Annotated in this window: 46 protein-coding genes, 1 tRNA gene and 1 riboswitch (1 of these 48 running past the window's edge); of the genes, 29 read left to right on the top strand and 18 right to left on the bottom strand. The window is 72.9% G+C overall.

Features of this window, described 5'->3' with window-relative positions; all coding sequences use genetic code 11:
- On the bottom strand, nucleotides 1-1,054 hold the 5' portion of the coding sequence (locus ACIQVZ_RS28075; RefSeq protein WP_402453678.1) for a C40 family peptidase. The gene continues 83 nt to the left of window position 1, outside the view; the window shows 1,054 of its 1,137 coding nt (coding positions 1-1,054); it begins with the start codon at nucleotides 1,052-1,054; its stop codon lies off the left edge, out of view.
- Between the two features lie 441 nt (nucleotides 1,055-1,495).
- Between ACIQVZ_RS28075 and ACIQVZ_RS28080 the strand changes: the two genes are divergently transcribed.
- From ACIQVZ_RS28080 to ACIQVZ_RS28140, 13 genes are all read left to right on the top strand, one after another.
- Nucleotides 1,496-2,251: a DNA-methyltransferase gene (locus ACIQVZ_RS28080; protein ID WP_402453612.1), complete on the top strand. Its 756-nt coding sequence runs from the start codon at nucleotides 1,496-1,498 to the stop codon at nucleotides 2,249-2,251.
- A gap of 142 nt (nucleotides 2,252-2,393) precedes the next feature.
- On the top strand, nucleotides 2,394-3,152 hold the full coding sequence (locus ACIQVZ_RS28085) for a DUF317 domain-containing protein (RefSeq protein WP_402453614.1): 759 nt from the start codon (nucleotides 2,394-2,396) through the stop codon (nucleotides 3,150-3,152).
- 65 nt (nucleotides 3,153-3,217) lie between these two features.
- Entirely contained in the window at nucleotides 3,218-3,970 is a 753-nt protein-coding gene (locus ACIQVZ_RS28090) for a DUF317 domain-containing protein (protein WP_402453616.1), read from the top strand.
- Nucleotides 3,960-4,844, top strand: a complete 885-nt coding sequence (locus ACIQVZ_RS28095; RefSeq protein WP_402453617.1) for a DUF317 domain-containing protein — start codon at nucleotides 3,960-3,962, stop codon at nucleotides 4,842-4,844. The genes ACIQVZ_RS28090 and ACIQVZ_RS28095 overlap by 11 nt, the downstream gene beginning before the upstream one ends.
- A 164-nt stretch (nucleotides 4,845-5,008) precedes the next feature.
- Entirely contained in the window at nucleotides 5,009-5,704 is a 696-nt protein-coding gene (locus ACIQVZ_RS28100; protein ID WP_402453620.1) for a DUF317 domain-containing protein, read from the top strand.
- Between the two features lie 104 nt (nucleotides 5,705-5,808).
- Nucleotides 5,809-6,549, top strand: coding sequence for a DUF317 domain-containing protein (locus ACIQVZ_RS28105; protein ID WP_402453621.1), 741 nt, complete (start codon nucleotides 5,809-5,811; stop codon nucleotides 6,547-6,549).
- A 306-nt stretch (nucleotides 6,550-6,855) separates the two neighbouring features.
- Nucleotides 6,856-7,284 carry a hypothetical protein gene (locus ACIQVZ_RS28110; protein WP_402453624.1) on the top strand — a complete coding sequence of 143 codons (429 nt, stop codon included), beginning with the start codon at nucleotides 6,856-6,858 and terminating at the stop codon, nucleotides 7,282-7,284.
- 216 nt (nucleotides 7,285-7,500) lie between these two features.
- Nucleotides 7,501-8,253, top strand: a complete 753-nt coding sequence (locus tag ACIQVZ_RS28115; RefSeq protein ID WP_402453626.1) for a hypothetical protein — start codon at nucleotides 7,501-7,503, stop codon at nucleotides 8,251-8,253.
- Nucleotides 8,254-8,374: 121 nt separating this feature from the next.
- Nucleotides 8,375-9,205 carry a DUF317 domain-containing protein gene (locus tag ACIQVZ_RS28120; protein WP_402453628.1) on the top strand — a complete coding sequence of 277 codons (831 nt, stop codon included), beginning with the start codon at nucleotides 8,375-8,377 and terminating at the stop codon, nucleotides 9,203-9,205.
- 304 nt (nucleotides 9,206-9,509) lie between these two features.
- Nucleotides 9,510-9,866 carry a hypothetical protein gene (locus ACIQVZ_RS28125; protein ID WP_402453630.1) on the top strand — a complete coding sequence of 119 codons (357 nt, stop codon included), beginning with the start codon at nucleotides 9,510-9,512 and terminating at the stop codon, nucleotides 9,864-9,866.
- The gene (locus tag ACIQVZ_RS28130) at nucleotides 9,863-10,741 is read left to right on the top strand and encodes a DUF317 domain-containing protein (RefSeq protein ID WP_402453631.1); all 879 of its coding nucleotides are present in this window, start codon (nucleotides 9,863-9,865) and stop codon (nucleotides 10,739-10,741) included. Before ACIQVZ_RS28125 ends, ACIQVZ_RS28130 begins: the two co-directional genes overlap by 4 nt.
- Before the next feature lie 34 nt (nucleotides 10,742-10,775).
- Nucleotides 10,776-12,914, top strand: a complete 2,139-nt coding sequence (locus ACIQVZ_RS28135) for a DUF317 domain-containing protein (protein ID WP_402453633.1) — start codon at nucleotides 10,776-10,778, stop codon at nucleotides 12,912-12,914.
- Between the two features lie 128 nt (nucleotides 12,915-13,042).
- Entirely contained in the window at nucleotides 13,043-14,521 is a 1,479-nt protein-coding gene (locus ACIQVZ_RS28140; RefSeq protein WP_402453636.1) for a DUF317 domain-containing protein, read from the top strand.
- A 68-nt stretch (nucleotides 14,522-14,589) separates the two neighbouring features.
- Here the strand turns inward: ACIQVZ_RS28140 and ACIQVZ_RS28145 are convergent, their stop codons facing one another.
- Complete coding sequence (locus ACIQVZ_RS28145; RefSeq protein ID WP_402453639.1) at nucleotides 14,590-15,495, bottom strand: DUF5655 domain-containing protein; 906 nt, start codon at nucleotides 15,493-15,495, stop codon at nucleotides 14,590-14,592.
- A 523-nt stretch (nucleotides 15,496-16,018) separates the two neighbouring features.
- Here ACIQVZ_RS28145 and ACIQVZ_RS28150 point away from each other — a divergent pair.
- Nucleotides 16,019-16,091: transfer RNA gene (locus ACIQVZ_RS28150), tRNA-Lys, on the top strand.
- A gap of 129 nt (nucleotides 16,092-16,220) precedes the next feature.
- Here ACIQVZ_RS28150 and ACIQVZ_RS28155 read toward each other — a convergent pair.
- Nucleotides 16,221-17,303 (bottom strand): acyl-CoA desaturase, encoded by a 1,083-nt coding sequence (locus tag ACIQVZ_RS28155; RefSeq protein WP_350880566.1) that lies wholly within the window; start codon nucleotides 17,301-17,303, stop codon nucleotides 16,221-16,223.
- A gap of 465 nt (nucleotides 17,304-17,768) precedes the next feature.
- On the opposite strand from ACIQVZ_RS28155, the gene ACIQVZ_RS28160 reads away from it, so the two are divergent.
- The 8 genes from ACIQVZ_RS28160 (at nucleotide 17,769) to ACIQVZ_RS28195 (ending at nucleotide 27,315) form a co-directional block, all read left to right on the top strand.
- Entirely contained in the window at nucleotides 17,769-19,496 is a 1,728-nt protein-coding gene (locus ACIQVZ_RS28160; protein WP_402453641.1) for an LCP family protein, read from the top strand.
- Nucleotides 19,497-19,701: 205 nt separating this feature from the next.
- Entirely contained in the window at nucleotides 19,702-20,151 is a 450-nt protein-coding gene (locus tag ACIQVZ_RS28165; protein ID WP_350880562.1) for an SRPBCC domain-containing protein, read from the top strand.
- A 248-nt stretch (nucleotides 20,152-20,399) separates the two neighbouring features.
- Complete coding sequence (locus tag ACIQVZ_RS28170; RefSeq protein ID WP_350880560.1) at nucleotides 20,400-21,200, top strand: VOC family protein; 801 nt, start codon at nucleotides 20,400-20,402, stop codon at nucleotides 21,198-21,200.
- A 149-nt stretch (nucleotides 21,201-21,349) separates the two neighbouring features.
- Entirely contained in the window at nucleotides 21,350-22,096 is a 747-nt protein-coding gene (locus ACIQVZ_RS28175) for a beta-phosphoglucomutase family hydrolase (RefSeq protein ID WP_350880558.1), read from the top strand.
- 22 nt (nucleotides 22,097-22,118) lie between these two features.
- Nucleotides 22,119-24,524, top strand: a complete 2,406-nt coding sequence (locus ACIQVZ_RS28180) for a glycoside hydrolase family 65 protein (protein WP_402453645.1) — start codon at nucleotides 22,119-22,121, stop codon at nucleotides 24,522-24,524.
- Between the two features lie 135 nt (nucleotides 24,525-24,659).
- Entirely contained in the window at nucleotides 24,660-26,372 is a 1,713-nt protein-coding gene (locus tag ACIQVZ_RS28185) for a pyruvate dehydrogenase (protein ID WP_402453681.1), read from the top strand.
- A gap of 80 nt (nucleotides 26,373-26,452) precedes the next feature.
- Nucleotides 26,453-27,085: an XRE family transcriptional regulator gene (locus ACIQVZ_RS28190; RefSeq protein ID WP_350880552.1), complete on the top strand. Its 633-nt coding sequence runs from the start codon at nucleotides 26,453-26,455 to the stop codon at nucleotides 27,083-27,085.
- 32 nt (nucleotides 27,086-27,117) lie between these two features.
- Complete coding sequence (locus ACIQVZ_RS28195) at nucleotides 27,118-27,315, top strand: DUF6126 family protein (protein WP_350880550.1); 198 nt, start codon at nucleotides 27,118-27,120, stop codon at nucleotides 27,313-27,315.
- 22 nt (nucleotides 27,316-27,337) lie between these two features.
- Here ACIQVZ_RS28195 and ACIQVZ_RS28200 read toward each other — a convergent pair whose 3' ends face one another.
- From ACIQVZ_RS28200 to ACIQVZ_RS28210, 3 genes are all read right to left on the bottom strand, one after another.
- Nucleotides 27,338-28,765, bottom strand: coding sequence for a PLP-dependent aminotransferase family protein (locus ACIQVZ_RS28200; protein WP_402453648.1), 1,428 nt, complete (start codon nucleotides 28,763-28,765; stop codon nucleotides 27,338-27,340).
- A gap of 50 nt (nucleotides 28,766-28,815) precedes the next feature.
- The gene (locus tag ACIQVZ_RS28205) at nucleotides 28,816-29,736 is read right to left on the bottom strand and encodes an undecaprenyl-diphosphate phosphatase (protein ID WP_350880546.1); all 921 of its coding nucleotides are present in this window, start codon (nucleotides 29,734-29,736) and stop codon (nucleotides 28,816-28,818) included.
- Nucleotides 29,737-29,883: 147 nt separating this feature from the next.
- The gene (locus tag ACIQVZ_RS28210; protein ID WP_402453651.1) at nucleotides 29,884-30,696 is read right to left on the bottom strand and encodes an NRDE family protein; all 813 of its coding nucleotides are present in this window, start codon (nucleotides 30,694-30,696) and stop codon (nucleotides 29,884-29,886) included.
- 243 nt (nucleotides 30,697-30,939) lie between these two features.
- Between ACIQVZ_RS28210 and ACIQVZ_RS28215 the strand changes: the two genes are divergently transcribed.
- Nucleotides 30,940-31,425 (top strand): carboxymuconolactone decarboxylase family protein, encoded by a 486-nt coding sequence (locus ACIQVZ_RS28215; protein WP_350880542.1) that lies wholly within the window; start codon nucleotides 30,940-30,942, stop codon nucleotides 31,423-31,425.
- Between the two features lie 20 nt (nucleotides 31,426-31,445).
- Complete coding sequence (locus ACIQVZ_RS28220; protein ID WP_402453682.1) at nucleotides 31,446-32,270, top strand: isocitrate lyase/phosphoenolpyruvate mutase family protein; 825 nt, start codon at nucleotides 31,446-31,448, stop codon at nucleotides 32,268-32,270.
- A gap of 182 nt (nucleotides 32,271-32,452) precedes the next feature.
- Here the strand turns inward: ACIQVZ_RS28220 and ACIQVZ_RS28225 are convergent, their stop codons facing one another.
- The 11 genes from ACIQVZ_RS28225 to ACIQVZ_RS28275 form a co-directional block, all read right to left on the bottom strand.
- Nucleotides 32,453-32,710: a hypothetical protein gene (locus ACIQVZ_RS28225; RefSeq protein ID WP_350880538.1), complete on the bottom strand. Its 258-nt coding sequence runs from the start codon at nucleotides 32,708-32,710 to the stop codon at nucleotides 32,453-32,455.
- Nucleotides 32,711-32,753: 43 nt separating this feature from the next.
- Nucleotides 32,754-33,860, bottom strand: coding sequence for a cytochrome P450 (locus tag ACIQVZ_RS28230; RefSeq protein ID WP_350880536.1), 1,107 nt, complete (start codon nucleotides 33,858-33,860; stop codon nucleotides 32,754-32,756).
- The gene (locus tag ACIQVZ_RS28235) at nucleotides 33,824-35,272 is read right to left on the bottom strand and encodes a cytochrome P450 (RefSeq protein WP_402453654.1); all 1,449 of its coding nucleotides are present in this window, start codon (nucleotides 35,270-35,272) and stop codon (nucleotides 33,824-33,826) included. The genes ACIQVZ_RS28230 and ACIQVZ_RS28235 overlap by 37 nt, the downstream gene beginning before the upstream one ends.
- Nucleotides 35,269-35,904, bottom strand: a complete 636-nt coding sequence (locus tag ACIQVZ_RS28240) for a GTP-binding protein (RefSeq protein WP_402453656.1) — start codon at nucleotides 35,902-35,904, stop codon at nucleotides 35,269-35,271. The genes ACIQVZ_RS28235 and ACIQVZ_RS28240 overlap by 4 nt, the downstream gene beginning before the upstream one ends.
- Nucleotides 35,882-36,229, bottom strand: a complete 348-nt coding sequence (locus ACIQVZ_RS28245; RefSeq protein WP_350880532.1) for a DUF742 domain-containing protein — start codon at nucleotides 36,227-36,229, stop codon at nucleotides 35,882-35,884. The genes ACIQVZ_RS28240 and ACIQVZ_RS28245 overlap by 23 nt, the downstream gene beginning before the upstream one ends.
- Nucleotides 36,226-36,639 carry a roadblock/LC7 domain-containing protein gene (locus ACIQVZ_RS28250; RefSeq protein WP_063348307.1) on the bottom strand — a complete coding sequence of 138 codons (414 nt, stop codon included), beginning with the start codon at nucleotides 36,637-36,639 and terminating at the stop codon, nucleotides 36,226-36,228. The genes ACIQVZ_RS28245 and ACIQVZ_RS28250 overlap by 4 nt, the downstream gene beginning before the upstream one ends.
- Nucleotides 36,623-37,891 (bottom strand): sensor histidine kinase, encoded by a 1,269-nt coding sequence (locus ACIQVZ_RS28255; RefSeq protein ID WP_350880717.1) that lies wholly within the window; start codon nucleotides 37,889-37,891, stop codon nucleotides 36,623-36,625. Before ACIQVZ_RS28255 ends, ACIQVZ_RS28250 begins: the two co-directional genes overlap by 17 nt.
- A 233-nt stretch (nucleotides 37,892-38,124) precedes the next feature.
- Complete coding sequence (locus ACIQVZ_RS28260; RefSeq protein ID WP_402453658.1) at nucleotides 38,125-40,302, bottom strand: SpoIIE family protein phosphatase; 2,178 nt, start codon at nucleotides 40,300-40,302, stop codon at nucleotides 38,125-38,127.
- Nucleotides 40,303-40,474: 172 nt separating this feature from the next.
- A complete protein-coding gene (locus tag ACIQVZ_RS28265; protein WP_350880528.1) occupies nucleotides 40,475-41,605 on the bottom strand; it encodes a PP2C family protein-serine/threonine phosphatase in 1,131 nt (376 codons plus the stop codon).
- Nucleotides 41,606-41,806: 201 nt separating this feature from the next.
- Nucleotides 41,807-42,376 (bottom strand): TetR-like C-terminal domain-containing protein, encoded by a 570-nt coding sequence (locus ACIQVZ_RS28270; RefSeq protein ID WP_350880526.1) that lies wholly within the window; start codon nucleotides 42,374-42,376, stop codon nucleotides 41,807-41,809.
- Between the two features lie 63 nt (nucleotides 42,377-42,439).
- Nucleotides 42,440-43,267, bottom strand: coding sequence for an alpha/beta hydrolase (locus ACIQVZ_RS28275; RefSeq protein WP_350880524.1), 828 nt, complete (start codon nucleotides 43,265-43,267; stop codon nucleotides 42,440-42,442).
- Between the two features lie 364 nt (nucleotides 43,268-43,631).
- A riboswitch (cyclic di-AMP (ydaO/yuaA leader) is annotated at nucleotides 43,632-43,790 on the top strand.
- A 12-nt stretch (nucleotides 43,791-43,802) separates the two neighbouring features.
- Here ACIQVZ_RS28275 and ACIQVZ_RS28280 point away from each other — a divergent pair.
- Complete coding sequence (locus ACIQVZ_RS28280; protein ID WP_402453661.1) at nucleotides 43,803-44,639, top strand: M23 family metallopeptidase; 837 nt, start codon at nucleotides 43,803-43,805, stop codon at nucleotides 44,637-44,639.
- Between the two features lie 60 nt (nucleotides 44,640-44,699).
- Here ACIQVZ_RS28280 and ACIQVZ_RS28285 read toward each other — a convergent pair whose 3' ends face one another.
- Complete coding sequence (locus ACIQVZ_RS28285) at nucleotides 44,700-45,716, bottom strand: hypothetical protein (RefSeq protein WP_402453664.1); 1,017 nt, start codon at nucleotides 45,714-45,716, stop codon at nucleotides 44,700-44,702.
- A 42-nt stretch (nucleotides 45,717-45,758) separates the two neighbouring features.
- On the opposite strand from ACIQVZ_RS28285, the gene ACIQVZ_RS28290 reads away from it, so the two are divergent.
- From ACIQVZ_RS28290 to ACIQVZ_RS28305, 4 genes are all read left to right on the top strand, one after another.
- Complete coding sequence (locus ACIQVZ_RS28290; protein WP_350880518.1) at nucleotides 45,759-46,331, top strand: GNAT family protein; 573 nt, start codon at nucleotides 45,759-45,761, stop codon at nucleotides 46,329-46,331.
- A 153-nt stretch (nucleotides 46,332-46,484) separates the two neighbouring features.
- Nucleotides 46,485-47,225: a sensor domain-containing protein gene (locus ACIQVZ_RS28295; protein ID WP_350880516.1), complete on the top strand. Its 741-nt coding sequence runs from the start codon at nucleotides 46,485-46,487 to the stop codon at nucleotides 47,223-47,225.
- A 171-nt stretch (nucleotides 47,226-47,396) separates the two neighbouring features.
- Nucleotides 47,397-48,149 (top strand): hypothetical protein, encoded by a 753-nt coding sequence (locus ACIQVZ_RS28300; RefSeq protein WP_402453667.1) that lies wholly within the window; start codon nucleotides 47,397-47,399, stop codon nucleotides 48,147-48,149.
- Between the two features lie 36 nt (nucleotides 48,150-48,185).
- On the top strand, nucleotides 48,186-48,647 hold the full coding sequence (locus tag ACIQVZ_RS28305; protein WP_350880512.1) for a GNAT family N-acetyltransferase: 462 nt from the start codon (nucleotides 48,186-48,188) through the stop codon (nucleotides 48,645-48,647).
- Nucleotides 48,648-48,738: the final 91 nt, after the last annotated feature.

Genomic DNA, 48,738 nt, shown 5'->3' on the forward strand with positions numbered 1-48,738 from the left:
GGGCGTGCACGACGAGGCCTGAGCCGATGTACATGCCCACGTGCTCGGGCCCAGAGGAGCCCGGCTCGGTGAACAGCAGGTCACCGGGCCGAAGTTGGTCGGCGGAGACGGCGCTGCCCTGCTTCACCTGGTCGTAGGTGGTGCGCTCCAGCGAGATCCCGCCGGCTTTGTAAGATTGCTGCATCAGGCTGCTGCAGTCGCAGCGTCCCATCGGATCGGGCCCGTGGGAGTTCGTGCAGTAGCCGCCCCACTGGTAGGGCGTGTTGAGCTGACCGAGCGCCCAGCGGATCGCCGACTGTGCGGCCGGGGAGGCGTCGCTGGGAATCGTGTAGCCGGCCGGCAGCACGCCTGGGGGGATGATGCCCCAGTCGGTGGTGGTTCCCGGCGGCGTGCACGAGCTCGGCGAGGCGCTGGGAGCCGGTGTCGTGCCGACCGTCGGTGCCTTGAGTGCCGAGCCGATCGCCTGCTGCAGGGCGGTCGCCAGCGGTTCCCACTGCGCGTACGCATCGGGATAGCCGCTCTTTTGGACCTTCTGCGCCGCGACGGTGACCGGCAGGTCCTGCCACCCGGACACCGCGACCAGCGCCTTGTAGAACGCGGTGGACGCGAACACCGGGTCCTGCAGTTGTGCAGCGGTGCCCCAGCCCATCGACGGCCGTTGCTGGAACAGGCCGACGGAGTCGCGGTCACCGCCCGCGAGGTTCTGCAGCCGTGACTCCTGCATCGCGGTGGCCAGCGCGACCACCTGTCCGCGCGGCGGTACCTGGAGGGCGATGCCGGTGGCGATGATCGTCTGGGCCATCGGGATCTGCACGGTCGGCAGTTCGAGCCCGGCGACGGGGACGGTCGGTCCCGCCGCGCCGCCCAGGATCAGCTTGACGGCGGCCTGGATGGCGGCGGTGTCCACAGGCTGTGGATTGTTCCCGGCGCAGGCTCCGCTGCCGGTCCCGGTGTCCCACTTGCCGTCCTTCTGGGAGGCCATGGCGAGCGGCAGGATCAAGACGAAAGGGGTCAGGAGAATAGCGGCGCCGAGGCCGGCGCCCGCCTTCTTCACATCGCCCGCCGCAGGTGCGCCTTTCGGCTCGCGCCCGGCAGGGATTCGGAAAGCGTGAGCAGATGAAGTCCCGGCAAGGGAATCTCCGATCATTGGGGTGCGCGACCGGGGCGCAGAAAGGCGCTCCGGTGCGTCGGCGAGAAGAGGAAGTCGCGGCGGTCCGGCTATTTCGGCGAGAGCATCGGCTTTCTTCCGGCCAGGTCATGGTGCTTGCGGCGACGTCTTCGAACCTATGGACGCGGATATCTCCAGTGCAAGGACTTCGCGAATATTCGCGAAAATTGCCGAAGTCCTTGCGTGGGAGATATCTCCACTCCTATGTTCGGTGGAGGCCCGGCAGCAACCTTCGCTGCGGGGCCTTTCTATGCGCCTGGCCCCAACGCGGAATCGCCCCCGCTCTGGGCTCTCGCGCGGCGCCGTTATCCCGACACGAGGACACATTTGACGACCAACTACACCCTGTACCGGGGCGATGCCCTGACCCGCCTGAGCGAGCTGCCGAGCGGCACGGTCGACTGCGTCATCTGCGACCCGCCGTACAACTCGGGCGGGCGCACGACCCAGGAACGGGTCGGGCGCAGTGCCAAAGCCAAGTACACGACCGCAGGCTCGAAGAACCAGCTGGCCGACTTTCCCGGCGAGAACAAGGACCAGCGCTCGTACGGGTTCTGGCTCTCCCAGCTGCTCGCCGAGGCGCACCGGCTGACCGTGGACGGCGGCACCGCCGCAGTCTTCACGGACTGGAGGCAACTGCCCATCACGAGCGACGCGCTGCAGGCCGGCGGTTGGACCTGGCGAGGTATCGTGCCCTGGCACAAGCCCGCCGCACGCCCTCAGCGCGGGCGGTTCACCCAGAACGCGGAGTTCGTCGTCTGGGGCTCCAAGGGCGCGATGGACGGCGACCGCAACCCCGTCTACCTCAAGGGCCTGCTGGAGGGCAGCCAGCCGTCAGGCGCCAAGCGCCAGCACATCACGCAGAAGCCGGTCAGCGTGATGCGCGACCTGGTGCAGATCTGCCCGCCGGGCGGCCTCGTCCTGGACTTCACCGCCGGCTCCGGCTCGACCGGCGTCGCCGCCCTCCTCGAAGGCCGGTCCTTCCTCGGCATCGAGCTGACCGACCATTACGCCGACATCGCCGAGCAGCGCCTCGCCGAAGCCCAGCGCGCCGCGGAGGAGGCTGACCAGGCCCCGGCCTAGCCGCCGCAGCGCCCGATCCCGACACAGGAGACCTTCCCTGCCCAGCACTTGCCCCACCCCGTGCCGTCCCGAGCGCGACCGTCCGCACACGGATCCCTGCTTCGACGGTTGGAGCCTGCACCACCTGCCCGACGACGGCGAGGTGCTCGTCTCCCCCTGCCACCGTGTACGGCTGTACGAGCCCGCGACCATCGGCTGGGAGCACCCGTCGGTGACCATGGCTGCCTACGACACCCCGGCCGGCGCGGTCCGCTGGCAGGCGCGGTTCGACCTCGCCGTACCGGACGAGGTCATCAGCGAGCTCCTGCGCGCCGTCGCGCACGACCTTAGCCGGAGCGACCGCCACGACCAGCAGCGCGTACTCCGGGGCCCGGCTCTGGCGGACCCTGCCGAGATCCTCGACAACGCCCCCTGCCCCGGTGCCCAGACCGGCTGGTGCGGGTGTACGGCCGCCTTCTCCCTCGACCTCGACGGCGGTACCTGGCACCCGCAGTGGACCCTTCGCGGCCAGGACGCGGCCGGCCGGCGCTGGCGCGCCTGGTTCGACCAGGCGACACCCGCCCACCTGATCGCCGCCGCCTGCCACCCGCTGACCCCGCGGACCTGCGCCTACGCCGAGAAGCCGGCCCCCGCAGGGAACCCCCGCCCCGCTCACCACGGCCACGACCGGAACCCCGCGGCGGGCACCTGCCGACCGGTCCCTCGGCGCACGACCGCCCTGGAGGGAGCCCCGCTCGACACCCTCCTGGCCGTCGCCCGCGAGGTCGTCCTGGAGAACGGCCGGATCGGCGAGCGCTCCATCGCCGCTGGCGTGCGCGCCCGCGGCATCGGCATCGGCACCGAGCGGGCCCAGAAGATCGCCGCACGCCTGCACGCCGAACGCGCCGCCAGCCTGCTCTGACCCACCCACCCGGCGGCCCTGGAGAAACTCCGGGGCCGCCCTCCACCCGCCGGAGCACCGATCCGATGACGCACCACGACCTGACCCCCCACGACACTCCCACGGTGGTCTTCCCCGGGTACCTCGCCGGGCCAGGCCAGGACCTCGGCACGCTCTTCGAGTTCGGCCGCGGCCGAGACGACTGGCTGCTGACCGTGGTGGACGACCGGCTCGTCGCCAGCCACGAGAGCGCCAGTGCGCTCGTCGTCCTCAACCGGGCCCCCCACAGCCCGGACCCGCACTGGACCATCGGCTCGTGCCGCAGCGCGCTACACGACATCGAGTGGTACGCGACGTTCGACGCCCCAACCCCGGCCGAAGTCGTCATGGCCGTAGCCCGTCGCCTCGCCCACGGCATGGCCCAGCCCACCCACGCCGCGCGCGAACGCCAGCTGTGGAGCCATGCCTGCCACGCCGGCACCCTCGACGCCCTCCACGCGGAGACGGCCCGCGCCCGCTGGACCACCACGGTCAGCTGCTGCACCCGCACCCTAGAGGCGCCTGACGGCACGGCCACTCTGCTGATCCACCCCGCGCCCGACGGCCCCGGCGACATCGTCTACACCCTGAGCGCCGGAGCCCGAGGCCACCAAGACACTTGGTGGACGGCGCAGTTCAGCCGCAACATCCCCACCAGTGCCGCCCTGGGCGCACTGCGCACCGTCACCGACCCCGGCCGCTACACACGCAGAGCCTCCCAGATCCCGATGCTCCACCGCTCGCTGCTGCGCACCCACCCGGTCGCCCGCCGCCGCCCGGAGCCCCCGCGTGCCCGGTGACGATCACAACCCGGCCGCCGCGCGGGGCGACCAGGAAGTCCTCGTGTCCCCCGGCTACCTCGCCGGTCCGGGCGACCGGGACGCCGAGGCCGCGTTCGCCGACTTCCTCAACGAGGACCAGGGCTGGGCCCGCTACTCCTGCCACGGCGGCGATGTCAGCGTCGCGATCAGCGAGTGCCTCACCGGCCGGATCCAGCTCGACCACGAGAACGGCGACCGCGACTCCCGCTGGACCGTGGCCGGATACGACTCCCCGGTCGGAGAGCGCTCCTGGCGCGCCGCCTTCGATCAAGAGACCCCGTATGAAGTCGCCTTGGCGGTGGCCGAGGAGTACTCCCGCGCGCTGTCCTACACCCACCCCGTCGTCCGGGAGGAAGCCCTGTGGGGTCTGCGCAACACCCGCGACTCGCTGCTGGAGCAGCTCCGCTCCTCCGGGTGGCTCGACGTCGGGTCTCCCGATGCCATGTCGTTCCGCTCGCCCGACGGCACCGCCGGGCTGATCCGGTGGGACGGCGGAGCGTTCTACGAGGAGCCGAACGGCCAGGACCATCCGGCCGATGTCACCCTCTGGGTCCGGCCGCCCGAGATGTTCCCGCGCAACGCCTGGACCGCCCAGTTCTCGCAGGCCACCCCGACGCGGCTGATCACTGCCGCCTTGGACCACCTCACCGATCCGCGGTCCCAGGTGCGGCGCCTGGCCGAGGTTCCCGCAGCCCACCTGGGCCTGGTCGAGCTCCGGCCCCGCAACGCTCCTGTGCGGACACTGGCCGCCACCGCCCGCACCGCCGTTGCCGACAGGCCGGCGGCGCGCGCAAGCACCGTACCCCCGGTGATGCGGGCTGCAGCACCCCGACCTGCCAGGAGGACCAACTGACCAGCCCGACCAAGACTCCGCGGAACCTGGCGACCGAAGGCGACGTCCACGTCCACCCGGTCTACCTGGCCGGAAGCGTTGGAATCGGCGATCCCGCGCTCCGGCCGATCAGCGACCTGGCGTCGACCACCGGACACCACGACGACCTCGGCAACTACTACCTGGTGACCACGGACGGCCGGATCCGGATCGGCTACATCCCCGAGCAGGACTGGGACACCCTGTGGCGGATCGCCGTCGCCCCGGCCCCCTTCGCGCACCCGCGCTGGGTCGCCAACTTCTCCGCGAGCACCCCGGAGGAGATCGTCACGGCGGTGACGACCGAACTCGCCCGGATGTACGACCCCGAGGACGACGCCTGGCTCGACGAGCGAACCACCGGCCCCCTGGAGTGGATCGCCCCCTACGCTGCTGCCGGATGGACCACCAACGACGTGGACCGGGGCAGGCTGACGCTGATCTCGCCCGACCACCTGGCCAGCGTCACCTACCGGCAGCACCCGCTCAGGCACACCGAAGCCGAACAACTCGGCCAGGACGGCCGCTTCACGGTCGGCACCGTCAAAACCGTCGGCTGGTACGGACGGTTCAGCGCCCGCACTCCCTCCCGGATCCTCGACGCCGTTGCCACCGCGATGCTCGACCCAAGGCCCGTGCTGCGCTACCGAGACGCGCTCGGCTACTACACCGAGCGGGAAGCGACGATCACACCGGTCACTCCACCCGCACCCAGCCCCCTGGACATCCAGCGCACCGCGGCCCGGCTTCGCTCGGCCGCTCCACCGGCCCCGGTCGCGACCTCGGCCAGCTTGCCCCGCATCGTCTGGACCTCCGCCACACCCGCCGCCCGACGGCGCTGACCCCCGGATCAGCCCGTCGAGTCCCGATACCCCAGGAGCCCACCATCACTCGCCCCATCTCCGTCACCCCACGACACCTCGCCGGCGCAGGTGACCCCAACCTGGTGTGGAACTCGCTCGCGCGCCGAGGCTGGACCACCGTCGACGACGGATTGTCCATCACGAGCCGCTGCGGTCGCGTGAGCATCGCTCAGACCACCGAGGACGAGCAGGAGATCTGGCGCATCCAGGCACGGCGGGAGCCGGCCCAGCAGCAGGCCTGGCAGATCGACATCAGCCGCACTACCCCAGCGGAGATCGTCGCCGAATCCGCCGGGCGGCTCGCGGACGAGCTCGCACGCCACGGTGCCAAGGCCCTCCAAGGCCCCGGACCCGCCACCCCGCTCAGGCGAGCGCTGGACCGCCACGACTGGTTCCTCGACGAGGTCTTCGGCAACAGCATCGCTGTCTACGGATCGCCCGGCGAAGGCCTGGACATCGTCCAGCTGTACCAGTACCGACTCGGACGGAACGAGAACCTCCAGGACCCGGACCGCATCGCCTTCCACTTGCAGGGCGGACAGCAACCGCAGGCGTTCGACCCGACATACCAGGGATGGTCCATCGGGTTCCACGGCCCCGTTCCCCACATCCTGGTGGTGCACGCGCTCGAAGCAGCCTGCAATCCCGCTGCCGTCACCCGCAGCCCGGACCAGGTCCCCCCGCTCCACCGCGAGAGCGTGCGGCTCGACACCCGGGCCCAGGCCGCGACGACATCGACCCGAGCGGGCGACGGCACCTTCCGGCCAACCATTCAGCAGACCGTCGCCCCCACGCCGCCGTCGCCCAACCGCCGCACCAGGTAGGCCGCCGGCCGCTCGCGCAAGGACACCACCATCACCTACAAGATCACCCGCACGGCTCACCGCACCGTCGCCACCGGAGCGCGCGACAAGCTCGCTCTCGCCATCCTGCACTCCGAGGCATTCACCGGCCGGTACAGCCCCAGCGGTCCGCTCGTCGAGCTCCAACTCCCCACGCACCTCGACGAGGCCCAGCAGAACGCCGCCGCCGTCCGCGCAGCGAACCGGCTCCGCGCCAATGCCTTTGCCGTCGAACTCGACCCGAAGGTCGGAGCCCCGAGCCCCGTCGGCTACTTCGCCCCGACCCCGGTGCCCGACCCCGCCCGGGACCTCGCACAGCTGGCGGACCGCCTCGCCGAGCCGTTCCAGGACCACGACACGGTGGCACGCCACGCCGAGGCCGTGTTCGGCCGCGACGGCGCCCTAGCCCGCCTCGCCGCCGTCACCAACTCCCTCGCCGGATGGGCCGCCCGCCTCGACCACCGTCCCGGTGACGACCTGTCGGACGCCCTCACCGACCAGGCCCGTCTCCTCGACGGCATGCACCGCCAACTGATCGACACCGCCGTGCGCATCAGGGCCCTTGAGACCGTGAGCTCGGACGATCGCACCCCCAGCTCGCGAAGCCAAGCGGCAACGGCCACCACCAAGGCCCACCAGACCGCCGGCAAACCCGCCGAGGCGCCCCCCGCCGTGGCCGCCGAGATCCGCCCGAGCCAGGCCAAGAACCGCCGTTGACCATGCCGGCCATGTCCAGCACGGCCGTCATCCGGCCCAAGGACGGCAACGCGCCCAGCCGCGCTCTCCCCAGCTCACCTCAGCCTGTCGCGCGGTAGGGCGGCGCGCCCATCAAACACCTTGCCGGGGCGACGCCATGCTCCTGCACGTCAACCCCAACCACCAGACCTGGAGTTCCCGCTGTACCACGCCCCGTTCACTGACATCGTCTCCGACTTGGACCTCGACGAGCTGACGCCGGCCGGCGAAAACACCGCGCGCGCCCTCGACCGGCTGGCCGACTGGGAGAACCCCTGCATCACCCTGGCCCGCTACGACCAGCCCGACCAGCGAGAAGGCCGGTCGGACCACTTCTACCTCGCCCATGACGAGCAGATGGCCCAGCAGGGCAAGCCGTTCTTCCTCGGCGTGCACCTGGAGCTGGACCGCAGCGCGGGGCTGATGCGACTCACCCTGCGCGACGCGGCGATTCCCGTCCTGGCCGAGGCATGGCTCATCGCCCGCGGAGCCGACCCCGACCGGCTGCGAGAGCTCATACGCCCCAGCGAGCACGATCCCGCCGACGCCCAGACCGAGGCGGTCGAGGCCATGCTGCGCCACTCCGGTACCCGCTTCGACGTCCACGACTCGGCGTCCACGCCCGGCCCGCCATACACCACGTGGGTGATCGCCACCGACAACGAGGCCCCCGACCCGGCACGGCCGGTAGCCGTCTTCGTCGGCCACCAAGACGGCGACGATAGCGAAACGTTCACCCTCCGCCACCTCCACTTCACCAGCGTCGAGGACGCCTACGACTGGACCCGCACCCCCACCGCCCCCTTGCCACAGCACGGCAGCGCCGCCACCGCCCGCGCCGGAGCCGCCCGCCCCGCCCGCCGATCGACCAGTCCGGCCGGACCCGGCGGTCCGGACGTCGGACCAGCGCACCCACCCGCTCCGGGGCCGCACCAGCCGCGCACGCGCTGAGCAGCACGCCGACGAACAAGCCCTCTCAGCGGACCGAACGACACCCGAGAGGCACGACCTGACTGCCCGCATCTTCACCGACGACCTCGTACACGCCCAGGACTGGTACGACGCGAACCACATGGTGGGCGTCACCCCACGCCACCTGGCCGGAGCCGAACACGGCATCCACACCGTCCTGGAAGCAATCCCGAAGGTGTACGGCTGGTACACCCACCCCGGCTCCGACGTGAGCGAGAGCTTCACCCCGTTCGTCTCGCCCTGCGAGCGGATCCGCCTCGACTTCCGCACCGACTACGACGACCCGTGGCAGCTCGTGGCCCGTAGCGACCCCTACTCCGGCGGCCTGGCCGACTGGCAGATCTCGCAAAGCTGGCAGACCCCGCCCGAGCTGGTCGCCGCAACCCTCGACGAAGTCGCAGCGGCCTTGGCCCAGGACGACGAGAGGGCCTTCGCCCGCGGAGGCTCGGGACTGCGGGCCCTGTTCCCCTTCGCCCAGCAGAACTGGTCCGAGACCGTCACCGCCACCCGGTACACCTTCACCTCACCCGATGGCCTCGCCACCGCGCGCCTGCGCCTGACCGATCCCCCGCTGCACGAGGACGGCCCCTGGCACAGCCCCTACCTCGTCGTCAGCTGCAAGACGGACGATTCGCTGACGAGCTGGGACGCCCGGTTCACCGCCAACACGCCGCTGCGGATCTTGGTGGCCTTCACCACCGCCGCCGCCAGCCCCGAGCCGCTGCTGCGCAACAACACCTACCTCAGCGAGGCGACCAGGGCCCGGGCGACGGTTACGCCGCTCGCCCCCGTCCCCGCCCCGCGCGCGACGGCGGCGGGAGCAAGCCCAGCCCTCGAGGCAGCCGGCCCCGCAGTGAAGATCGTCACCAACGGATCCCTGCTGAGCTTCACCCCCCACCCTGCTCCACGCATCGTCTCCCACCGTCGTTGAAGAGGAGCCGCCCCGAACTCCGAGCCCGACGAACCCACCCAGATTCGGGACTCCTCGGGCGAGGACCGATCCGACCCGGACACCTGCCGACTTACGGCGGAACCGCCCTAATGCGACCCGTACCCACCACTCCCCGCGAGGAGGCGACATCATCGATCAACGTGGCATCCTGACGGCCCTGGCCCCGCTACCCGACGGCATCACCGTCGGCCGCCAGCAACTCGCCCGCCGTACAGACATCCTCGTCACTGCGGAACTGGCCCGCGGCATAGTCAGCGGCACCTACAACGGCATTCAGATCGCGGTGGTTCTACGCAGCACCGGAGCACAACTCGGCAACAACTACTTCGACTTCTACGAACACGCAACGGTGCCCTGGTCGGGACGCGAGCCCCGTCTCGACGATCTCGACCGCATGCATCGGGATGGTGAGCTGGACCCGGTACCGCTTCGCGCAGCCATAGCCGACTACACCGAGGTGTTCAGCGACACCCCGCCGGTGCCTGCCTCGGTAGCGGACCGAACGGAATCGCGCGTGCGCGGGACTCAGCGTGGCAGCCAGGCCACCGCCCCCACCGGCAGCGCACCGAAGGCGACTCCCGCTGCCCAGCAGTCTGCCGCCCGGGCACTGTCCGTGCCGACCGGTCGGAGCCGCCGTTGACCACCAACCCCTTCTGGGCGAAGAAGGCCAACGACCAGCCGTGGTTGCAGCTGAGCATCACCCCGGCGCTGTACGCCGGCCCCGTACTGGACAGCGAGCGGGCGATCCGCCCGCTCGTCGACGCCGGCGCCGCACGCCTCGACGACGGTCGCGGCAACCAGTTCATCGTTTCCCACGACGGTCGGATCCGGCTCGGCTTCGAGCCCCAGAACGGGACCGATGTGATGTGGAAGATCGCCGTGCACGACACCCCGTTCGAGCCGCCCCAGTGGACCGTGTGCCTCACCGACCGCACGCCCATCGAGATCGTCGAGGCCATCACCACCGACCTCGCCTCTAAGCTGCGCTCCGGCGCCTGGTTGCACGGGTCGGCCGCCGACAGCGAGTGGCGTGAACTGTTCCAGCCCCCGGAGTGGATCACCACCTGGGACGCCTGGGCTCAGCAGAAGGCGGTGGTCTCCGCGCACGCCCCGCAGGACCGGATCGTCCTCGACCCCGGCGGCGGGGCGGGCGACTGGGAGGAAGCCGGCCAGGACGGGTTCTGGACCGTCACCATCGGCGACGAGTACGAGGGCTGGTGCGTGGCAGCCAGCACCTCCACCCCGCACCGGATCCTGCACGCCATCGCCGGTGCGATGCTCGGCCCAGCCACCCGGGCCGTCGGTGAACTGAGCGATCTGACGATCGGTGCCGCGGTCATCGGTGCCGCTGAGCTGGCCGAACTGCCCCCCAGCCCGCACCCGCTGGACGGTCAGCGGACCCAGGCAGCCCGCGCCCGCAGCCCGCTGCCCGCCCCACCCGCCAGCGGGAGCGCACTGCCGACTGCGCCACGGGCAACACCCCCTACCCCTAACCGCGGCGGTCACCGCCGCTGACAGCCTGAGGACCACCATCGACCGCGACGACACGATGATCGACGTCACCCCGCCCTACCTCGCCGGCTTCCAGTACACCGGCTGGGTATTCGAGCACTTGGTCAGGGAGTGGGCTTGGGGCCGCAGCACCGACGACGACCTCGGCCAGACCTTCGCCTGGAGCAACGACCACCGCTTCCGCATCGCCGACCGCCAGCTCGACCCGGGCGCGGCCTGGCGGATCACCGCCGCCAAGGAACCCCTCGGACCGCCCGACTGGATGGCCGGCTTCTCGGAGAACACCCCGCCCGAGATCATCATGGCCATCACCGAGCCGCTGGCCCGCACCGGATCGGCCATCGACTGGACCGGCGACAGCCACCCCGCACTCCGAACTCCCACCGACCGGCGCGCCCTGATCCGGACGCTGCAGGACGCTGGCTGGCGCAGCACCCTGCGCGAGGGCACCCTCGACCTGGAAGCCCCTGACCAGCTCGCCCGCGTCCAACTCCGCCTGGACCCGCCCGGCGAGCCGCAGGACCTGATGGGCCGACCCCACCTGTACGTCGAGATCGGCCCACGCGGAAACGGCGGATACCCGCCGTACTGGCAGGCTATGTTCACCACCACCGCCCCCACCGTCGCCGTCGACGCCCTCGCCCACGCCCTCACCGACCCCACGCCACTACGCCGCGACCGGGAATGGATGGACGAGGAACTGCTGGAGCACCTCGGTCAGAGAGCGGAGGACGCCCCGGCCGAGCTCAGGGCCGAAGTACCCGCACTGGGGACGACAGCCCGCTCCTACACCGAGGACGATCTGCGCTGGGCCGCAGCCGAGGTGTGCGAACAGGCGCTGGACCAGACCGAGGACCTCGACCTGGTGCCGGAGATCTACCTGGAAAACCAGGTCGTCCCCAGCAGCCGAAGCGGTACCGCCACGACGTGGGGCGAACTGCCCGAGGAACAACGGGAGCTCGCCAACCTGCTGGTGACCGACCTGGTGGTCGGGGCAGCAGGCCAGGCCCCGATCCTGTTCGACCTGGTGCTCGGGCCCGACTTCGACCCGCGCACGGCGAGCAAGCATCCGACCCCGCCGATCACCACGCCGCTGCGGGAACTGGCGTTCACCAACGACGATCTACACAGCGCGGCCGGCATCGTGGCGGCGTCCCAGATCGCATGGGTGGACCCGAGCGGCCTCGCCGACTCGATGCACGACCTGCCGATCTACAGCACGACCAACGACGGGATCGCGCGATCGTGGGGATCGCTACCCGAGGAGGAGTACGAGCAGGCGCTTCGCGACGTTCAGAAGCTGCTCGATCAAGCCGGCGACCGTACCGCCCGACTCTTCACTCCTCCGAGCAGGCCCACCCCGCTCGCGCTCGTGGGTCCGGCCTACCTGGCCGGCCCCGGGCACGACCAGGGGGCAGCAGCAAAGCCGCTGCTCGACAACGGATGGAAGGTGGAACGGGACGCCGGTACCACCGTGTACACCAGGCCGTGCCGGCGGCTGCGCGCCGAGGCGGACACGGACTCCACGGGGACGACCTGGACCACCTCCGCCCACTACCTGGTGTCCGGCGGCGAGATCTGGCGTGCGACAGCAGACAGCCGCACACCCCTCGAGATCGTGACTGCCCTGCACGCCGCCCTGGCCACCAGTTTGGCCACCAGCCCCGGCGAGCTGTTCCGACCGACGAACCCATCCACCCTCGGCCTCGCACCACTGATCGCCGGAGGGTGGCACGACGCGTACAGCGGACCCCACCACATCTCGTGGACCGCACCGGGCACCGAGATGGCCAGCGTCACCCGGTCAACCGACCCCGCCCGGCTGGCAGCGGGGGAGAACCCCGAGTGGATCGTCAGCGGCGGCACCCTCGGGCCCGGCACCAAGGAGGGGTGGTACCTGCAGATGTCCGAGCACATCCCGGCACCCCTCCTGAAGGCCGTCGCCGACGGCCTGGTCGACTCCACCCCGGTGGCTCGACTCGGTCGTGACCTCACCAGCGAGCACCTCGTGTATCTCGACGTCCGCCCGCTCGATACCCGACGCCCGAGCGGCACGTCGGAGCGACGCCTCGCCGCCCGGGCCCGCTCGCTCCCCGCCGCGCACCGGGCGCCAGAGCCCGAGGTGCACGAGACCAGCGTGGAGCGCTCGGGTCGGCTTCGTCAGCCGTCCCGTTGAACAGCGCAGACCACATCCCCGATCCTCACCCCCAGGAGGCACCGATCCCACAGCCGAGCGTTCGACGTACGAAGGTGATCCCCCGACGGCTGGCCGGCCCTGGCGACACCGACTCGGTCCGAGCCGCCATGACCAAACGCGGCTGGACGACCGTCCACAGGTACCCAGACGGACCAGCTCTCGTTTCAGCGGGCTACGACCTTGCCCTCGTCGAGACGCAGTGGGACGACCAGGACGTCTGGAAGATCAGCGCCCATCTCGGCAATCCGCTCAGCCCACCGCGCTGGACTGCGGCCCTTACCCGCAACACCCCCGCCGAGATCGTCGTGGAGACCCTCACCCACCTCACAGATCTCCGGGACCGCGATCCCTATGCCGCACTCGAAGGTCCCCACGACGTCCGCGACGTCTTCACCGCCGCGGAACGGGCGGGCTGGAGTAGGGACTACCTCCCGGGATGGGCAACTGCCCATTCACCGGACCACGGGCCCGAGCTGATCGAGATCTGGCACTACGTCGTCGACGCCTGGACCCCGCCGAGCGACACCGGACTTTCCGCCACCGGAATCAACGTCGGCGGACACCCGTTCAGGAACGCCGATGCGGACATCTGGCGCGCACAATTCTCCCGCAGGACACCGGCACACCTCGTCACCGCCGTCCTGAAGGCCGCCGTCTCGACCAAGCCGGCCAGCCGGCGCCCAGACGAGATCCCGGACCTCTACCGTGAAGCGGTCACCACGGCCGAACCACTGCCGACCCACGGACCCGCACCATCAGGCGCCTCGTCGGCGCTCGACGATCCGACAGCCGCCACCGCCCCGGTGCGCGACCACTGGTCGTTCGTCGAGGACCAGGTCGACAACCTGGACTTCCGTAGCCCGTGCGGGCGAGTGCGGTTCCTGGACACCCCGGAGGACCTTGACGATCCGACGTGGACCAGCCGCTGGCGTATCACCGCCCAGGGCGACGACAGGTCCTTCGCCGACAACGAACCGCCTCTCAGCTGGACTGCGACCTTCACCACCCACACCCCGCCCACCGTGGTCGCCGCCGTCCTCAAGACCGTCGACGGAGCGATCAGGGACCTGGACATCGAGGAAGTCATGGAGGACTTCGAGAGCAGCCCCGAGCCCTCCTTCTCCCCGCACCGCGCCTACCGCCCAGACCCTGTTCCCGGCAGCCGCGACCCCGACCTCGCGCATGCCCGGCTCAGGCTCCACGGCTGGGACAAGGCGGACCGGTCGCGAACGAAGGCCAGCCGGAGCCCCAGCGGCGTCGAGCTGCGCTCAGTTGCCCGAGCCGACCCCAGCAGCCTCGACAGCCTGCCGGCCGCTGAGTCCTGGACCCTGGACGGCGGAGTACCCCCAGCCTCGTGGAGCGCAAGGTTCAGCCACGACACCCCGACCGCCCTCGTGATCGCTGCAGCCTGGGAAGCGGAACGGCTCGCCCTGCCAGCGCAGGACGGCGCCGCACCACAACTCGGCCGAACCGCACGCCAGGTGGCGGCGCGGAGCGCCCCGGCGCACCGTCCGCCGTCCGTCTCCGCCACGCCCGACGCCAGCCGAGTGCCGCCAGCCGAGGGCGGGCGCCAGCGGAGCCGCTGACCAGTTGGCCACTGTCTCGACACCGAGCGCCCGCCGCCGTCTTGACCCGAACGTCAGACCAACCGCCGCTACCCCACAGCCTCGTAGGAGGCCCGAAGAAGCGGCATGGCCCGGTCAAGGTCTCCTACTGAACAGATCCGCACCTCCAAATCGCCAGTACCGTGGTGCCCCACCTCGGAGACATCCCGCGTGAAGCCTTCCTCCAGAGTCACCGAGCGCGGGTCGAGCCGGAGGAAGAGGCGAAGCCCGTTCGACAGGATCTTCATGGTCGCGAAGTTCCCCCCACGCCGGTAGGCGATGTAGTGCCGGAGCTCCACGCTATGAACGTCACCGAAGTCGAGCAGCCGGCCGTCCAGTTCGCCGTACAGGTCGCGCACCGGATCGGCAGCTCCAGCCAGCCTCTGTGCGACCGTGGCGCGGGTGGCCGGTGCGAGGACGGCTGCCGATCGCGCCGTCCGCGCGCTGCCCGCATCGGCAGTCGATGTGACAAGATCGAGAGCTAGCAGTCCATCCCCGAAGCGCCGGTAGCGCACGAGGTCGATGCGGCGACCGATCTCGCGCACGGCGTGCAGGTCGTACCGGCTGAAGTCGGCGGCGACGCAGACGATCCGAGGGCTTGTCCAGTCGACGGTCGCCACCACGTCCGACCCGAGCTTCTGGGCGACCAGGGACTCGAAGTCGGCCTGGTGATCACGCACCCAGGACATGTAGAACAGCGCCTGGCTGATCACGTTCTCGTCCCGACCTCGCTTGTACTCGACCACCACCGGACATCCGTCCTCGTCCAGACCGAGCGAGTCGATCCGCCCGCCGTGGTTCGAGCCGGTCGACACCTCGGAGTCCAGGAAGCGCACCCCGAGCAAGACCGCCATGTTCCGCTCGATGTAGGTCTGCAGATGCCGCTCAAGGGCAACCGTCGACCCAGCAACCTCCACTGCGTGGTCATGGTCAGTCCGAAAGATCCTTAGCGTCATGGTCCCCCCTCAGGTCGCACACCGACCGAACCGATGGTGCAGAGATGCAACCTATATGAGCAAATTGGCATCAACTAGCGCATATTGCGCAGATCTCACTTTCGGTCAACCGGGAATAGAGGAGTGCCAGATGCCTGCGTGGCCCAGTCGAAAGGGGCGCGCTACATGTGCGCCGCGCCGCTCGACTGGGTCCGGGGTGGGGAAGCGGGCGGAGCAGCATCGGCATTGTCCGAAGCCCACAAGGCCTCTTGTCTGCCCACGGTGGCTGAAGTGACGTGCCCGGCTGGGGGTCTTCGACACCCGCTGGTGAGCTCGGGTCGCGCTGGTCTGGTGTGTCCCGAGTGTGACCGGACGCCTTCGGACGATTCGGCACGCGACGTCACACCTGAGGCGTGACCATGACATCTCTGGTGCAGATGAACATGGGATCGACGTCCAGCAGTGGCATTCTGTGGTGCTGACCTGCGGAAACGTTGGATTTGGCGGCACGGGGCGGCATGATCTGGCATACTCCGGTGGGATCGGGGCGCTAGCTCAATTGGTAGAGCTGCGGACTTTTAATCCGTAGGTTCAGGGTTCGAGCCCCTGGTGGCCCACCGAAATGAGGCCAGGTCAGACGCCCTCTGACCTGGCCTTTTGCATGTCCGCCGGCGGTGAAAGCACTGCGGCACCCCGGCTGGTCGAGTAGCCGGGGTGCCGCGGTGCGGTGCGGGTTGCGGGGCGGATCAGGCCGCGGCGCGGATCGGGGCGCCGGTCTGGTGGAGGTGGGTGAGGATCTCGCGGTACGAGCGGAAGAGGCCGGTCTCGTAGTAGGTGATCTCCTTCTCGGCGCAGAAGTCGCGGGTGAGGACGGCGGCGCGGCGCAGGGCCGGGGTGGGCATGCTGGGGAAGAGGTGGTGCTCGACCTGGTAGTTGAGGCCGCCCATCAGGGCGTCGATGAAGTAGCCGCCGCGCACGTTGCGGGAGGTGAGGACCTGGCGGCGGAGGAAGTCGAGCCGCATGCCGGGCGTCACCATCAGCATGCCCTTGTGGTTGGGGGCGAAGACGCAGCCCAAGTAGACGCCGAGCAGGGCCTGGTGGACGGCGAGGAAGGCGAAGGCCTTGCCGACCGGGAGGGCGGCGAAGACCAGCCCGAGGTAGGCGGCGAAGTGGGCGACCAGCAGGAAGCCCTCCAGGTACGGGCGCTTCATGATCGGGCTGCGCAGCGCGCGGAAGCTGTTGTAGCTGAGGTTGAGGCCTTCGAGCAGGAGCAGCGGGAAGAAGAGGAACGCCTGGCGGCGGCCGATGAAGCGGGCGATTCCGCTGGCCTTCCTGGCCTGGTCCTGGGACCAGACGACGAGGTCGGGGGAGACGTCCGGGTCCCGTTCCTCGTGGTTGGGGTTGGCGTGGTGGCGGGTGTGCTTGTTCATCCACCAGCCGTAGCTCATGCCCATCAGGAGGTTGGCGACGATGCGGCCGCCGATCTCGCCGGCGCGGCGCCCGGTGAACACCTGACGGTGGGCCAGGTCATGTGCCATTAATCCCAGTTGGGCGAAGACGATGGACATGGCGGCGGCCAGCCCGAGTTGGAGCCAGGTGTCGCCGAGGGCGAACATGGCCCACCAACCGCCGAGGAACGCGGCGAGGACGAGGCCCGCGCGGACGGTGTAGTAGACCGGGCGTCGGTCGAGCAGGCCCTCGGCGGTGATCCGGCGGCTCAGTTGGGCGAAGTCGCTCCCGCCGGTTCCGGGCGGGGCGGTGTCCGGTGGTCCGGCGGGCGGCTGCGGCCGGGTTTTCGCGGTCGGCGTCCCCGCGGTGTCGGTGGTCATGGTGCTGAGTCTGGTCTAGCGAACGGGCCTTGAGAAACGGGGGCATCCCCCTGGGGCGGGGTGAGGGTATCCCCCGGACCGTCCCGGGTGGCTGCGGAAGTGCGGCGCGTGGTGCCTGATGGTGCCGCAGGGGCGGGGAGAGGTGGCGTAGGTCACGTCGTAATCGGCTGGTTTCGGGCGTTCTGTGGCGAGCTTGCGTCGTGGTGGCCGGGGTTGGTGGTGGACCGGAGGTCGGTGATCGCGTCGGGCCTAAATATGATCGGAAGCCACGTTCATCGGTTTGTACCGATGTTCGTATGTGCAACCTGGGAACGGCTCCGACCGTCTCCCTGTGTGCGGTGCGCCAGATCGTCCGGGGCGTCGCTTCCGTCGGTGAAAGGTACGCGCATGTCAGGTCAGTGGGGCGAGGGCCCGGCTCGGGGCGAGAACGCACCCGGCGCGCTCACGACGGGGAGCGATGGGTCCGTGCCTACGCCGCGTACCGGGGGCCGGGCGGAGGCCCGGCGCGCCGCGCAGGGCAAGGGCGGCGGCCGCGGCGGCAAGGACGCGGGCAAGGACGGCGGTCGGGACGCGGGCAAGGACGGCGGCCGGCCGGAGGCGGCGGGCGGTCGGGCGGCGGCGCGCAACAGCCGCAAGCCCAAGAAGAACGTGAAGAAGATCGTCGCCTGGTCGGCGGCCGGCGTGCTGGTGCTGATCGCGGGCGCCGGCGGGGCGATCTACTTCAAGCTGAACGCCAACATCAAGTCCTTCGACGGCGACGCGATAGCGACCGACCGCCCGCCGGAGGCGCAGGCCGACGCGGACGGCAACAAGCCGGTCAACGTGCTGCTGATCGGTTCGGACAGCCGCGGCGGCAACAACTCGGACCTCGGCGGCGGCGAGGACGGCGGCGCCCGTTCGGACACCACGATCCTGCTGCACGTCTACGCCGACCACAAGCACGCCGTGGGCATCTCGATCCCGCGCAACGCGAAGGTCCCGATCCCGCCCTGCAAGCTGCCCAACGGCAAGTGGACCAAGGGGTCGTCCAGCGACCTGTTCAACGCGGCCTTCTCGGTCGGCGGCAGCGACGGCGGCAACCCGGCCTGCGCCCAGAACACCGTCGAGAAGCTCACCGGGATCCGGGTCGACCACACCATCGTGGTCGACTTCAACGGCTTCTCCGCGATGACCAAGGCCGTGAACGGCGTCGACGTCTGCCTGCCGAAGCCCATCTACGAGGGCGACGTCAACCCCAACCTGCACAAGAAGGGCGACCTCGTCCTGCCACAGGGCAAGCAGACCGTGCAGGGCCAGCAGGCGCTGGACTACGTGCGTCTGCGGCACGGCATCGGCGACGGCTCCGACATCGGCCGGATGAAGCGCCAGCAGGCCTTCCTCAGCTCGCTCGCGAGCAAGGTCAAGAAGGACGGGCTGAGCCCCACCAACCTGCTGCCGCTGGCCGACGCCGCGACCAAGTCGCTGGTGGTCGACCCGGGGCTGGCCTCCGCGGACAAGCTGCTCTCCTTCGGGCTGTCGCTCAAGAACATCGACATGCACGACCTCAAGTTCGTGACGGCGCCCTGGCGTTACCGCACCCAGGACAAGGACCTCGACCTGGTCCAGCCGGACGCCAACAAGCTCTGGGAGACCCTCAAGGCCGACCAGACCATCGACGGGCAGAACGCCACCGGCCAGCAGCCGGACGCCGCCGCCAGCCCGAGCGCACCGGCCGCGTCGCAGTCGGCCGCGACCAGCGCGCCCGCCGCGCCGGTCGCGGACGCCGGCAACTCGTCGATCAAGGTGGCGGTCTACAACGGGACGACCGAGAACGGCCTGGCCGGCAAGGCGACCGCGCAGCTGAAGGCCGCCAAGTTCGCCGCCACCACGGCGGGCCAGGCGGCGAGCACCAAGTACAAGACCACCATGATCGAGTACGGCTCCGGGCAGAAGGCGAACGCCGACAAGGTCGCCGCGCTGTTCCCGGGCGCCAGCGTCGAGGCCGGCAACTCGGCGGGTGTGACCCTGATCGTCGGTAAGGACTTCTCCGCGGCCAACGGCGGCGGGACCACCGGCCAGGCCACCGGGACGGGCGGCGCGGCCGCGAACGGCACCCCGGCGTCCCCGGCGCCGCTGCCCACCACCGTCACCAACGACGCCCGCTCGGCGGACGACGACATCTGCGCGAACACCACCTACGGCAGCGGCGGCTGACCGCACCCGAGCGGTAGGGGGCGACCCCAGGGCCGGCGCCGTCCAGGGCGCGCGGGCCCGGGGGTCGTGCCATGGTGGCCGGAGAAACCGGGGAGGCACCCGGCCCGCGGGCGACCTGATGGACGGGCGACCTGATGGACGGGACCCCGGCGCACCGGACCCCGGCAGGCCGGACAAGGGGGGCGCGCACCGAAAGGCGGACCCCATGCCCGAGATCGCCCTCCAGTTCGACATCGCCGCACCCCGGGCCGTCGTCCTCGCCGCGCTCAACACGCACGGCGGGCTGACCAGCTGGTGGACCACCGGGGTGGACCGGGAGGGCGACGTCCTGCTGTTCGACTTCCCCGGCGTCCCCGAGCCGTTCCGGCTCCGCCGCGAGCGGGCCGACCTGGACCGGGTGGTGTGGGCCAACGCCGGGGCCTTCCCGCCGCACTGGGCCGGCACCTGGATCAGCTGGGACCTCGCCGACCAGCCCGACGAGCCCGGCCGCACCCGGTTGCTGTTCCGGCACGGCGGCTGGCAGCCGGGCAGCGAGGACGGCGTCCCGCTGGTCGCCGGCACCTGGGCCGAACTGCTGGTCCGGCTCAAGGACTACGCGCAGAGCGGCAAGGTGCAGCCGTACTTCGTCACGGCCCAGCGGCACGACACCGCGTGAACGGCCTCCGCGGCGGCGTGAGCGGCACGACACCGCGTGAACGGCCCGCCGGCGGCCGAACGGGCCCGGGCCCGTCCGATCGCCCGCCAGGGCGCCGTCCGGTGGCGGGATCGCGGCGCCGGGCCGATGGTGGGCGGTGTACCCGCCGTCCGCGCTGACGGCCGGCACCGGCAGCCCGGCACCGGGCGGCCGGGACCCGCCCGCCCCGACGACCACGCCGGCGACCACTGCCTTCGGGAGGCCCAGCAATGCCCGTAGTCACCGCTCCGTACAAGCCCGGCACCCCGTGCTGGATCGACCTGATGGCGAGCGACCAGCAGGCCGCGCTCGACTTCTACCGCGACCTGTTCGGCTGGCAGGGCGAGGTCGGCCCGGCCGAGTTCGGCGGCTACGCCGTGTGCATGCTCAACGACCGACCGGTCGCCGGGATCATGGCGCGGTCCGCGCCCGAGGGCCAGCCGCTGCCGCCCGTCGCCTGGACCACCTACCTGGCCTCGGACGACGCCGACGTGAGCGGGGCCGCCATCGCCGAGCACGGCGGCACGATCCTCTACCCGGCGATGGACGTCGGCGTGATCGGCCGGATGCTGGTCGCCGCCGACCCGACCGGCGCGGTGTTCGGAGTCTGGCAGGCGATGGACTTCATCGGCGCGGGCGTGGTCAACGAGCCCGGCGCACTGGTCTGGAACGAGCTCAACACCGCCGACACCGACGCGGCCGGCCGCTTCTACCTCCCGGCGCTCGGGCTGCGCCCGGCGACCATCCAGGGCATGGAGGGGTACTTCTCGCTCAACGCCGGCGACCGTACGGTGGGCGGCATGCAGCCGATTCCCAAGTACCTGGGGGCGGGCACGCCCTCGCACTGGATGGCCTACTTCTCGGTGGACGACACCGACTCCACCGTGGACGCCCTGGTCAAGGCGGGCGGCTCGGTGATCCAGCCGCCGTTCGACATGCAGTCCGGCCGGATGGCGGTCGTCCAGGACCCGCAGGGCGCGGTGTTCGCGGTGGCGGAGGCCGCCGAGGCGCAGATGCCCGACTCGCCGTAACAGCGCCGGGCACCCCGCCGAAACGGCGCCGGGCACCCACGAGCCCACCTGGCCGCCCACGAGCACCCGGGCAACCGGAAGCCGCCCTTCCCGCGACGCGCCGCCGGGAAATGGGCGGCTTCCCCGCGTTCCCGGGTAAGACTGCACCCATGCTGGGGCTACCGGACGACATCCGCGCTTTCCTCTTCGACCTCGACGGGGTCCTCACCCAGACCGCCAAAGTGCACGCCGCGGCCTGGAAGGACACCTTCGACTCCTTCCTGCGCGCCGAAGCCGCCCGCACCGGCGGGCAGTTCGTCCCCTTCGACGCCGTCACCGACTACGACACCTACGTGGACGGCCGCCCGAGACTGGACGGCACCCGGGCGTTCCTGCGCAGCCGGGGCGTCGACCTGCCCGAGGGCACCGACGCCGATCCGCCCAACACCCCTACCGTGCACGGGATCAGCCGGGCCAAGAACGACACCGTCCTGCGGTTGATCCGCGAGCAGGGCGTCCAGCCGTACGACGGCTCGGTCGCGTACGTGCACCGGCTGCGCGCGCTCGGGCTGCCCAGCGCCGTGGTGTCCTCCAGCGCCAACTGCCGGGACGTGCTGCGGGCGGCGGGCATCGAGGGGCTGTTCGACGTGATCGTGGACGGCGTCGTCGCCCAGCGCGAGGGTCTGCCCGGCAAACCCGCCCCCGACACCTACCTGTACGCCGCCCGCACGCTCGGCGTCGAGCCCGCGCACGCCGCCGTCTTCGAGGACGCGCTCGCCGGGGTGGCCTCCGGCCGGGCGGGCGGCTTCGGGGCCGTGGTCGGGGTCAACCGCACCGGGCAGGCCGCCGAACTGCGCCGGGACGGCGCGACCGTGGTCGTCGACGACCTCGCCGAACTGCTGGAGGAGCAGGCATGAGTGAGCGGAGCGAGGCAGTCGCATGAGTGGCTTGGACAACTTCTCCGTCGACCCCTGGCTGATCGCCGAGCAGGGCCTGGACCTGACCGCGATGGCCCGCGCCGAGTCGCTGTTCGCGCTCTCCAACGGCCACATCGGCCTGCGCGCCAACCTGGACGAGGGCGAGCCGCACGGCCTCCCCGGCACCTATCTGAACGGTGTCTTCGAGCTCCGCCCGCTGCCGTACGGCGAGGGCGGCTACGGCTACCCGGAGTCCAGCCAGAGCGTCATCAACGTGACCAACGGCAAGATCATCCGGCTGCTGGTCGACGACGAGCCCTTCGACCTGCGCTACGGCGAACTCATCCGCCACAAGCGCTGGTTGGACTTCCGGGAGGGGATGCTGCACCGCGAGGCCGAGTGGACCTCCCCGGCCGGCCGGACCATCCGGGTGTGCTCCTCCCGGCTGGTCTCGCTCACCCAGCGCGCGATCGCCGCGGTCGAGTACAGCGTCGAGGCGGTGGACGGGCCGGTGCGGATCGTGATCCAGTCCGAGCTGGTCGCCAACGAGCAGCTGCCCGGCGGCGCCGCGGGCGATCCGCGGGCCTCCGCCGTCCTGGAGGCGCCGCTGCAGCCCGAGGTGCACCACGCGAGCGACACCAAGGCCGTCCTGGTGCACCGCACCCGCTACAGCGCGATCCGGGTCGCCGCCGGGATGGACCACGTGATCGAGGGCCCGGAGGAGCTCGAAACCGTCGCCGAGGCCGAGGCCGACCACTGCCGGATCAGCGTCACCACCGTGCTCCGGCCCGGACAGCGGCTGCGGCTGGTCAAGTTGATGGCCTACGGCTGGTCGGGGACGCGCTCGCTGCCCGCCGTCCGGGACCAGGTGGAGGCCGCGCTGACCGCCGCCCGGTACACCGGCTGGGACGGTCTGGTCGCCGAACAGGCCGCCTACCTCAAGGAGTTCTGGGAGACCAGCGACGTCGAGATCGAAGGCGACGTCGAACTCCAGCAGGCCGTCCGGTTCGCCGTCTTTCACGTCCTCCAGGCCGGCGCCCGCAGCGAGGAACGGGCCATCCCCGCCAAGGGGTTGACCGGCCCCGGCTACGACGGGCACAGCTTCTGGGACACCGAGACCTTCGTCCTGCCGGTGCTCACCTACTGCCTGCCCGGGGCCGTCAACCAGGCTCTGCGCTGGCGGCACACCACGCTGCCGCTGGCCCGCGAACGGGCGGCCCAACTCGGCCTGGCCGGAGCGGTGTTCCCCTGGCGGACCATCCGCGGCGAGGAGTGCTCCGGGTACTGGCCGGCCGGTACCGCCGCCTTCCACATCGGCGCCGACATCGCCGCCGCCGTCGCCCGCTACGTCCGGGCCACCGGGGACGCCGAGTTCGAGCGCGCGTACGGGCTCGAACTGCTCGTGGAGACCGCCCGGATGTGGCGCTCGCTCGGCCACCACGACGTCTCGGGGAAGTTCCGCATCGAGGGCGTCACCGGCCCGGACGAGTACAGCGCCGTCGCCGACAACAACGTGTTCACCAACCTGATGGCGCAGACGAACCTGCGCGCCGCCGCCGAGGCCGCCGCCCGCCACCCGCACGAGGCCGCCGAACTCGGCGTCGACACCGAGGAGACCGCCGCCTGGCGGGACGCCGCGTCCGCGATGTACATCCCGTACGACGAGGACCTCGGCGTGCACCCGCAGGCCGACGGCTTCACCCACCACCAGGTCTGGGACTTCGAGCACACCCCGCCCGAGAAGTACCCGCTGCTGCTGCACTACCCGTACTTCGACCTGTACCGCAAGCAGGTGGTCAAGCAGGCCGACCTGGTGCTCGCCATGCAGGTCCGCGGCGACGCGTTCACCGACGAGCAGAAGGCCCGCAACTTCGCCTACTACGAGCGGCTCACCGTCCGCGACTCCTCGCTCTCCGCGTGCACCCAGGCGGTGATCGCCGCCGAGGTCGGCCAGCTCGACCTCGCGTACGACTACACGGCCGAGGCGGCGCTGATGGACCTGCACGACCTCGGCGGCAACACCCGCGACGGCCTGCACATGGCCTCGCTCGCGGGCGCCTGCATCGCCCTGGTGGCGGGCTTCGGGGGGCTGCGCGACCACAGCGACTCGCTGTCCTTCCGGCCCCGGCTGCCGGGCGGGCTGATGAGGCTCGGGTTCTCGCTGATGGTCCGCGGACAGCTGCTGGGCGTCCAGATCACCCACGAGGGGACGACGTACACGCTGCGCCGCGGCGAGGTGCTGCACCTGTGGCACGACGGCGAGCCGGTGCAGGTGAAGGCCGGGGAGCCGGTCACCCTGCCGACCACCGCGCCGCCGGCCCAGGAGCGGTGCGGCCAGCCGCCCGGCCGTGAGCCCGCCCGGCGGCAGGCGCAGGCGGGCCTGGCCAGCGGCAAGCTCGGGCAGCAGGACCACCTGGCGGCGGAGTAGCCGCGCCGACCCGTCGTTCACCTGTTCGGGCCCGCTCCGGGTGCGGGGCGGGCCCGGCCGCCGGAGGGTGCAGGTGTCCTGTGGCAGCCGGCGGCCGGTGATTGGAGAGCACCCGTGGCGAGCGTGGCCGAACAGATGGTGGAGGTGCTCCGGCAGGCCGGGGTCGAGCGGGTCTACGGCGTGGTCGGGGACAGCCTCAACCCGGTCGTGGACGCGATCCGGCGCACCGACGGCATCGGCTGGGTGCACGTGCGCAACGAGGAGGCGGGCGCCTTCGCGGCGGCCGCCGAGGCCGAGCTCAGCGGCCGGCTCGCGGTCTGCGCCGGCTCCTGCGGGCCCGGCAACACCCACCTCGTCCAGGGCCTGTACGACGCCCAGCGCAGCGGCCTGCCGGTGCTGGCGCTCGCCTCGCACATCCCGTCCGGGCAGATCGGCACCGGCTTCTTCCAGGAGACCCACCCCGAGCGGGTGTTCACCGACTGCAGCACCTGGTGCGAGATGCTCTCCACCCCCGCCCAGCTGCCCCGGCTGATGCGGATCGCCATCCAGCACGCGCTCGGCTCGCACGGCGTCTCGGTGCTGGCCTTCCCCGGGGACGTCGCCGCGCTCTCCGCCGCCGGGCCCACCGGGACCAGCCACTTCCTCACCGAGCAGGCCGTCGCCGCGCCGCCGTGGTCCCAGGTGCAGGAGCTGGCCCGGCTGCTCAACGCGGCCCGCAAGGTCGCCCTGTTCTGCGGCGCGGGGGTGCGCGGGGCGCACGGCGAGGTGATGGAGGCGGCCCGGGCCCTGAACGCGCCGGTCGGGCACTCGCTGCGCGGCAAGGAGTGGATCCAGTACGACAACCCGTACGACGTCGGCATGAGCGGCCTGCTCGGCTACGGCGCCTGCCACGAGGCGCTGCACTCCGCCGACCTGGTACTGCTGCTCGGCACCGACTTCCCGTACGACTCCTTCCTGCCGCAGGCGCGCACCGTCCAGGTCGACCACGACGCCACCCGGCTGGGCCGCCGCACCGCGCTCGAACTGGCCGTCCACGGCGATGTCGCCGCCACCCTGCGGGCCGTCCTGCCGCTGCTGGACGCCAAGCGCGACCGCGCCTTCCTCGACGAGATGCTGCGCAAGCACTGCCGCTCGCTGGAGGACGTGGTCGGTGCCTACACCCGGGACATCGAGAAGCACCTGCCGATCCACCCCGAGTACGTCGCCTCGGTGCTCGACGAGGTGGCCGCCGACGACGCGGTGTTCACCGTGGACACCGGCATGAACAACGTCTGGGCCGCCCGCTACCTCCAGCCGAACGGCCGCCGCCGGGTGATCGGCTCCTTCCTGCACGGCTCGATGGCCAACGCCCTGCCGCACGCCATCGGCGCCCAACTGGCCTGCCCCGGGCGGCAGGTGATCGCGATGGCCGGCGACGGCGGGATCGGCATGCTGCTCGGCGAACTGCTGACGGTGGCCAAGCACCGGCTGCCGGTGAAGACCGTCGTCTTCAACAACGGGGCACTCGGCATGATCAAGCTGGAGATGCTGGTCTCGGGCTACCCGGAGTACGAGATCGACAACGGGGACGTCGACTACGCGGGGATCGCGCGGGCGATGGGCATCCCGGCCAAGCGGGTGACCGAGCCGGCGAGGGTGCGGGAGGTGCTGGCGGAGGCGCTGGAACGGCCCGGCCCCGCCCTGGTGGACGTGGTCACCGACCCCAACGCGCTGTCCATCCCGCCGTACATCACGGCCGCCCAGCTGAAGGGCTTCGCGCTGGCGGCCGGGCGGACGGTGCTCTCCGGCGGGGTCGGGCGCATGATCGACCTGGCCCGCAGCAACCTGCGCAACATCCCGCGGCCGTAGCCGAGAAGGGGGACTCCGGGGCTTCTTGCCTCTGAGGCAAAATTCTTGCCCGAGGGGCACGGCGGGTGTCCACTGGTCACATGACCACCAGCCCGACCGGGGACGCCGCCCCGGGAGACCGGCTCGACGACCAGGAAGTGGCCGGCCTCGCCGCCCGCCTCCGGGAACACCGGCTCAGCAGCCGCCTGACCCTCGAAGTGGCCTCCGCCCGGGTCGGGCTCTCCCCAGCCTATCTGTCCCGGCTGGAGACCGGCCGCCGCCAGCCCTCCCTCCCCGTCCTGCTCGGCCTCGCCCGCGCCTACGGCACCTCCGTCTCCGGCCTGCTCGGCGAGACCATGGCCGAACCCGACCCGGTCGTGCGCGGGGGCGTCATCGAACCCGGCCGCGCCGGCGGCTGGGGCTATCGCAGGGCCGGCGCCCCCGGCCGGGCCATGCAGGCGCTGCGCGTCCACGTGCCCCCGGGCGTGCAGGACACGGTGGTCCGGGTCCACCCCGGCGAGGAGTGGCTGTACGTCCTGCAGGGCCGGCTCAAGCTGACCCTCGGAGACCGGGTCCACCGCCTCGACGTCGGCGACTCCGCCCACTTCGACTCGCTCACCCCGCACTGCATCGCCGCCGACGCACCGGACGGCGTCGAACTGCTCTTCGTCCACACCCTGCTGCAGAGCCCCGGCGGCGAACTCTGTCTCGGCGGCCCCGCAGCAACCCACTGACCCGACGTCAGAACCCTTGGAGGAGATCCCTCATGGCCGATCCCACCATCCCCGACCAGGCCGCCGCGGCCACCGCCCCGGCCGCTCCGACCCCCGCCCCGGTGACCGTCGACGCCGGCATCTCGGCCAACCGCCGGGTCGCGGTCCGCCTGGTGATCTACACCGCCGGCATCCACGCCTTCGCCGGCTTCATCATGCTGCTGTTCGAACTGGGCAACCGCAACAAGTAGTCCACCGGGGCGGTCGCGGCCCTCACCGCTCGCGCAGCAGCTCGCAGAGGGCGTCCAGCGCCGCCGGGAAGGCGTGCTCGGGCGGGGACGCGTAGCCGATCACCAGAGCGGGGTCGGCGTCCGGGTCGGCGGCCGACCGGTCGGCGAGGTGCCAGGACAGCCCTTCGAGGGCCAGACCGGCGGCCTCGGCCCGGGCCAGCAGCTCCGCCTCGGACGCCGAACCGGGCGGCAGCTGGAGAACGGCGTGCAGCCCGGCGGCGATCCCGGTGACCCGCACGCGCGGGGCGTGCTCGGCGAGCGCGGCGACCAGCCGGTCCCGCCGGCGCCGGTAGTGCAGCCGGCAGCGGCGGACGTGCCGGTCGTACGTCCCGGAGGTGATCAGCTCGGCGAGGGTCAACTGGTCGAGCACCGGGGACATCGTGTCGGCCAGCGTCTTCAACCGGGCCACCGGCTCGACCAGCGCGTCCGGCAGGGCCAGCCAGGCCAGCCGCAGGCCCGGCGCGAGGCTCTTGGCGGCCGTCCCGGCGTACACCACCCGCTCCGGGTCGAGCGCCTGCATCGCGCCGACCGGCTGCCGGTCGTAGCGGAACTCCCCGTCGTAGTCGTCCTCGACGACGTACCCGTCCCGCTCGCGCGCCCAGCGCACGGCGGCGGCCCGCCGGTCGGCGGCCAGCGGCGCACCGGTGGGGAACTGGTGCGCGGGGGTGAGCAGGACGGCCCCGCACCGGCCGTCGAGCCGCTCGACCCGGGCGCCCGCCCCGTCCAGCGGCACCGGGACGGTGGCCAGCCCCGCCGCCCGGGCGACGGCGTGCTGCGGCGGCAGCCCGTACTCCTCGACCGCGAGGGCGCGGTCCCCGCGCTCCCGCAGGGCGGCGCAGAGCAGGCCCAGGCCCTGGGAGACACCGGTGCAGATCAGCAGGTGGTCGGGGTCGGTGCGGACGCCGCGGACCCGCGCCAGGTAGTCGGTGAGCGCCCGCCGCAGCTCGATCCGGCCGAACGGGCCGCCGTAGCCGAAGGCCTCGTGCGGCGCGGTGGCGAGGGCCCGGCGGGCGGCGGCGAGCCAGGCGGTGCGGGGGAAGAGCGAGAGGTCGGGCCGCCCGGCCATCAGGTCGTGCCGGACGGCCCGCCGACCCGACGCCGGCCGGGCCGCCCGCCGGCTCCGGCCGGGCGCGGCCCGCCGGGCGACGGTGGTGCCGGAGCCCTGCCGGGAGGTGAGCCAGCCCTCCGCGGTGAGCTGCCCGTACGCCTCGACCACGGTGTTCCGGGCGACCCCGAGGTCCTCGCCGAGGGCCCGCGAGGACGGCAGCCGGGTGCCGGGCCCGAGCCGCCCGTCCTGGACGGCCTCGCGCAGCGCGTCCTCCAGGGCGGCTCGCAGCCCGGCCCCGGCGGCGCGCCGCTCGGTGAGGTCCAGGTGCAGGTCGCCGCCGAAGGAGGTCCAGGAGCTGCTCACGGGCCCGATTATCGCGCGGCCCGGCACCCTCGACCCGGGGTGAGGGCGGATCAGACCGACAGGTAGACCGCGCTGCCGACGCCGGCGAGGAAGCAGTAGAGCGCGAACGGCGTCAGGCTGCGGGTCTCGAAGTACTTGGTGAGGAAGCGCACCGAGACGTAGCCGGCGACGAAGGCGGCGATGCTGCCGGCGACGACCGGGCCGAGGACGGCGGAGTTCTCCGGCTTGAACAGCTCCGGCACCTTCAGCACGGAGGCGGCCAGGATGACCGGGGTCGCGAGCAGGAAGGAGAAGCGGGCGGCGTCCTCGTGGTGCAGGCCGCGCAGGATGCCGGCGCTCATGGTGACACCGGAGCGGCTGATGCCCGGGAAGAGCGCGAGGATCTGGGCGGCGCCGATCCAGGCGCCCTGGACGAAGCTGAGCCGGGCCAGACGGTGGTCGGAGGCGATCGCCGGGTCGAGGCCCGGTTCCTCGGCCGGCGGGGCGGCGTGCCCGGCCCGACGGCGGCCGGTGCCGCCGCGCTTGAGCCGTTCGGCGCCGAGCAGCACCAGCCCGTTGAGGGCCAGGAAGACGGCGGCCGGGACGGGCTTGCCGAGCGCGTTGCGCAGCGCCTTCTCCAGGGCGAGTCCCGCCACCCCGACCGGGATGGTGGAGATGATCAGCAGCCAGGCGAGCTTCTCGTCCCGGCTCTCGACCCGGCGGCGGCGGATCGAGCTGAGGAAGCCGCCGATCACCCGGACCCAGTCCTTGCGGAAGAACACCACCAGCGCGAACGCGGTGGCCAGGTGCAGGCCGACCAGGACGGCGAGGTAGGAGGAGCCCTCGGCGGTCATGTCGAGGTCCCGCTGGATCTTCCCGCCGATCAGGGCGGGGAGCAGGATGCTGTGGCCCAGGCTGGAGACCGGGAACAGTTCCGTCACACCCTGCAGCAGGCCGACGCCTATCGCTTCCGGGTAGGTCAGGGTGGACATCGCGCACCTTCGCTCGGGGGTCTGGATCCGGGGGAGCCCCGCGAAGCTACTACGGGCATGTAGACGCCCGGCAGCCCCGCCGCCAGAAGTTCATCGAGCGGACGTCTGGGCGCCACCGCTGTCGGTCGGCCGCCGGTCGGCAGCCGATCAGCCGCCGGACCGCGCCGCCGACCCGCCTCCGCCGAGCGGCACCCGCCGCCACGCCCCGCCGCCGGCGGGCACCGGCGCGGAGGCGAAGTCGTAGCGCGGCCCGTCCGGCCCGAGCGCGAGCAGCGAGATCGAGGAGGACCCCCAGATCCGCCCGTCGCCGAAGTCCCGCCGCTGGATCAGCGCCGCGTCGTCGTCCAGCGGCAGGCCGTCGCCCGCGACGATCGGCAGCCAGTCGCCCCAGGCCCGCTCGGCGGGCCCGTCACCGGTCGGCTCCGGCCGGGGCGCGGCGGCGAGGCGGGCCCGGAAGCGGTCGGCGCGGGCGGCCATCAGCGCGCGGATCCGCTCGGAGGCGGTCCGGTTGGCGGCCATGCCCTCCAGCCCGTCGTTGAGCACCACGCTGAGGCCGACCGGCAGTTCGCGCTCCTCCAGCCGGCCACCGCCCCAGCTGGCGACCCGGGCGCCGTCGGGCCGGACCAGGACGAGGTGGAACGGGTCGTACGGGGTGAGGTCGAGGTGGCCGATCCCGCCGTCCCGGACGGCGGTGAGCGGCAGTTCGCCACGGGAGAGCCGGGTGTCGGCGGGGGCGAGCGGCCCGAAGCCGTTCAGCAGGCAGGCGGCGGTCCGCCGCCCGGGGTCGACGGCCAGCCAGGTGCCGCCGGCGGCGAGGTCGAGTCCGCCGACCAGGGCCGGCCGGTCCGGCCAGTGGTGGTCCGGCGGCAGCCAGTCGCGCCCGAGGTACTCGTCCCGGACGGAGAGGAGCAGCACCGGCACGGCTGCCCCCGGTTCGATGCTGACGAACGCCGTACACACGATCGCGGCCCCCTGACCTCGCCCGGCGGGGGCACTCGTGGTGGCGCCCCCGCGGTCGATCCTCGCACTCCCGTTCGCGCGCCGGGAGTGCGCGTCCGCGCCCGGAGGCGCCGCCCGGGCCCTCCCTTTTCGGCCGCCGCCGTGCCACACTCGCCGCACGGCCGGGCGCACGCGAAGTGGCCCAGGATTCTGTGGTTCAAATGCACCAGGAAACGGGTCCACCAGGTCCCTAGGCTGGTGGTCATGACGACGAACGAGCACCAGCCGACCGAAGCGCCCGTCCCGGCCCCCGCCCAGCGCCTCGCGCTGCACACCCTGGCCCCCGACTTCTACCAGGCCATGATCGCGGTGGACCGCGCCTCCCGGAAGGGCATCGACCACACGCTCGCCGAGCTGGTCAAGGTGCACGCCTCGATGATCAACGGCTGCGCCTTCTGCATCGACATGCACAGCACCGACGCCCTGAAGGGCGGCGAGCAGGACCACCGGCTGCTCTCCCTCCCGGCCTGGCGCGAGACCCCCTGGTTCACCGCCCGGGAGCGGGCCGCGCTGGCCCTCACCGAGTCGGTCACCCTGCTGACCCAGGGACACGTCCCGGACGCGGTCTACGCCGAGGCCGCCGCCCAGTTCGACGAGACCGAGCTGGCCCAGCTGATCGCGCTGATCGTCACCATCAACGCCTGGAACCGGATCGGGGTGGCCTCCCGGCTCAGCCCGGCCGCCAAGTGAGGCCCGGGGGCATGGCAGGCATGGCGGACATGGCGGACACGGCGGTCGTCCAGCGGGAGAAGGCCCGGCTGCTCCGGGAGCTGCACCGGCCGGGCGAGCCGCTGGTGCTCGCCAACGTGTGGGACGCGGCGAGCGCCCGCCTGGTCGCCGCCGCCGGAGCGCGGGCGGTGGCGACGGCCAGTGCGAGCGTCTCCTGGTCGCTCGGCAGCCGGGACGGCGGCGGCGCCGACCTCGAACAGGTCCTCGTCCGGACGGCGCAGGTGGTCCGCGCGGTGGACCTGCCGGTCACCGCCGACCTGGAGGGCGGCTTCGCGCGGACCGCCGCCGGCGTCGGCGAGTCCGTCGCCGCGCTGCTGGCCACCGGCGCGGTCGGCGTCAACCTGGAGGACGAGGGCCGGCCGGCGGCCGAGGCCGCCGAGCGGATCGCGGCGGCCCGGGCGGCGGCGGACGCGGCGGGCGTGCCCGCCTACGTCAACGCCCGCACCGACGTGTTCCTGCACGGGATCGGCGCGCCGGAGGGCCGGCTGGACGACGCGGTGCGCCGGCTGCGGGCCTACGTCGAGGCGGGTGCGGACGGCGTGTTCGTGCCCGGTGTCGCGGACGAGGAGACGATCGCCGCGCTGGCCGCGGCCGTCCCGGTGCCGCTGAACGTGCTGGCGGGTCCGGGCGCGCCGTCCGTCCCGGAGCTGGCGAAGCTGGGCGTGGCCCGGGTGAGCCTCGGCCCCGGGCTGGCCGAGGTGGCGTACGCGGCGGTGCGCCGGGCCGCCGCGGAGGTGTACGCGAGCGGCACCTACACCGCGCTGGAGGGCGGGCTGACCTACCAGGAGCTGAACGGCCTCTTCTGAGCGGGCTTCTCGCGGTCCGTCCGGCGCTGAGCGGGCCCGGCGGCGCGGGCTGGACGGCGCCGGGCCGGGCGGCGCGGCTGGTCGCCGTACCCGGGCGGGCCCGGGTACGGCGAAGCCCCGGCTGCCGCCGACGGGGGCGGCAACCGGGGCGGTGCCCGGTGGGCGTGGTCGGCCGATCAGGGTCAGCCGATCTGACCGCTGAGCCCCGGGTGGGTCATCTGGTTGGTGCCGACGGCCTCCACCTCCTGGGCGGCGTGGCCGACCACCGGCAGCTTGCCGGCGGCGTGGATGGCGAGGTCGGCCGGGGAGAGGTTGAGACCGTCGGTGAGGCCCCCGGTGGCGTCCGGGGAGCTCGCGGTCTGGGTGGTGGCGGACGCCGCCGGGGCGGCGAGCGCGAGGCCCGCCATGGTGAGGGCGGCCAGGGTGGCGAGTTTCTTCATGCACTGCCGAACGACCCGGGCCGCCTTCAGGTAACCGGACGGCTCAGACCGTCACTCGCAGGGTTCGCACGCTGTTGCTGATGAAGGAGCCGATCGGCTCCGGCGCGTCGCCCTCGGCGAGGGCCAGCCCGGGGAACCGCTCGAACAGGTGCCGCAGTGCGGTCTCGGCCTCCAGCCGGGCCAGCCCGGAGCCGAGGCAGAAGTGCGGGCCGTGACCGAGCGACAGGTGCCGGTTGGGCCGCCGGGTGACGTCGAAGCGGTCGGCGTCCGGATGGTGCCCGGCGTCGCGGCCGGCCGCCGCGTAGGAGGCGAGCAGCGCCTCGCCGCGCCGGATCACCACGTCACCGACCTCGATGTCCTCGGTCGCGTAGCGCAGCGGGAACTGGCCGACCGGCGAGTCGTAGCGCAGCGTCTCCTCGACGACCGCCGACCACGGCTGCTCGCCGGAGAGCACCAGCCGCAGCTGGTCGGGGTGGGCGAGCAGGGCCCGGACGGCGTTGGTGATCAGGTTGAGCGTGGTCTCGTGCCCGGCGACCAGCATCAGCAGCAGGGTGCCGACAAGTTCGGCCTCGCTGAGCCGGTCGCCGGCCTCGCGGGCGGCGATCAGGTCGGTGGTGAGGTCGTCGCCGGGCGCGGCCCGCTTGGCCGCCACCACGGAGCCCAGCAGCGCGTACAGGGCCTGCTGCGCGGCGGCGGCCGCCGCCGGGGTGGCCGAGCTGGAGACCAGGGTGTCGGAGAGCTCGTGCAGCCTGTCCTGCTCGTCCAGCGCCAGGCCGAGCAGTTCGCCGATCACCTGCATCGGCAGCGGGTAGGCGAAGTGCTCGCGCAGGTCGAACGCGCCGTCCAGCTCGGCGACCCGGTCGAGCAGCGAGACGGTGCGGGCCTCGATCGCGGGTGCCAGGTCGGCTATTCGGCGCGGGGTGAAGGCCTGGCTGACCAGGCCGCGCAGCCGCCGGTGGTCGTCGCCGTCGGCGGTGACCATGCCGGGCACGGTGACGAAGTTGAGCAGCGGCCAGCCCTGGGGCAGCCGGCCCTCCCGGAAGGTCGTCCACAGCTGGGCGTTCTTGCCCACCCGGTGGTCGGCGAGCAGCGCCTGGAGGGTGTCGTGGTGGGTTATCGCCCAGACCACCACCCCGCCAGGGAGCTCCACCAGGACCGCGGGGCCGGCCGCCCGGAGGCGTGCGTTCTCCTGGTGCTGGTCGCGTCCGAAGGGGTCGAGTCTGACGGGCTCGGGTCGGGTGTCGACGGCGGTGTCCATGCGGGCCTCTCGGGGGCTTGCGGGCGGGGCGGGGTGAAGGCGCTGTACAGCACCGGCAGGCCGAGCAGGGCCCGTGACCACGGGGACGGGCGCCATCCCAGGTCGCCGGCGGGGACGGCGAGCTGGAGATCGGGCAGGCGGTGCAGCAGGGTCTCGACGGCGGTCTCGACGATGATCCGGGCCGGGTGCTGGGCCGGGCAGACGTGCCGTCCGGCGCCCCAGGCGAGGTGGGCCCGGTTGCCGCCGAGCGAGCCCTGGGCGGCGGAGGCGACGCCCTGGGCGGCCGGGTCGGCGTTGGCCGCGGCCAGGCCGAGGACGAGCATGTCGCCGGCGCTGATGTACTGGCCGCCGAGGACGGTGTCGCCGGTGGCCCAGCGGCCGGGGAAGTTCTGCGTCGGCGGGTCGCGCCAGAGCACCTCCTCCAGCGCGTCGGAGACGGTGAGCCGCCCGCCGGTGAGGGTGGCCCGGAACCGGCGGTCGGTGAGCAGCAGCCGCAGCGTGTTGCCGGTCCAGTTGATGCTGGTCTCGTTGCCCGCGACCAGCATCACCACCAGGTGGTGCACGGCCTCCTCGTCGGTGAGCGCGGCCGGGTGGGCGAGCAGCCAGGAGGTGAGGTCGGCGCTGGGGGCGGTCCGGCGGCGCCGGACCAGGTCGACCAGGATCGCCTGGAACTCGGCGTTGGCGCGCACCGACTTGGGGCCGCTGTCCACGAAGTGGCTGATCAGCTCGACCAGGTGGGGCCCGGCCTCGCGGGGCAGGCCGACCAGCTGGGTGAAGACCAGCAGCGGCAGCGCGCGGGCGTACTGGGCGATCAGGTCGGCGGTGCCGTCCGGGCCCCAGCTGTCGATGAGGTCGTTGGCGCAGGCCTCGGTGGTCTCGCGCAGCTGGCGGTGGTCGATCTGGGAGAGGGTGTCCGAGACGGCGGAGCGCAGCCGCTGGTGCTCGGCGCCGTCCAGGTTGAGCAGGGTGGGCCGCCAGGAGGTCATCGGCAGCAGCCGGGAGTCGGGGGCCAGCCGGCCCTCGGCGGGCACCCGCCAGCGGCGCGAGTCCTTGGAGAACAGCGCCTCGTTGCGGGTGAGTTCGAGCAGTTCGGCGTAGCCGAGAACGAGCCAGGCCTCGACCCCGGGCTCCAGCTCGATCGGTGCGACCGGGCCGTAGCGCCGGCGCAGCCGGGCGTACAGGCCGTGCGGGTCCTCGGCGACGGCGGGGCCGTACAGCGGGGTCAGCGGGCCGCCGGTGGGCAGGCTGCCGCCGTGCGGGAACGGGCAGCCGGGGGAGGCGGTGCCGGGTTCGGGCGCGGTCATCCCTGGAGCTCCAGGATCGAGCTGCGGTGCAGGTGGTCGACGAAGTCGATCAGCAGGTCGTAGGACTGCCGCCGGTCGCGGGCGTCGCAGTGCAGGATCGGTACCTCCGGCAGCAGGTCGAGGGCGGAGCGCAGCTCCTCCTCGGGGTAACTCGGCGTGTCCGAGAAGGTGTTGACCGCCACGGCGAACGGGATGCGCTGCTCCTCCAGGCGGCCGAGCACGTCGAAGCTCTCGTCCGGGCGGCGCAGGTCGACCATGGCGATGGCGCCGAGCGCGCCGCGCGACAGGTCGTCCCAGAGCGGCCAGAACCGCTGCTGCCCGGGTGTGCCGAACAGGTACAGCGCGAGCCGCGGGTTGAGCGTGATCCGGCCGAAGTCGAGCGCGACCGTGGTGGTGGTCTTGTCGCCGCGCCCGGTGAGGTCGTCGATGCCGCTGCTGGCGGCGGTCATCGTCTCCTCGGTGCGCAGCGGAGTGATCTCGCTGAGGGAGCCGACCAGCGTGGTCTTGCCGACCCCGAACGGGCCGGTGACCAGGATCTTCACCGCGCCCTGGACCGAGGACGGCAGGTACCGCGGCTCGGCGGGCAGGTCGGCGGTGGCCCCGGGGGCTTCAGCGGAGTTGGCGGAGGCCAACGAGCACCTCTTCCAGAAGGGTTGCGGGCAGGCGTTCGGCCTGCGGGACGGGCGGGAGGACCTGGACGGCGCCGAGGTCCCAGAGGTCGCCGACCAGCACCTTGACGACGCCGAGCGGCAGCCCCAGGTGGGCCGCCACCTCGGCGATCGACAGCAGGCTGTGGCAGAGCGCGAGGATGCGCCGGTGCTCGCGGTTGAGCAGGGCGTGGTCGGGGAGCTCCGGCGGCTCGGGTAACGCGCTGACCAGGCTCTCGATGGCCAGCTCGGCCCGGGTGGACCGGCTGCGGCCACCGGTGATGACGTAGGGCCGGACCGGCCCGCTCACCGGTGTCCCCCCGCCGCGTGGTCGACCCGCGGCGGGCTGGTGAGGTGGCTGCCGATCCGTTCGACCAGGACCTGCATCTGGTAGGCGACCAGGCCGGCGTCCACGGCGTCGCTGGTCACCACGGCCAGGTGCGCGCCGGCCCCGGCGGCGACGATGAACAGGTAGCCGCCGCCGTACTCGATGATGATCTGGCGGGTGGCGCTGCCCGGCCCGCCGAACCCGGTCGCGACGCCGCGGGCCAGCGACTGGAGTCCGGAGCAGGCGGCGGCGAGCCGTTCGGCGTCCTCGCGCGCGATGTTCGCGCTGCGGCCGATCTCCAGGCCGTCGTTGGAGACGACGACGGCGTGCTGGACCTGCGGGACGTTGACGATGTCGGCGAGCATCCAGCCGAGATCAGGGGTGGTGGTCATGGAACTCTCCGGAGCGCTGGGGAAGTCGGGGGGAAGCGGGCAGGGAAGGGTCGTGCTGGGCCTGGGCCCGGGCGGCCGATCGGCCGCTGGCGGTGCCGGCCTGGAACATCGCCATGAACGCCTGCGCGTCCCGGGCCGAGCGGTACGGCGGGGCGGGCGGCGGCGCGGGAGAGGCGTGCTGGGCGGGGCGGGCGGCGCGGTCGCGTCGGTGGCTCCGGCGGGGCAGCGGCGGCGGGGTGTCGGCGGCCGCGGGGGGTCGGCCGGCCGGCGGGGTCTCCACCAGGGGGTGTCCGGCGGGGTGTCCGGTCGGCCGGAGGTCGGTGCTGAACGCCCGGTCGTCCGGTCCGAGGCCGGGGACGGTGGGCGGCAGCGGTTCGGTGAGCAGGGCGTTCGGCAGCATCACCACGACGCGGACGCCGCCGTACGGCGAGGGCGCCGAGCTGAGGGTGACCCGGAAGCCGTACTGCTCGGCGAGCCGGCCGACCGCGGCGAGGCCCAGTTGCGGCACCTCGCCGAGCCGGGAGACCTCCAGGCTGGTGCCGCCGGCGAGGGCGGCGGCGGCCTTGGCGACGGCCTGTTCCGGCATGCCGACGCCACCGTCGTCGATCTCGATGACGGCTCCGTTGTGCACCGGCATCAGGGTGACGAACACCTGGGTGCTGGGCGGGGAGTAGCGGGTGGCGTTGTCCAGCAGCTCGGCGACGGCGTGGATCAGCGCCTCGGCGGCGGCGCCGACCACCGCGGTCTCGATCCGGCTGCGGACCACCACCCGCTGGAACGGCAGGATGCGGGACTGGGCGCCGCGCACGACGTCCTCCAGCGAGACCGGCTCGGGCCAGTGGCGGCCGGCCCGCGCGCCGCACAGCACGGCCAGGGTCTGGGCCAGCCTGGCCTGTTGGGCGGCGGCGTGGTCGGCCTTGAGCAGGCCCTCCAGCAGCGCCGGGTCGTCGTGGGTGCGTTCCATCTCGTCGAGCAGGGCCTGCTGGTCGTGGGCCATGACGAGGATGCGGCGGGCGACGCTGAGGAAGGCCCGCTGGGTGGAGGCGGTGAGTTCCTGCTCCTGCTGGACGGCGGCCAGGTCGGCGCCGCGGCGGGAGAGTTCGGCGCCGAGCTGCTCCTGGAGCCGGGCGAGGTCGCGCCGCAGCCGGTCGGCGCGGCGGCGCTGGGTGACGGACACGGCGCGGTACCGGGCGGTGGCCACGAGGGCGAGGGCGGCGAGTACGCCGGTTGCCGTTGCGCACCACTGAGTCATCGTCACGCCGCGAATTCTAGGGTGATGATCCTACGAAGGTGTGAACGGATCTCGCCAAGTGACCGGATCTCGTCAATATCCAGTCAATACGGCGTCAAACCGGCGCCGTTCGACCGCGATCCGGACGGCCCGAGGACGTTCGTCCCCGGTGAGGCGCCTGCGGTGCGTCGTCCGGGCCGGGCGGGCGATGGCCGAGTCACGTCCTGGGATGTGTGGGGAACGTGCGCACGGTGTTACGGAAGGGGCGACGTCCGGTGCAGGAGCAACAGCGCCACGTCGTCCGGCCGGGACCGCCGCTCGGTCACGTTCAGCGTGAGCAGATCGGCCAGCCGCTCCAGCGCGGGCGCCGCGCCGGCCCGGGCCGGGCCGGTCTGCCGGGCCCACAGCTCCAGCCCGCCGAGCATCCGCTGCACCGACTCGTCGTAGTCCTCCTCGCGGTCCTCGACCAGCCCGTCGGTGTACACCAGCAGCGTCTCGCCGACCGCCAGCCGACCGGCCGTCAGCGGGTACGGCTGCCCCGGGTCCACGCCCAGCGGCGGCCCGCCCGGCAGGTCGAGCTCGACGGCCCTGCCGTCCGCGATCCGCACCGGCGCGGGATGCCCGGCCCGGGCCGCGGTCAGCGCGCCGTCGGCCGGGTCCAGGGCCAGGAAGAGGCAGGTCGCGAAGAGGTCGGTGTCCAGCTCGGTCAGCAGCCGGCTGGTCCGGGCCAGCGTGGCGGCCGGATCGTGCCCGTCCGTCGCGTACGCCCGCAGGCCGCTGCGCAGCTGGCCCATCACCGCCGTCGCCTCCGCGTTGTGGCCCTGGACGTCGCCGATCACCAACCCGATCCGGCCGTCCGGCAGCCTCAGCAGGTCGTACCAGTCGCCGCCGATCTGCATGCCCTCGGTGCTCGGCAGGTAGCGGGCGGCGCTGACGATCCCGGGCAGCCGGGGCAGGGTGCGCGGCAGCATCGCGCGCTGCAGCTCGGTGGCGCGGTGGTGGTGGGTGTCGTACAGCCGGGCCCGCTCCAGGGACTGCGCCAGGATCCCGGCGAAGGCCGAGTACAGGGTGCGGTCCTCCCGGCCGAACGCCCGCTCGGCGGAGAAGGTGATCAGGCAGGAGCCCACCTGCCGCCCGGAGGCGACCAGCGGCAGCACCGCCCAGGAGGCCGGGGTGAGCGGGCCGTGCCGGCCCCGGCCCGCGTCGGGCTCGCTGAACAGCGGGGCGGAACGGGTCAGCGCGTGCTGCATCACGTTCTCGGAGAGGTCCGCCAGCCGGGTCAGCTCGGTGCGCCTCGGCCCGCCGTACACGGTGTGCGAGACGGGCAGCAGCCGGCCCTCGTCCACCAGGTCCAGGACGATGCTGGCGGCGCCGAACGCCGGGCGGGCGACGTCGGTGACGGCGGTGGTGACGTCCCGGACGGTCACCGCCCGCGACAGCGACCGGGTGAGCGCGAGCAGCAGTGCCGTCCGGGCCCCGCCCGGGGTGGCCTGGTCCTCGGCCTGCTCCCGGGGGTGTTCCCGGTCCTGGCCCTGGCCCTGGGGCCGGCCCTGGTCCCGGTCGGAGAGCAGCCCGGCGACCCGGACCGGCCGGCCGTGGACGTCCAGCATCACCTCGCCGGTCTCCTCGATCCGCGCCACCCTGCCGCCCCCGCGCAGCACCCGGTACCCGATCCGGTACCACCCGCCGGTGGTGAGCGACTCGGCGAGCGCGGCCTGCACGTCCGGCAGGTCCTCCGGGTGGACGATCCGGTCCAGCTCCGGGGCGGAGCCGTCGGCGGTGGCGGGCTGCCCGGTGACCCGGAACGCCGCGGCGTCCCAGTAGCTCTCGCCGGTGACCAGATCGCGCTCGAAGGCGCCGTGCCCGGCCGCCCGGACGGCGAGCGACAGCATCGGGTGGGCCAGCCCGGCGGGGAGGCTCCCGGCCCCGTCCGGCGGCTCCCCGGCCGGATCCTGGGGTATCCGGGCGTCGGCGTGGTCGAGCAGGTGGGACAGCCGGTGGGCGCAGGCCTCGCCGATGGTCTCCAGGACGTCCAGGTCGCGGCGGGGGACGGTGCCCCGGTGGGCCAGCGCGAGGGCCAGGACGCCGACCGGCCGCTCGTCGACGACCATCGGCAGGGCGATCACGGCGACCATGCCGGTGCCCATGCCGGCGTTCTTGTTCGGGTAGTCCACGCTGGTGTGCTCGGGGCTGAGCAGGTACGGGCGGCGTAACCGCAGGGCCATCGCGGCGGGGAGGTCACCGGCCGGATCGACGATGCTGTAGCGCTCGTGGGCCCAGTCCGGCAGCCCGTGCGAGGCGGTCAGCCGGAGCATCCCGGCGGAATCCAGCAGGTAGAGCGCGGAACCCTCGCCGGTGATCCACCCCGGCCCCTCGGCGAGGACGGTGCCGAGCAGTTCGGCGGCGCTGGTGCAGCCGAGCAGTAAGCGCACGCAGCGCATGGGGCTGCGGGCGGTGGGACTGCTGCGCTGTGTCCGGCTCTCGTCCTCGGAGGGGGGAACCCACGGAGAGCTCAGGTCCATCGGATACCCGGCCTTTCCGCTCTCGGGGGGTGGGTGCCCTCTGGGTGCCCGAACGGGCACTTAATTCTTCATACCTTATTTCTCAAGCGGGTGCTGAAGCGGGTGAATGGTGGCCCAGACGGCGTACCAGGACCAGCGTCCGGTCGTCCGCCGCGTCCCGCGCCACCGTCCGGACCAGCCGCTCCGCCGCACCCCGGGTGAGCTGCTGCTGCGTCCGCCACGGCCGCACCACCGGCTCGGCCGCCGCCAGCAGCCGACCCACCCCCTCGTCCAGATCCCGACCCGGCACCTCCACCAGGCCGTCACTGAACAGCAGCAGCGAATCGCCCCGCCGCAGCCGCCCCGACACCGCCGGATACAGCGCGCCCGACACCAGCCCCAGCGCCGGGCCGCCGTGCCCCGACCGCGCCCAGCCGCCGCCGTCCGCTCGGCGGAACTGCGCGGGCGCCGGATGGCCGGCGTTGAACAGCAGGTAGTCGCCCGTCGCCGGGCGCAGCGCGAGGTGCACCGCCGTCGCGAAGTCGTCCTCCCAGCCCATCCGCACCAGGTGGTCGTTGGCCGCCGGCAGGAACGCCTCCGGCGGCACCCGCCCCAGCAGCATCGCGAACGCGCCCGACAGGTGCGTCGAGCGGGCCGCCGCCCGGCTGCCCTTGCCCGACACGTCCACCAGCAGCAGCTCCAGCAGATCCTCCTCGGGGCGGTGCGCGCACAGCAGGAAGTCACCCGAGAACGAGGTGTCGCCGGCCGGCGCCAGCGCACTGTCGAAGTGCCAGTCGAGCAGCCGCTCCGGGAGCCGGGCCAGCGTCCGGGTGTGCTCGGCCAGCTCCAGCAGCATCGAATCGCCCTGCGTTCCGCGCAGACCCAGCCGGTGCCGGAACCGGTTCGCGGCCAGCACCGTCACCGCGGTCGCGGCCAGTACCAGCGTCACCCCGATCCGCACCCCGAGCGGATCCCGCACCACCGCCCCCAGCACCCCGCCGGCCAGCGCCGCGCACACCAGCACCAGCAGCTGCCCGCGCCGCAACAGCAGCCCGCCGACCACCAGCGGCAGCACCAGCGCCGACGGCGGCCAGCTGTACGGCAGCACGATCGGCAGCAGGCTCAGCACCGCGGTCACCCCGAGCAGCACCCCCAGCGCGTACCGCGCGGCCCGGGCGTTCCCGTCCAGCAGCCGCAGGTACCACCGCCGCGCCCTCGCTATCGGTGCGGGCACGTGGACCTCCGCCAAGGGGTCGGCGGTCCCCTGTCATGACCACCAGTCAGCCCGGCCACACTAACCCGTCCGCCCCCACCGCCCCCAGGTCCGCTGCCTGCCCGCCGCACGGGAAGTCGGCCGGTCCGACTTCTCGCGCACGCCTCACCCGGTGCGCCGGCCGTTCGTTCGTCGTGGGGGGCCGGTGCGCCGGGCGGCGTCTCAGGGGGTGGGCCAGGTGCGCAGGCCGGTGGTGAGGAGGGTGATGAGGCGGCTCTGGGTGGTGGCCAGGTCTTCGGCGAGCTGGAAGCCGCCGCCGATGGAGAGGGAGGCGAAGCCGTGGGCGACGGAGCGGACGGTGCGGGCGGCGTGGATCGCCTCCGCGCCGTCGAGGCCGTACTCCCGCAGGACGGCGATGATCACCCCGACGAGCCGCCCGGCCGCGCGGGTGAGGTCGTCGTCCGGCTGCGGGGCCTGGGGGAGCGCGTTGTAGCGGTGCGGGTACTCGGTGGCGTACGCGTGGTAGGCGCGCAGGACGGTGGCGACGGCGTCGTCCCCGCTGCGGCCGACGGCGGCCTCGGCGAGCCGGTCGGCGAGTTCCTCGGTGACCCGGACGGCGATGAGCCGCCGCAGTTCGGCGAGGCCGCCGCTGACGTGCTTGTACAGCGACGGGGTGGCGACCCCGGCCCGGGCGGCGACGGCGGCCAGGGTGAGGGCCTCGGCGCCCTGCTCGTCGATGAGGGCGAGCGCGTGGTCGACGACCTGCTCGGGGGTGAGTCCTACTCGGGGCATGGTGCGGGCTCTCCGTCGGTGGAAGGGGGAAGGGGGAAGGGGGCTGAGGCGGGCGGGTGGGGCTCAGGCGAGTTCGGCGAGGAAGGGCAGCAGGGCGTCGGCGGTGGCCTGCGGGTTGTCTGCCATCGGGTAGTGCCCGGATCCGTCGATCATGACCTTCCGTGCGTTGAGCGCGGCGGCCTGCCGGTCGGCGACGGCTTCCGGCTTCGGGAAGTCGGGGTCCTCGCTGCCCATGATGACGAGCGAGGGGCAGCGGACGGCCGCGGTCCAGCCGATGGGCGCGGAGTCCCCGCCGACGTATCCGCGGGTGGCGGTCTTGCGGCCGGGGGTGCGCATGGCGGCGACGAGTCCGGCCACGTAGGCGTCGAAGTCGGCGGGCTTGGCGCCCGGGTAGGCCAGCTTGCGGTGGTAGAGGCCCCAGAAGGCGGGCGAGTGGACGGTCAGGAAGCCCATGACGCGCAGGGCGCCGCGCATGAGGGCGCCGGGCGGGGGGTTCTCGACGAAGGCGTCGACCAGGGCGATGCCGGCGACCCGCTCGGGGGCGTCGCCGGCGGCCTTGACGACCGTCGCGCCGGTGTAGGAGTTGCCGACCAGGACGGCGCGGTCGATGCCGAGGTGGTCGAGCAGGGCGAGGACGTCGGTGGCGATGGCGGCGGGGGAGTAGTCGTCCCAGACGATCGAGGATTCGCCGAAGCCGCGCAGGTCCATGGTGATGACCCGGCGGCCGGCGGCGGCCAGCAGCGGGCGGAGGTGCCGGTAGGCGGCGCGGGTGTCGAGCATTCCGGGGAGCAGCACGACGGGGGCGCCGTCGCCCTGGCGGGTGTCGTCGTAGGCGAGGCGGCCGCCGGTGACGTCGAGGTACTGGGTGGTGGGGGTGCTGGTGGCGTTCATGGTGGGCCTCCGGAGGGCTGCCGGTGCGGGGCTTCGGAGCGGGGCTTCGGTGCTGCCGCCGATAGCCATAAAGCTAAGACTAATAGCCTTAGCCGTCAAGTCCCTGCGTCCTCGCCGTCCCGTGGCGCGGGAGGTTGGTGAGGGGCGCCCGGGTGGCGGGTCGTCCGTTGACGTCCGATCACGTGAGGCGGCGTCAATGGTGTTCAAGCGTGCTCAAGGGGCCCAAGAGGGACAAAACGCCCTTCGCGCCTCAGAGCGCCCCGCCCGCCTCCGGTCGTCCCGGGCGAACGGCTTGGAATCAGGGCCTCCTAGGATTAACGTTTGATAACGCAGCGCGGTCCTCAACGCCGTACCCAGACGGCACCGTGCGCCGTCGCCTAATCCCGCCGACCGGCCTCCGGGCAGGTCAGGGAGCCGGGGAACCACGTTCCTTGGGGTGAATCGGCGGGGCTCCGGCCCGGCCGTAGGAGACCTTCCTGCTCCGAACCCGTCAGCTAACCCGGTAGGCGCGAAGGAAGGAAAGGAGCGCGCCTCCGTGGCGTCGACGCACACCCCGGCACACCCGGCCGGCCTCGCAGCAGCAGGCACCCGGCTCCTCGACCACCCCGGCCCGGACAGCCCCGAGTACGCGGGCCCGGAGGCCGAGACCAACCGGCACCGGATGCCGCGTCAGGTCCGCGGAACCTCCCCGCTGCTCGGCGTCACCGCCGTCGCCGCCACCCTGGGCGCCACCGGCTTCGCCTCCGCCACCCCGGCCGCCGCCCCGGCCATCGAGACCCCGGACGAGACCCCGGTCGCCCTCTCCGCCGACCCCGGCCTCGCGCTCGCCGCCCGCATCCAGCTGCAGGCCGACAGCCAGCGCACCGCCGCCGAGGAGGACGCCCGCGTCCAGGCCGCGAAGGAGGCCGAGGCCAAGGCCGCCGCCAAGGAGGCCGAGGCCAAGCGGGCCGCCGAGGAGGCCGAGCGGGCCAAGGCCGCCGCCCTCACCCTGCCGGTGCGCGACTACCACCTCACCGCCCACTACGGCCAGAGCGCCCGCTACTGGGCCCACCTGCACACCGGCCTGGACTTCGCCGCGGACACCGGCACCCCCGTCTACGCGGTCGGCCAGGGCACCATCACCTCGGCCGGCTGGTCCGGCTCGTACGGCTACCGGATCGTCGAGACCCTGCCCGACGGCACCGAGATCTGGTACTGCCACCTCTCCTCGATCATCAAGGGCTCCGGCAAGGTCGCCTCCGGCCAGCAGATCGGCAAGGTCGGCGCCACCGGCAACGTCACCGGCGCGCACCTGCACGTGGAAGTCCGCCCCGGTGGCGGCGCCCCCGTCGACCCGGAGACCTGGTTCGAGCAGCGCGGCCTCAACCCCTGACGCACCCGCGAAGCCCCGGCCGCCGGAACCAGAAGGCATCGCGGCCGGGGCTTCGCCGCGTCACTGCTGCGCAGGCTCCGCCGGGTCCGCCGGGTCGGCCGGGTCCGCCGGGTCGGCCGGGTCCGCCGGGTCCGCCGGGTCTGCCGGGTGCGCGTCGAACTCCTCCTGCGCAGGCCCCGCCAGCCCCTCCAGCCGCGCGTCGAACTCCTCCTGCGCCAGCCCGGCCAGGTACGCGTCGATCTCCTCCTGCCCCGGCTCCGGCGCGAGGTCCGGGAACTCCTCCACCAGCAGTCGCGGCAGCCCGGGAACCGTCCACTCCCCGAACAGGTCGAGCGCGGCCTCCACCGCCGCCTCCTCGAACGCCCCGAAGTCCCCGGCCAGTTCGTCCGGCATCGGCCGGCCCAGCGCGGTCAGCTCGGCCAGGTTGCGGTAGCTGCGCCGCATCAGGCCCTGCTCCAGCAGCCGGCGCGCGCCGTCGGTGGCCATGCCGACCGAGATCACCCGGGTCGGGCTCCAGCCCTGCTCGTCCACCTCGTCCAGCCAGCCGGTCTGCGCCAGTGCGGCGAACCTGGCCAGCCGCTCCTCCTGCGCCAGCTCCCGGAAGCCGGTCAGCCACTCCCGCACCGCCTCCGGATCCGCGACGTCCGCCCCGTACGCGTGCAGCAGCAGCGCGTACAGCCGGGGCCAGGTCACCAGGTCGGCGCGGCGCAGCAGCCCGGCCGCGACCTCGCCCTGCCACTCGGCCTCGGCGTGCAGCCGCTCCTGGCGCTTGGCGTTGAGCCGCTTGGCGGCCCGCTGGTGGTCGGTCAGCAGCCGGACGGCGGCGCCGTACGCCAGCGGGTCCGCCTCCGGTTCGGGTTGGACGTACAGGTAGAGCCGCTCGTACAGCAGGTGCTCCACCGCGTTCGAGGTCAGTTCGGGCCAGCCGTCGTGCATCCTGCCCTCGCCCAGCTCCAGCAGGGCCAGCACCGCGCGCAGCGGCGCTTCGGCCACCGGCGTGCGGTCCTCGTCCGCCGCCCAGGCGAGCAGGTCGGAGGCCCTGGTGCGCGGGGCGAGCCGCAGGTCTTCGTCGTTCATAGCTCGAACGGTAACCGCTGGCCGGGAGTAGGGTCGGCTGCCATGGTCCCCGTACGACTCACCGGCCCCCGGCTGGCCATCCGCGAGTATCACCACACCGCCGGCGACGTGGACGCGCTGTACGAGCTGTTCGGCGACCCGGAGGTCACCCGCTACCTCCCCTTCGAGCCGCGCGACCGCGAGACCTGCGCCGACCAGATCGAGCTCTACCTGGAGGAGGCGATGGCGCCGGAGCGGGACACCTACCGGCTGGCCGTCACCCGGCGCGACGACGCCGAGGACCCGGCGGACGCCACGCCGATCGCCCACGCCTCCCTCACCCTCGGCAGGCACCGCTCCGCCCACCTCGGCTACGTGCTGGGCCGCGACGTCCGGGGCCGCGGCTACGCGGGCGAGATCGCCGGCCTGCTCTGCGAGCTCTCCTTCGAGGCCCTCGGCGTGCACCGGCTGGCGGCCCGCGTCGACGTGGACAACGCGGCCTCCGTCAAGGTGCTGCTCCGGCTCGGGTTCCAGCTGGAGGGGCGGGTCCGACACGACCTGTACAAGGGCGGCGCCTGGTCCGACTCGTACCTGTACTCGCTGCTCGCCGACGAGTGGACCGGCGCGACCGGCTGACCTTTCGGCGCGGACCTGGGGGCGGGCCTGCCGGGTCAGGCCCGGGGGGGTTAACCCCACCCCCGATCCGCCAGGCCTCCGGATCCTCTCCGGTCCGCCGTTCGACCAGACTGATGTCATCAGCAGTCGAGAACGAGGGACCGGGGCCGGGACATGAGCATCAGCCGAAGCACGCAGGACCGCGAGTGGGACGTCCTCGGTGGTTACGGCGACGACCCGCGTCCCGCTCGGGCCCACCGGACCGAGGAGCCGCCGGCCGTCTGGCGGGCGCCGTTCTCCAAGCACTACTACCGCGAGATCGGCTACACGCTCACCGGCCTGCCGCTGTCGGTCATCGGTTTCTCCGTCTCGATCGTGCTGTTCTGCATGGGGATCGGCACCTTGATCACCGTCCTCGGCCTGCCCATCCTCGCCCTCCTGACCACCGTCGCCCGCGGCATGGGCCGGATGGAGCGGGCCCGGGTGCGCGGCATGCTGGCCCTGGACGTGCCCGCCCCGGCGCCGGTGCGCCAGACCCGACCGGGCACCTGGGGGGCGATCACCGCGCGGCTGGCGGACCCGGCCGGGTGGAAGGCCGCGTTCTACCAGGTGGTGATGTTCCCGTGGGCGGTCCTCAGCTTCGCCCTGTCGCTGGTGTTCCTGCTGCTCGGCTGGGCGATGGCGCTGTACCCGCTCTACCAGTGGGTCTTCCCGGCCTTCACCTCCTGGCGCGGGTACCGGATCTTCGACTTCTACGACAGCGACAACGTCCAGCACGTCTACTACGTCGAGGGGGCCTGGCAGATCGCCGGCTTCTCGCTGGTCGGGGTGCTGCTCATCATCCTCACCGCGCAGCTGGTCCGCGGCCTGACCAACGTGAACCGGGCCGCCGCCCAGGGCCTGCTCGGCCGCTGAACCCCGCGGGCCTCCCCGGCCCCGCCCGCCTCCCCGGCCCCGTCGGTCTCCCCGGCCCCGTCGGTCTCCCCGGCCCCGCCCGCCTCCCCGGCCCCGTCGGTCTCCCCGGCCCCGCCCGCACCCGGATGTGCTCCGGATGCGGGCGGGGCCGACCCGTGTTCGGATGGCCGGGTGGCCGCCGCACACACCCCCGCCGACCCGCGCGCCCTGGGCCGGGACATCCTGGTCACCTCCCGCCCGCTGGACGAGTACTGCGACCTGTTCGACCTCACCCGGGCCCAGCTCGCCGCGCTGCCGGGCCCGGTGCTGGACTGCCCGGGGGGTGCGGCCGGCCTGGCCGCCGAGGCGCGCCGGCTCGGCTGCCGGGTGATCGCCGCCGACCCGGCGTACGCGCTCCCCGCTCCCGAGGTCGCGGCCCACGCGCTGGCGGCCCGGGCGTCGATGGCCACCGCGATGGCCGCCCGCCCGCACCTGTACCCGTCACCGCGCTCCTGCCGGCCGGACCGCTACCTGCGCAGCTGGGACCGGGCCCGCCGGCTGTTCGCCGCCGACTCGGCCGCGCACCCGCAGCAGTACGTGGCCGCCGCGCTGCCGCGACTGCCGTTCGCGGACGGCGCCTTCGCGCTCACCCTGAGCGGCTACCTGCTCTTCGCCTACCCCGAACTGTTCGGCCCCGAGCGGCAGTTGGCCGCCCTGGTGGAACTGGTCCGGGTGACCTCCCCGGACGGCGAGGTCCGCGTCCAGCCGCTGCACGACGGCCACGGCCTCCGCTGCGGGCACCTCGACCCGCTGCGGTACGCGCTCGGTGAGCGCCGCGTCGCCAGCGAGATCCGCCGCTTCCCCCGCGCCGCGGACGGCCGCACCCGTCGCGTCCTGGTCCTGCGGGCCGCCGACCGCCGCCGCCGGTCCGCCGCCGAAAAGTAATGGTCTCTCCTGGTCAGCACCCCTATACTCGCCCGCATGAGCGAGACGACCATCAGGCGAGCCGGGGCGGCCGACGCCGACCGGCTCACCGAACTGATCCAAGCCTCCACCGCCTACCGCGGCGACTACGCGGCGATGATCGACGGCTACCGGGTCACCCCCGAGTACGTCGCCCGGCACGAGGTGTTCCTGGCCTCGGACCCGACCACCGACCTGCTGCTCGGCTTCTACGGCATGATCCGCGAACCGGCCGAACTGGACCTCATGTTCGTCGCCGACGAGGCCCAGGGGCTCGGCATCGGGCGGAAGCTGATCGCGGACATGCTGGAGCGCGCCCGGGCCGCCGGGATCGCCTCGATCAAGGTGGTGTCCCACCCGCCCGCCGAGGGCTTCTACCTCCAGGTGGGCGCCGAGCGCACGGGCACCCGCCCGCCGCAGGTCAAGACGCCCTGGGAGCAGCCCGAACTGCGCTTCACCGTCAAGGAGTTCAGCAGCTAGAAGGCTCCTGAAGATCTTGTTGGTGGAGGGGCTGTCCCGGTTGGGGACAGCCCCTCCTGCGTTATGTGGTGGTGGGGGTGATGGCCCAGGT

The sequence above is a fragment of the Kitasatospora sp. NPDC098663 genome, from assembly GCF_044760075.1.
Taxonomy (GTDB): Bacteria; Actinomycetota; Actinomycetes; order Streptomycetales; family Streptomycetaceae; genus Kitasatospora.

What these genes read in the sequence shown, in the direction of transcription:
- ACIQVZ_RS28135 (WP_402453633.1), top strand. Translation starts at nt 10,776, where the DNA reads ATGATCGACGTCACCCCGCCCTACCTCGCCGGCTTCCAGTACACCGGC.
- ACIQVZ_RS28305 (WP_350880512.1), top strand. Translation starts at nt 48,186, where the DNA reads ATGAGCGAGACGACCATCAGGCGAGCCGGGGCGGCCGACGCCGACCGG.
- ACIQVZ_RS28145 (WP_402453639.1), bottom strand. Translation starts at nt 15,495, where the DNA reads ATGACGCTAAGGATCTTTCGGACTGACCATGACCACGCAGTGGAGGTT.
- ACIQVZ_RS28090 (WP_402453616.1), top strand. Translation starts at nt 3,218, where the DNA reads ATGACGCACCACGACCTGACCCCCCACGACACTCCCACGGTGGTCTTC.
- ACIQVZ_RS28275 (WP_350880524.1), bottom strand. Translation starts at nt 43,267, where the DNA reads ATGAACGCCACCAGCACCCCCACCACCCAGTACCTCGACGTCACCGGC.
- ACIQVZ_RS28295 (WP_350880516.1), top strand. Translation starts at nt 46,485, where the DNA reads ATGAGCATCAGCCGAAGCACGCAGGACCGCGAGTGGGACGTCCTCGGT.
- ACIQVZ_RS28185 (WP_402453681.1), top strand. Translation starts at nt 24,660, where the DNA reads ATGGTGGAGGTGCTCCGGCAGGCCGGGGTCGAGCGGGTCTACGGCGTG.
- ACIQVZ_RS28270 (WP_350880526.1), bottom strand. Translation starts at nt 42,376, where the DNA reads ATGCCCCGAGTAGGACTCACCCCCGAGCAGGTCGTCGACCACGCGCTC.
- ACIQVZ_RS28140 (WP_402453636.1), top strand. Translation starts at nt 13,043, where the DNA reads ATGACCAAACGCGGCTGGACGACCGTCCACAGGTACCCAGACGGACCA.
- ACIQVZ_RS28190 (WP_350880552.1), top strand. Translation starts at nt 26,453, where the DNA reads ATGACCACCAGCCCGACCGGGGACGCCGCCCCGGGAGACCGGCTCGAC.
- ACIQVZ_RS28255 (WP_350880717.1), bottom strand. Translation starts at nt 37,891, where the DNA reads ATGACTCAGTGGTGCGCAACGGCAACCGGCGTACTCGCCGCCCTCGCC.
- ACIQVZ_RS28170 (WP_350880560.1), top strand. Translation starts at nt 20,400, where the DNA reads ATGCCCGTAGTCACCGCTCCGTACAAGCCCGGCACCCCGTGCTGGATC.
- ACIQVZ_RS28285 (WP_402453664.1), bottom strand. Translation starts at nt 45,716, where the DNA reads ATGAACGACGAAGACCTGCGGCTCGCCCCGCGCACCAGGGCCTCCGAC.
- ACIQVZ_RS28205 (WP_350880546.1), bottom strand. Translation starts at nt 29,736, where the DNA reads ATGTCCACCCTGACCTACCCGGAAGCGATAGGCGTCGGCCTGCTGCAG.
- ACIQVZ_RS28250 (WP_063348307.1), bottom strand. Translation starts at nt 36,639, where the DNA reads ATGACCACCACCCCTGATCTCGGCTGGATGCTCGCCGACATCGTCAAC.
- ACIQVZ_RS28290 (WP_350880518.1), top strand. Translation starts at nt 45,759, where the DNA reads ATGGTCCCCGTACGACTCACCGGCCCCCGGCTGGCCATCCGCGAGTAT.
- ACIQVZ_RS28225 (WP_350880538.1), bottom strand. Translation starts at nt 32,710, where the DNA reads ATGAAGAAACTCGCCACCCTGGCCGCCCTCACCATGGCGGGCCTCGCG.
- ACIQVZ_RS28165 (WP_350880562.1), top strand. Translation starts at nt 19,702, where the DNA reads ATGCCCGAGATCGCCCTCCAGTTCGACATCGCCGCACCCCGGGCCGTC.
- ACIQVZ_RS28215 (WP_350880542.1), top strand. Translation starts at nt 30,940, where the DNA reads ATGACGACGAACGAGCACCAGCCGACCGAAGCGCCCGTCCCGGCCCCC.
- ACIQVZ_RS28120 (WP_402453628.1), top strand. Translation starts at nt 8,375, where the DNA reads ATGGTGGGCGTCACCCCACGCCACCTGGCCGGAGCCGAACACGGCATC.
- ACIQVZ_RS28220 (WP_402453682.1), top strand. Translation starts at nt 31,446, where the DNA reads ATGGCGGACATGGCGGACACGGCGGTCGTCCAGCGGGAGAAGGCCCGG.
- ACIQVZ_RS28175 (WP_350880558.1), top strand. Translation starts at nt 21,350, where the DNA reads ATGCTGGGGCTACCGGACGACATCCGCGCTTTCCTCTTCGACCTCGAC.
- ACIQVZ_RS28195 (WP_350880550.1), top strand. Translation starts at nt 27,118, where the DNA reads ATGGCCGATCCCACCATCCCCGACCAGGCCGCCGCGGCCACCGCCCCG.
- ACIQVZ_RS28235 (WP_402453654.1), bottom strand. Translation starts at nt 35,272, where the DNA reads ATGACCGCGCCCGAACCCGGCACCGCCTCCCCCGGCTGCCCGTTCCCG.
- ACIQVZ_RS28155 (WP_350880566.1), bottom strand. Translation starts at nt 17,303, where the DNA reads ATGACCACCGACACCGCGGGGACGCCGACCGCGAAAACCCGGCCGCAG.
- ACIQVZ_RS28180 (WP_402453645.1), top strand. Translation starts at nt 22,119, where the DNA reads ATGAGTGGCTTGGACAACTTCTCCGTCGACCCCTGGCTGATCGCCGAG.